39 protein-coding genes (1 of these 39 cut by a window edge) are annotated in these 57,671 nt (G+C 41.2%); 26 read left to right on the top strand and 13 right to left on the bottom strand.

Annotated features, from left to right (window positions below; genetic code table 11):
• Positions 1-28: 28 nt before the first annotated feature.
• Positions 29-802 carry a peroxide stress protein YaaA gene (yaaA, locus tag C9J51_RS11405; protein WP_045039539.1) on the bottom strand — a complete coding sequence of 258 codons (774 nt, stop codon included), beginning with the start codon at positions 800-802 and terminating at the stop codon, positions 29-31.
• A 108-nt stretch (positions 803-910) separates the two neighbouring features.
• Entirely contained in the window at positions 911-2,362 is a 1,452-nt protein-coding gene (locus C9J51_RS11410; RefSeq protein WP_107275101.1) for an alanine/glycine:cation symporter family protein, read from the bottom strand.
• Between the two features lie 497 nt (positions 2,363-2,859).
• On the opposite strand from C9J51_RS11410, the gene C9J51_RS11415 reads away from it, so the two are divergent.
• Entirely contained in the window at positions 2,860-3,042 is a 183-nt protein-coding gene (locus C9J51_RS11415) for a DUF3545 family protein (protein ID WP_045036037.1), read from the top strand.
• Between the two features lie 70 nt (positions 3,043-3,112).
• Here C9J51_RS11415 and ung read toward each other — a convergent pair whose 3' ends face one another.
• The gene (gene ung, locus C9J51_RS11420; protein WP_045036036.1) at positions 3,113-3,775 is read right to left on the bottom strand and encodes a uracil-DNA glycosylase; all 663 of its coding nucleotides are present in this window, start codon (positions 3,773-3,775) and stop codon (positions 3,113-3,115) included.
• 3 nt (positions 3,776-3,778) lie between these two features.
• On the bottom strand, positions 3,779-4,627 hold the full coding sequence (nfo, locus tag C9J51_RS11425; RefSeq protein ID WP_045036035.1) for a deoxyribonuclease IV: 849 nt from the start codon (positions 4,625-4,627) through the stop codon (positions 3,779-3,781).
• A 362-nt stretch (positions 4,628-4,989) separates the two neighbouring features.
• On the opposite strand from nfo, the gene grcA reads away from it, so the two are divergent.
• A complete protein-coding gene (grcA, locus tag C9J51_RS11430) occupies positions 4,990-5,367 on the top strand; it encodes an autonomous glycyl radical cofactor GrcA (protein ID WP_045039507.1) in 378 nt (125 codons plus the stop codon).
• Positions 5,368-5,463: 96 nt separating this feature from the next.
• Here the strand turns inward: grcA and thrC are convergent, their stop codons facing one another.
• From thrC to thrA, 3 genes are read right to left on the bottom strand one after another with little or no spacing between them, the layout of a single operon-like run.
• Entirely contained in the window at positions 5,464-6,756 is a 1,293-nt protein-coding gene (gene thrC, locus C9J51_RS11435; RefSeq protein WP_045036033.1) for a threonine synthase, read from the bottom strand.
• Between the two features lie 2 nt (positions 6,757-6,758).
• On the bottom strand, positions 6,759-7,715 hold the full coding sequence (gene thrB, locus C9J51_RS11440; protein WP_045039506.1) for a homoserine kinase: 957 nt from the start codon (positions 7,713-7,715) through the stop codon (positions 6,759-6,761).
• A gap of 1 nt (position 7,716) precedes the next feature.
• Entirely contained in the window at positions 7,717-10,176 is a 2,460-nt protein-coding gene (thrA, locus tag C9J51_RS11445; protein WP_045039505.1) for a bifunctional aspartate kinase/homoserine dehydrogenase I, read from the bottom strand.
• 424 nt (positions 10,177-10,600) lie between these two features.
• Between thrA and aceK the strand changes: the two genes are divergently transcribed.
• On the top strand, positions 10,601-12,331 hold the full coding sequence (gene aceK, locus C9J51_RS11450) for a bifunctional isocitrate dehydrogenase kinase/phosphatase (RefSeq protein ID WP_107237156.1): 1,731 nt from the start codon (positions 10,601-10,603) through the stop codon (positions 12,329-12,331).
• Positions 12,332-12,484: 153 nt separating this feature from the next.
• The gene (locus C9J51_RS11455) at positions 12,485-12,958 is read left to right on the top strand and encodes a hypothetical protein (RefSeq protein WP_052667838.1); all 474 of its coding nucleotides are present in this window, start codon (positions 12,485-12,487) and stop codon (positions 12,956-12,958) included.
• Here the strand turns inward: C9J51_RS11455 and C9J51_RS11460 are convergent.
• Positions 12,941-13,444, bottom strand: a complete 504-nt coding sequence (locus tag C9J51_RS11460) for a putative 4-hydroxy-4-methyl-2-oxoglutarate aldolase (RefSeq protein WP_045036029.1) — start codon at positions 13,442-13,444, stop codon at positions 12,941-12,943. The two genes, C9J51_RS11455 and C9J51_RS11460, sit on opposite strands and share 18 nt — an antisense overlap.
• Before the next feature lie 606 nt (positions 13,445-14,050).
• Between C9J51_RS11460 and arcA the strand changes: the two genes are divergently transcribed.
• Positions 14,051-14,770, top strand: a complete 720-nt coding sequence (gene arcA / locus C9J51_RS11465) for a two-component system response regulator ArcA (RefSeq protein ID WP_036796042.1) — start codon at positions 14,051-14,053, stop codon at positions 14,768-14,770.
• A 64-nt stretch (positions 14,771-14,834) separates the two neighbouring features.
• On the opposite strand, the gene arcB is transcribed toward arcA, so the two are convergent.
• Positions 14,835-17,198, bottom strand: a complete 2,364-nt coding sequence (arcB, locus tag C9J51_RS11470) for an aerobic respiration two-component sensor histidine kinase ArcB (RefSeq protein ID WP_045039504.1) — start codon at positions 17,196-17,198, stop codon at positions 14,835-14,837.
• Between the two features lie 135 nt (positions 17,199-17,333).
• Positions 17,334-18,281: a TIGR01212 family radical SAM protein gene (locus C9J51_RS11475; protein ID WP_045036027.1), complete on the bottom strand. Its 948-nt coding sequence runs from the start codon at positions 18,279-18,281 to the stop codon at positions 17,334-17,336.
• Between the two features lie 521 nt (positions 18,282-18,802).
• On the opposite strand from C9J51_RS11475, the gene gltB (C9J51_RS11480) reads away from it, so the two are divergent.
• From gltB (C9J51_RS11480) to C9J51_RS11515, 8 genes are all read left to right on the top strand, one after another.
• The gene (gene gltB, locus C9J51_RS11480; protein ID WP_045039503.1) at positions 18,803-23,350 is read left to right on the top strand and encodes a glutamate synthase large subunit; all 4,548 of its coding nucleotides are present in this window, start codon (positions 18,803-18,805) and stop codon (positions 23,348-23,350) included.
• Positions 23,343-24,809, top strand: coding sequence for a glutamate synthase subunit beta (locus C9J51_RS11485; RefSeq protein WP_045039502.1), 1,467 nt, complete (start codon positions 23,343-23,345; stop codon positions 24,807-24,809). The genes gltB (C9J51_RS11480) and C9J51_RS11485 overlap by 8 nt, the downstream gene beginning before the upstream one ends.
• A gap of 399 nt (positions 24,810-25,208) precedes the next feature.
• Positions 25,209-29,672: a glutamate synthase large subunit gene (gene gltB / locus C9J51_RS11490; protein ID WP_045039501.1), complete on the top strand. Its 4,464-nt coding sequence runs from the start codon at positions 25,209-25,211 to the stop codon at positions 29,670-29,672.
• Between the two features lie 14 nt (positions 29,673-29,686).
• On the top strand, positions 29,687-31,096 hold the full coding sequence (locus C9J51_RS11495) for an FAD-dependent oxidoreductase (protein ID WP_107275104.1): 1,410 nt from the start codon (positions 29,687-29,689) through the stop codon (positions 31,094-31,096).
• Positions 31,097-31,272: 176 nt separating this feature from the next.
• Positions 31,273-31,971: a 5'-methylthioadenosine/S-adenosylhomocysteine nucleosidase gene (gene mtnN, locus C9J51_RS11500; protein WP_045039538.1), complete on the top strand. Its 699-nt coding sequence runs from the start codon at positions 31,273-31,275 to the stop codon at positions 31,969-31,971.
• A 26-nt stretch (positions 31,972-31,997) separates the two neighbouring features.
• A complete protein-coding gene (locus C9J51_RS11505; protein WP_045039500.1) occupies positions 31,998-32,960 on the top strand; it encodes a cobalamin biosynthesis family protein in 963 nt (320 codons plus the stop codon).
• Positions 32,960-33,796 carry a vitamin B12 ABC transporter substrate-binding protein BtuF gene (gene btuF, locus C9J51_RS11510; protein ID WP_045036021.1) on the top strand — a complete coding sequence of 279 codons (837 nt, stop codon included), beginning with the start codon at positions 32,960-32,962 and terminating at the stop codon, positions 33,794-33,796. The genes C9J51_RS11505 and btuF overlap by 1 nt, the downstream gene beginning before the upstream one ends.
• A gap of 124 nt (positions 33,797-33,920) precedes the next feature.
• Complete coding sequence (locus C9J51_RS11515; protein ID WP_045036020.1) at positions 33,921-34,532, top strand: trimeric intracellular cation channel family protein; 612 nt, start codon at positions 33,921-33,923, stop codon at positions 34,530-34,532.
• A 95-nt stretch (positions 34,533-34,627) separates the two neighbouring features.
• On the opposite strand, the gene C9J51_RS11520 is transcribed toward C9J51_RS11515, so the two are convergent.
• Positions 34,628-35,248, bottom strand: coding sequence for a DedA family protein (locus C9J51_RS11520; RefSeq protein WP_045036019.1), 621 nt, complete (start codon positions 35,246-35,248; stop codon positions 34,628-34,630).
• A 305-nt stretch (positions 35,249-35,553) separates the two neighbouring features.
• Between C9J51_RS11520 and C9J51_RS11525 the strand changes: the two genes are divergently transcribed.
• The gene (locus C9J51_RS11525) at positions 35,554-36,867 is read left to right on the top strand and encodes a peptidoglycan DD-metalloendopeptidase family protein (protein ID WP_045039537.1); all 1,314 of its coding nucleotides are present in this window, start codon (positions 35,554-35,556) and stop codon (positions 36,865-36,867) included.
• Positions 36,868-36,956: 89 nt separating this feature from the next.
• On the opposite strand, the gene erpA is transcribed toward C9J51_RS11525, so the two are convergent.
• Positions 36,957-37,298, bottom strand: coding sequence for an iron-sulfur cluster insertion protein ErpA (gene erpA, locus C9J51_RS11530; protein WP_045036017.1), 342 nt, complete (start codon positions 37,296-37,298; stop codon positions 36,957-36,959).
• Between the two features lie 62 nt (positions 37,299-37,360).
• The gene (gene clcA / locus C9J51_RS11535) at positions 37,361-38,749 is read right to left on the bottom strand and encodes a H(+)/Cl(-) exchange transporter ClcA (protein WP_373455641.1); all 1,389 of its coding nucleotides are present in this window, start codon (positions 38,747-38,749) and stop codon (positions 37,361-37,363) included.
• Positions 38,750-39,096: 347 nt separating this feature from the next.
• Between clcA and hemL the strand changes: the two genes are divergently transcribed.
• From hemL to C9J51_RS11600, 12 genes are all read left to right on the top strand, one after another.
• The gene (hemL, locus tag C9J51_RS11540) at positions 39,097-40,401 is read left to right on the top strand and encodes a glutamate-1-semialdehyde 2,1-aminomutase (protein WP_045036015.1); all 1,305 of its coding nucleotides are present in this window, start codon (positions 39,097-39,099) and stop codon (positions 40,399-40,401) included.
• Positions 40,402-40,785: 384 nt separating this feature from the next.
• Complete coding sequence (locus tag C9J51_RS11545) at positions 40,786-41,871, top strand: AI-2E family transporter (protein WP_045036014.1); 1,086 nt, start codon at positions 40,786-40,788, stop codon at positions 41,869-41,871.
• A 157-nt stretch (positions 41,872-42,028) separates the two neighbouring features.
• Positions 42,029-43,048 carry a 16S rRNA (guanine(1207)-N(2))-methyltransferase RsmC gene (gene rsmC / locus C9J51_RS11550; protein WP_045039498.1) on the top strand — a complete coding sequence of 340 codons (1,020 nt, stop codon included), beginning with the start codon at positions 42,029-42,031 and terminating at the stop codon, positions 43,046-43,048.
• Between the two features lie 269 nt (positions 43,049-43,317).
• A complete protein-coding gene (locus C9J51_RS11555) occupies positions 43,318-46,695 on the top strand; it encodes a hybrid sensor histidine kinase/response regulator (RefSeq protein WP_181314818.1) in 3,378 nt (1,125 codons plus the stop codon).
• A gap of 748 nt (positions 46,696-47,443) precedes the next feature.
• Positions 47,444-49,120: an ABC transporter substrate-binding protein gene (locus C9J51_RS11565; protein WP_045036010.1), complete on the top strand. Its 1,677-nt coding sequence runs from the start codon at positions 47,444-47,446 to the stop codon at positions 49,118-49,120.
• 146 nt (positions 49,121-49,266) lie between these two features.
• Entirely contained in the window at positions 49,267-50,253 is a 987-nt protein-coding gene (locus tag C9J51_RS11570; RefSeq protein WP_045036009.1) for an ABC transporter permease, read from the top strand.
• A gap of 2 nt (positions 50,254-50,255) precedes the next feature.
• The gene (locus tag C9J51_RS11575) at positions 50,256-51,284 is read left to right on the top strand and encodes an ABC transporter permease (RefSeq protein WP_045036008.1); all 1,029 of its coding nucleotides are present in this window, start codon (positions 50,256-50,258) and stop codon (positions 51,282-51,284) included.
• Positions 51,284-52,258, top strand: coding sequence for an ABC transporter ATP-binding protein (locus C9J51_RS11580; RefSeq protein WP_045039496.1), 975 nt, complete (start codon positions 51,284-51,286; stop codon positions 52,256-52,258). The genes C9J51_RS11575 and C9J51_RS11580 overlap by 1 nt, the downstream gene beginning before the upstream one ends.
• A gap of 41 nt (positions 52,259-52,299) precedes the next feature.
• Positions 52,300-53,295 carry an ABC transporter ATP-binding protein gene (locus C9J51_RS11585; RefSeq protein WP_045039495.1) on the top strand — a complete coding sequence of 332 codons (996 nt, stop codon included), beginning with the start codon at positions 52,300-52,302 and terminating at the stop codon, positions 53,293-53,295.
• Between the two features lie 132 nt (positions 53,296-53,427).
• On the top strand, positions 53,428-55,164 hold the full coding sequence (locus C9J51_RS11590) for a glycoside hydrolase family 9 protein (RefSeq protein WP_045039494.1): 1,737 nt from the start codon (positions 53,428-53,430) through the stop codon (positions 55,162-55,164).
• Positions 55,157-56,047, top strand: a complete 891-nt coding sequence (locus C9J51_RS11595; protein ID WP_045039493.1) for an N-acetylglucosamine kinase — start codon at positions 55,157-55,159, stop codon at positions 56,045-56,047. The genes C9J51_RS11590 and C9J51_RS11595 overlap by 8 nt, the downstream gene beginning before the upstream one ends.
• Positions 56,048-56,057: 10 nt before the next feature.
• On the top strand, positions 56,058-57,671 hold the 5' portion of the coding sequence (locus C9J51_RS11600) for a beta-N-acetylhexosaminidase (protein ID WP_045039492.1). The gene runs 315 nt beyond the window's last position; the window shows 1,614 of its 1,929 coding nt (coding positions 1-1,614); the start codon lies at positions 56,058-56,060; its stop codon lies beyond the right edge, outside the window.

A 57,671-nucleotide genomic window follows, 5' to 3' on the forward strand; every position in this document is an offset into this window, starting at 1 on the left:
AGTATTACAATAAACATTACGGTATTAATTATTGCTGTTCTCGTTTAAAAACCAACTCAGTCGATGTTGATTCACCAGCAACAAAATAATAGCCAGCACTATCAAACTGTTGTAATTGGGCGATAGACGTTAATTGATTATCTAAAATATAACGGGCCATCATTCCACGGGCTCTTTTAGCGTAAAAACTGATCACTTTATAGGTGCCATTTTTACAGTCTTTAAAAACAGGGGTAATTAATTGCGCATTGAGTTTTTTAGGCTTAACCGCTTTAAAATATTCATTGGATGCCAAATTAACTACAATATCATCGCCTTGTTCAGCAACCGCAATGTTAAGTTTATCGGTAACAATATCACCCCAAAATTGATATAAATTACTGCCACGAGGATTAGCTAAACGGGTGCCCATTTCTAAACGGTATGGCTGCATCAAATCCAGCGGCCGTAACACACCATAAAGCCCCGATAACATTCTTAAATGCTGTTGTGTATAAGAAAACTGAGCTTCAGTCATGGTTTCAGCGGCTAAACCCGTATAGACATCACCTTTAAATGCTAAAATTGCTTGGCGAGCATTATCAACAGTGAACTGTGGCTGCCATTCAGCAAAACGAGCGGCATTTAATCCGGCGATTTTATCACTGACCTTCATTAAGCTCGCAATATCCATCGGTGTCAGCTCACGGCACACATCAATCAATTCAGCTGAATCAGAGATCAATTCAGGTAACGTATGGGTTGTTGTTGCTAATGGAGAACTATAATCCAGTGTTTTTGCTGGTGATACCACGATTAACATAAGGCTTTTTCCTTTAAAGTCTGACAGCTTTAGACTACCACCATCAATTGCAAAAACCACGCATAACTGCCGTGGTTATTACTATTTCACTAATAGATATAATAACCGTTAATGCACACTAGGTTTAACTGCCAAGGGTGATGTTTGATCCCAAACACCAGCATCTAACTGAGCATGTAATTCTGGATATTCATGACAATCAAATATCGGTATTTTACCTAATCCCAGTTGCTTATTATAATCCTGAGCCAACTTAACCACCGTTCCAGAAAGAAGTACGATTGCCGCTAAGTTAATCATTGCCATCATTGCCATTGATATATCAGCCATCGCCCACACGGTTGGTAAGTCAGCCATCGCGCCAAACATCACCATACACAACACGATAATTCGAAATATATTCACACTTAATTTATGATTATGCTTTAAAAAAATCAGATTGGTTTCAGCATAAGAATAGTTTGCAATAAGTGACGTGAATGAAAAAAAGAAAATGGCGATCGCAATAAAAATCCCACCCCAATCACCGACTTGAGAACTGATTGCTTTTTGGGTTAATTCAATCCCGGTGATACTACTATGTGGTTCATATTCACCAGACATTAAAATAATCGCAACTGTCGCAGAACAAATAACAATGGTATCTATAAATACCCCTAACATTTGCACATAACCTTGTGACGCAGGATGAGGAGGATAAGGCGTTGCTGATGCCGCAGCATTGGGAGCCGATCCCATGCCAGCTTCATTAGAAAATAATCCCCTTTTTAAACCATTAATCATTCCTTGAGCAATGGTATACCCCAAGGCACCAGAAGCCGCCTCTTCAAACCCAAACGCACTTCGAAAAATAAGCATTAAAATATGCGGTAACTGTTCAATATTATTGAGCATAATAAATAGAGCTAATGCCAGATAACATAATGCCATTGTTGGTACTAAAATTTCAGCCGTGCGGGCAATCGTGCGCATGCCACCAAAAATAATAAGGCCGGTTAATACCACTAAGCCAAAACCGATATAATGAGGTTGCCAACCAAAAGCGACATACGTTGCTTGGCTAATCGAATTTGCTTGTACCGCATTAAAAACCAAACCAAAAGCAATGATCAGGCAGATAGAAAATATCACCCCCATCCACCGCATACCTAAGCCTCGCTCCATATAATAGGCAGGCCCACCACGATAATTACCCTCATCATCACGGATTTTATACAATTGCGCTAATGCACTTTCCGCAAAAGCGGTCGCCATGCCTAACATAGCGATAAGCCACATCCAAAAAATAGCGCCAGGGCCACCAAGTGTTAATGCAACCGCTACTCCTGCCATATTACCGGAACCAACTCTCGCTGCCAGACTGGTACATAACGCTTGAAAAGATGAAATACCAGATGCATCGGATTTACGGCTATTTCTCATCACGGCAAACATATGTTTAAAGTAACGAAACTGAATAAAGTTGAGGCGGTAAGTGAAATAAAGACCAATACCAATCAGCAAATATATTAATACCGATCCCCACAACAAATCGTTGATAAAATTAATCTGACTGATCACATTTACACCTTAAAAATCGATAATTAATGATACAAAGCCCTTATTAATACCGAGATTAATACAACAAAAAATATTGCTAAACATGGCAACAATACGTTACAGGTATTTATTTCAACCTTATAAACTTTAACGCATAATTTTAGCCATAAGGTACAAAACTGTTATTAAAATAATAATCATATAATTATCATTATTTTTACAGTGAGTTACAAAACTTACAACTAAAAAAATTCACTGATTATTATCCTTTAAAAATTAATTAAATTTAGATAATTAACCTTTTTAACTAAATACTGATATCTAAAACGATAAAGACTCTATTTAACACTAATCCTGGTTTCTTTTTTAATCTCTCAATCAACAATTGTGATATTAAGCACACAAAAAATTCATACTTTTATAACAAATGAGAAACTGTTCAATTTTATTATGAGTCGTTCTATGGTAATAAATACTCAAATCGCTTACATCAAGCGAAAAGTAGGGATGGGTGCTTTATGGATAGCTTTGCATTTGATGAAATGATGACAATAGATACTATTTCTCGTCGCTCTCGAGCTAAACCAGAAAAACGAAAATGGCGTGAAATTGAAGCATTGAAAGATCGTCAAAGACTACGTCGAGAGCTACAAGATATGGACATGTGCGGTAGTTTCAATAGCGATGATTTTGATTTTTAAACATACTTTTAAAATGGCCAGCATTGATACTGGCCATTTTATTCCTAAGAAGGATGCTTACTACTCTTAATTATAATTGCCAGTCGATAGGTGCTCTATTCATCGAGATCAATAATGCATTGGTCTCTGAAAAGTGCTTACAACCAAAAAAACCACGATAAGCAGACAATGGAGATGGATGAGCAGACGTTAGTACATGATGTCGTTCAAGGTCAATTTTCTTACCTTTTTTCTGAGCATGTGCGCCCCACAATAAAAAAATCACCCCTTGTGTATGCTGTTCAAGATACTCAATCGCATTATCTGTAAATATCTCCCAGCCTATTTTTGCATGAGAATGTGCATGTCCTTGTTCAACCGTTAATACCGTATTTAACAATAAGACGCCTTGCTGTGCCCACGGTTGTAAATAGCCATGGTCAGGAATAGTAAAATCTTTGATATCACTCGCTAATTCCTTATACATATTAGCTAATGATGGTGGCGTTTTAATACCCGGTAAGACCGAAAAACTAAGTCCATGAGCTTGATGTGGTCCGTGATAAGGATCTTGACCTAAAATCACCACTTTAGTCTCCATTAATGGCGTACTAAAAAATGCATTAAGTACGTCACGTTGAGGAGGAAAAACAATTTTACCTTCTGCACGAGCGGTTGCCACAGCTTGCTCAATTGCTTTAAAGTACGGTAATTGTTGTTGCTGCTCTATAAATACTTGCCAACTTGCTGTCATTACTTAATTCTCTATTTCAAAACCACGTAAAGTAGCAATTTCATGCTGCCAAATATCGGGGTTAATCGTTTCTAATATCAACGGAATATTATTAAATCGACGATCTTGCATTAAGAATCGAAAACAATCCCAACCTATATTTCCTTCACCCAAACTATGATGGCGATCTAAATGGCTACCTAAGTCACCTTTGGAATCATTTAAATGCATCCCTCGCAAGTATTGCATTCCAACTACTTGATCAAATTCAGAAAAAGTAGCCTCTGTTGCGGCCATTGTTCGTAAGTCATACCCTGCGGCAAAAGTATGACAAGTGTCGATACAAACACCAATACGTGATTTATCATCAACTTGTGAAATAATTTCAGCTAAATGCTCAAAACGCCAACCTAAATTAGATCCCTGACCCGCTGTGTTTTCAATAACCGCCACCACATCATCAACTTGTTGATGGGCTAAATTAATGGATTCAGCAATCAAGGTTAAACACGCAGTTTCTGATATTTTCTTTAAATGACTACCTGGATGAAAATTTAATAAATGCAATCCTAGTTGCTGACAACGTTGCATTTCATCGACAAAAGCTAGGCGTGATTTTTGTAATTTTTCCGCCTCTGGCGCACCTAAATTAATCAGGTAAGAGTCATGCGGTAAAATAGATTTAGCATCAAAGCCCAACTGCTGACAGCGCGTTTTAAATGCCAAAATAGTATCAACCTCTAATGGCTTCGCCTGCCACTGGCGTTGATTCTTAGTAAACAATGCGAATGCATTTGCACCAATAGCCTTAGCATTTGAAGGGGCATTGAACACACCACCAGCTGCCGACACATGTGCACCAATTAGTTTCATAATAACGTCCTAAAATAACCGCCAACCAACATATTAACAACACCAATAATACTGGCGATATTTAACATATAAACTCACAAAAAGTGACACTTTATTCACCAATAACATATAAACACATACTATAATGTTGTTATTTTACAACAAAATAACATTCAACTTATTTTTTAAATTTGATATTTTTAGTTGATTCCCCAGTAAAATGCAGTTAGATTGACCTAGCTCAATAAAACAGCCTTATTATATTTAAGGTTTTTCGTTGTAACTTGATCTACATCAATACACAAAAGTGCATTGAAGGTTATATAATATGTAGCTCACTACAAAAACGAATAAATTAACAACAATTTTCTTGGAGAAAAGTTATGATTACTGGTATTCAAATTACTAAAGCAGCAAACGATGATCTACTAAACTCAATCTGGATCCTAGATAGCGAGTCTAATGAAGCGCGTTGTGTTTGTGCACCTGGCAGCTACGATGCTGACCAAATTATCGCACAAGCAGATCTTGGTGACATTGAGTACCGTGAACTAGCTATCGAAGCACCAACTAAGATCGAAGGTGGTCAACACTTAAACGTTAACGTTCTTAAGCGTGAAACACTACAAGATGCTGCTGCACACCCAGAAAAATACCCACAGCTAACAATCCGTGTATCGGGTTACGCTGTACGTTTCAACTCGCTAACAACAGAACAACAGCAAGACGTTATCGCTCGTACTTTCACTAGCAGCCTATAATTTTCAGCCTAGTGTAAGTGTCTTGATTTGAGCAAGATGCTGTAATAAAAAAGGAGCCTATGGCTCCTTTTTTGTCGCTTTTTTATTTAAATATATTTATACACTAGGTTGAGCTGAATATAAAATTGCCTTAATTGCAGTAAAATCATTAGCAGCATCTAAAGATAATAGCGGCAATGCATTATGTTTAGCGAGTGGCGCAGGCAATGGCAGATCAGTACCAAGAATGTCATCAACCACGTCTTTAAACTTTGCCGGATGCGCGGTACACAAGAACAGACCCGTTTCACCTTCTGTTAATTGTTGCTCTAAAACATGATAAGCAATCGCACCATGTGGCTCACACAAATAACCATCGGCATACATTTGCTTTAATGTCACCGCCGTTTGTTGGTCATCAACCATGCCATAGCCTAGCTCGTCTAATCCCCACCCTTTAAGCTGACATAACTCTTCAATACGGGGCCAGTTATTGGGCTGACTAACGTCCATCGCATTTGAAATCGTGGCAACGGTCGCCTTTGGTGTCCACTCTCCGGTTTGTAAATAACGCGGAACCGTATCATTAACATTCGTCGCCGCAATAAAGCGTTTAACCGGTAAACCTAATGATTTAGCTAATAGACCCGCAGTTAAATTACCAAAATTACCACTAGGTACGGAAATAACGAGTTGTTCACGCTCTGCTTTTGATAATTGTGAGACCGCCTCAAAGTAATAACAAATTTGTGCCATTAGACGACTAATATTAATTGAGTTTGCGGAATTTAAACCAATATCAGCCCGTAACGCTGCATCATCAAAAGCTTGTTTTACCAATGCCTGACAATCATCAAAAGTACCATTCACCGCCACAGTGGTAATGTTATGACCTAATGTACAAAATAGCTTTTCTTGCAGTGGGCTGATTTTACCTTTGGGGTACAAAATCACCACTTGAATATTATCCATACCATAAAAAGCATGAGCAACCGCAGCGCCTGTATCACCAGAGGTTGCCGTTAGAATGGTAATGTTACCGTCACTATCGGTTACCGCCGCTAAAGATTGCGCCATAAAACGGCCACCAAAGTCTTTAAAAGCTAATGTCGGACCATGAAACAGTTCCAATGCATACACACCAGATTTAACCTGTTTAATTGGCGCAGGAAACTGAAACGCACTATCAACCATTTGAGTCACAGTTTCGCAGCTTAGCTCTTCGCCAATCAATGCCGATAAAATCTTGCTGCTGCGGCTCACAAAATCCATCGCGAGCAACGCATCAATGTCACCCAGTTGTGGTAATTGTGCTGGAAAAAATAACCCTTGTTGACGACCTAAACCTTGGCGCACTGCCTGACCAAATGACACTTGCTGTTGGTGTTGTTTCAAATTATATAACTTCATCGCTATAATGTACTCCCTGTGACTTTTGCACCTTGTTTATCTAGCTGACAAACATGCACAAATCCTTGATCATTTTGAATATAATTATCGGCCAACCATTTAGCTAACCGCTGTGCGACCTCAAGATTAGTACAAACACTAAACATCGTTGGTCCAGAACCTGAGATACCACTCGCAATCGCACCCGCTTCTAGCGCATATTTTCGAGCTTGATTAAAACGTGGTAATAACTTTTCACGATAAGGCTCAGCCACAACATCATGGATCATTTTGGCGGCTAACAAGGGTTGTTGTGAGTGGCAAGCATGGATAAACCCCCCCAGATAACGTCCATGTGCAATCACATCTTGGCGACGATATTGAGCAGGTAAAATTGCCCGCGCTTCTGCGGTCGGCACTTTAATCCCCGGATATGCCATCACCCAATACCAATCATCAAAACAAGGGATCTCTTGGCTGATAATATCCATTTCTTGGACCATAAATTGCAACCCACCGAGAAAGCAAGGCGCAACATTATCGTAATGGACACTGCCAGAAACTTCACCTTCCATCTCCCCCATTAAGGTCAGCAATTCATTACTGGTTAATGGTTGTTGATGATATTGATTTAAAGCATCAAGCGCCGCCACAATGGAACATGCACTTGAACCTAAGCCAGAACCAATCGGCATGTTCTTTTCTAATGTGACAGCCACTGGCAATAACGTAATACCTTTATAATCCAATTCACGAGCAAACACTTGCCAACAGCGATACACAATATTGTCTTGTGCTTGTGGCGGTAACTTATCCACAAAAGCGCCGATACATCGCAAACTAAATGCCGACGTTCCCGCTGCAACTTCAACCCGATCCCCTAATAACGAACCATCAATAGGAGAAACTGCAGCACCTAACACATCAAAACCAACACTGACATTACCAATAGATGCTGGCGCATAAACAACAACACTCATGTTATATACCTCGCTTCCAACCTAAAGTACGCATTAGATCAGCAAACACACCGGCCGCTGTCACTTCAGTACCTGCACCATAACCCCTTAATACCAATGGGATTGGTTGATAATAACGACTATAAAAGGCTAATGCGTTTTCACCGTCTTTGATTTTAAACATCGGATCATCAGGATTAACTGCAACGATTTTGACATTACAATTGCCATTCTCAATCTCACCCACATAACGTAATACTTTATCTTCTTTTGCCGCAGTCGCAGCCAGCTCAGAGAAATACGCGTCCGCTTCGGGTAAACGAGCCATAAATTCATCAACAGAACCCGAAGCATCAAAACCTGGTGGTAATGCTTGTTCTACCACCACATCGTCAAGCTCTAATTCTAATCCGGCTTCACGAGCTAAAATCAGTAGCTTACGCGCAACATCCATACCAGAAAGATCATCTCGCGCATCAGGCTCAGTAAAGCCATTATTACGCGCTACCGTGGTCGCTTCACTGAAACTCATGCCATCATCTAACTTACCGAAAATATAAGATAAAGAGCCCGATAAAATACCCGAGAAACGCATTAGCTCATCACCCGCAGCCAGCAAGTTTTGCAGATTTTCAATCACAGGCAAACCTGCACCAACCGTGGTGTCATACATAAATTTACGATGACCCACTCGCGCAGCTTGACGCAATTGTTGGTAGTACGCCATGCTGGCAGTATTGGCTTTTTTATTCGGTGTAATAACGTGGAAACCCGCTGCTAGATAATCAGCATATTGCTCAGCAATGGTTTGATCAGACGTACAATCAATAATAACCGGATTAATAATATGGTTATGGCGCACTAACTCAACCATGCGTTGTAATTGCAATGGCTCATTAACCGCCCCCATCAAATCACGCCAGCTATCCAATACAAAACCATTACTGTTAAGTAATAACCCTTTACTGTTCGCCATACCACAAACACGGATCACAATCCCTTTTTGAGCTAATTTTTGTTGCTGGCGGTGAATTTGATCAATCAATTCACCCCCTACGCCACCAACACCGACAACAAACACATCTAACGTATGTTGGCTATTGAATAAATTCTCATGACAGGCTTTAACCGCTTCTGATACTTTATTTTGAGGAATAACCGCAGAAATAGCGCGTTCAGAAGAACCTTGTGCAATCGCCACAATATTGACATCGACTTCCGCTAATGCCGTAAAGAATCGCGATGCCACACCGTGTGACGTTCGCATACCATCACCGACTAACGTTACAATCGATAAATCATCACTGAACTCAACTGGTTCTAATAAACCTTCTTTTAATTCAAGTTCAAAACTGGCAATTAACGCTTTTTTTGCCACAATCTTATCGGCCGTTTCAATACAAAAACTAATGCTATATTCAGATGAGGATTGTGTGATCAGAACGACGGACACGCCCGCCGTCGACATCGCGCCAAACACACGCGCAGCCATGCCAACCATGCCTTTCATTCCCGGACCGGAAACGTTAACCATGGTCAAATCTTTTAAAGTAGTAATGCCTTTAATATCGAGCTGATCTTCACCTGTATCTTGACCAATGAGCGTACCTGCACCTTGAGGATTAAAACTGTTTTTAATTAAACACGGGATTTGAAATTGAGCGATCGGAGCAATGGTTTTCGGATGTAATACTGACGCGCCAAAATAAGAGAGCTCCATCGCTTCTTGATAGCTTAATGATTTCAATAAGCGAGCATCAGGCACTAAACGCGGATCACAGCTATAAACACCATCAACATCAGTCCAAATTTCACAACAATCGGCCCGTAAACAAGCCGCTAACACTGCCGCTGAATAGTCAGAACCATTACGACCTAAAGTCACTAACTCACCTTGAGCGTTACCCGCAGTAAAGCCCGGCATAATACAAACGTGACCCGCGGGTAGTGGGTTATTAAGAAAATGCTGTGTTGAAACTTCAATATCAACATGCGCTTCAAGGTAATCACCGTCAGCATGTAAATACTGTATCGGATCAATCAAACTTGCCGCCTGACCTTTAGCTTCTAATAATGATTTCATTGTTGCAATCGATAACCGCTCACCTTTACTGATCACTTTGGCGTACACGTTATCAGGGCATAATCCTAACAATCTAATTCCATGAACATATTGCTGTAATTGCTCAATAGTCGTTGCTAATTTAGCCATTAATAATGGTTGATCAAAAGCAGGTTCAAGTGCTTTAAGTCCATTAAAAAGATCATTAAAAACGGTTTCTAATGTCGCTATTTGCTGAGTAGCAACGCCTGTAGTTACCGCACTTTCAATCACAGCAACCAAATTATTCGTAACCTTACCCGGTGCTGATAACACCACCGCAACTTCACCTTGTTTGGCATTACTGGCAATAATATCTGCTGCTCTTAAAAATCGCTCTGCATCTGCTAGTGACGATCCGCCAAATTTAAATACTCGCATTCCCTACTCCCGAGTGACTATCCTGAACTACTTGCCTGTCGACAAATATTACTCAATTGATGAATTTAAATTAAAAAAAAACCCGCAGCTCTTTATGAGTTGCGGGCTTGTTGTAATTCTGCACATATCAGCCCGCACCAACACCGGTAATGGTCATAATCGTGGTTGTGGTAATAGTGATACGGGATAGATTTACCATTATTGTCATCTCTATTTACATACTGTTACCTTACGATTGCATGAATAACAATATAGAGTCAATAAAGTTTTTACAATTATCACATAATAATTACGTTATCGCATTCTGCTATCTTAAGCCGTTTAATGCTCAAAAAAACAACAATAATATTTGCAGTCCACTACAGAGCGTTGCATAGTAAATAAATAACGAACCATAATATTGTCATCATTTAAGGATAAACTGATGAGTGCAGCCATGGAGTCACTAATAGCACATACTATTTTACAAGGCTCTGACGCCATGTTTGGCCGCTTTCTTGACGTCACTGCCGAAGCGCAACAACGTTTTGAACACCAACAATGGTCACAAGTACACCAAGCATTAAAAACCCGCATCAGTTTTTATGATCATCATGTTGAGTTAGTCACTAACCAAATTCAAATTATGCTTGGTGGCCAATATGCTAATCAGATTTGTTTAACCGCCGTAAAACAGGCTTATCAGAATTTATTGGTTGATTACCCACGTTATGATATTGCTGAAAGTTTTTTTAATTCAGTCTATTGCCGTATCTTTAAACACCGTAATATCAACCGCGATAATATCTTTGTTCATAGCTCACAACAGCACCGCATTCCAACTTACCCAAGCACATTAACCCGTCATTATCGTGTCCAAACAACAGTAGCGGCAATGATAGAAAGAATGCTTGATGATCAACCGTTTACACTTAATTGGAATGATAAGCAGCGTGATATTCAATTATTGGTTACCCACTTAGCAGCAGAACTAGGTGATAAGCTTGATCAACAATTAACCTTAGAGCAAATTCGCGAACCTTTTTATCGTAATAAAGCCGCTTATCTGGTTGGAAAACTGACTTTTGCAAACGGTGAGTCATTGCCTTTAGTGCTCCCCATACTCAATCATAAGGGACAGTTATTACTGGATGCGGGTATCTGTAACGTTAATGATGTCAGTGTTATTTTTGGCTTCGCCCGTTCTTATTTTATGGTTTATAGTCCCGCACCTGCTGCCTTAGTGCGGTTTTTAGCCCAACTTCTACCCAATAAAAATTTAGCCGAACTCTATACGGCAATTGGCTGCCAAAAGCATGGGAAAACAGAATTTTATCGCCAATTTTTAGATCATTTAGCACACTCAGACGACCAGTTTATTATCGCACCGGGCATCAAAGGCATGGTGATGTCAGTCTTCACTCTGCCTTCTTATGATTTTGTATTTAAAATAATTAAAGATAAATTTGCACCACAAAAAGACATTAGCCCTCACGTTGTTAAACAAAAATATCAACTGGTAAAAGAGCATGATCGCGTCGGCAGAATGGCGGACACGCAAGAATACCGTCATTTCAGTTTTCCTCGCCACCGATTTAGCGACGAATTAATTCATGAGTTATTAACCATCGCTCCATCAATTGTTACTGTTACCGATGATGATGTGATTATTGAACACCTTTATATGGAACGGCGGATGATCCCATTTAATATCTACATTGAAACCGCCAATGATGCCGATTTACGTTACGCGGTAAATGAATATGGCAACGCGATTAAACAATTAGCCGCCGCCAATATATTTCCAGGAGATATGCTCTTTAAGAACTTTGGGGTTACCCGTCATAAACGCGTAGTATTTTATGATTATGACGAAATTACGTATATGAATGAAATGAATTTTCGTACCATTCCAGAACCACGTTACCCTGAAGATGAAATGGCCGCTGAACCTTGGTATAGCGTTGGGATTAATGATGTTTTCCCAGAAGAGTTTCGCACTTTTTTATTGATCAATCCTAAAGTAAAAACATTGTTTAATGAGTTACATCAAGATTTGTTTGAAGCCAGTTATTGGCAACATTTACAAAATAATATAAGCCAAGAATTGTATCCTGATGTTTTTCCTTATCATGCTCGTCATCGGCTCCATATTAATATCAACAAACCACAATGATAATGAACAATTGTAATATAAGACGATATTACGCCTAAGTTGTGGCAACGCTCATACAATACGCTACCTAATGAATATTTATTACTTATAACACTTACTCTCAACGTAATATGACCTATGATTTAGAATAATGTCGATGTGATGGGAGTGAGCATGATTAAATATTACATAAGTATTGTGGGATTACTTATCGTGTTCAACATGCCAACAGCATCAGCAGCCGCAATAATAGAAACCAACCTAACTTATAATGGGGGTGAAAAACTCACATCTGGGTGGTTTTTATCATCACAATCACGCCAACAACGTTTTGATGTATGGCAAATAGACAGCGGCTACGCTTATTCAGTCACAGACAATACGCAACTGTATGTCAGCACCCATTTAACCACCAGTACCAACGATCAACCAGCATCAAGTGGCTTAACGTCTGGGGTTAAATATTCCGTATCACCACGAATCAGTATTAATAGTGCCATTACATCAGACACCATTAATAATCACACCACATTAGGGCTAGAACTGAGTAGCCAATATGATGTATCACAAAAAGTAAATGTCAGGGCAACCGTTGATTATGCTGAACTTGAAAAAATCATTGAATTAGGATTAGGATTCAGTTTCTAATACACTCAAATCTAACTCTGTCGTACTCAACACAATGCCATTTAAATCGGCATAAATATAATCATTGGGATAAATTAAAGTATCCACAATACTCAATACAACATTATGTTCCCCCATTTGACGCTTATCTGTTTTGATAGGACACGCCGCTAACGCTTTAACACCTAACGCTAATTGTGCCAAGGTTGCAACATCTCTAATCGCACCATTAACAATGATCCCTTGCCAATTATTTTTGATAGCTAATAGTGCTAATTGATCACCAAATAATGCGCGACGACAACTACCATTACCATCAATAAACAAGACTTTACCACTGCCGTCTGTTGATAATAAATCACGCACTAAACTGTTATCTTCAAAACAGCGCAATGTCACTATTTGTCCCCAGAATGGCGTATTACGACCATAATCACGTAATATTAACGGTAAAAAACGAATATCTTGTGCATAGTAATCACATAAATCTGGTAATAAATCCTTCATTATTCTTTTCCTCTCACGGTAAAACCAACAAAAAAAGGCAAATTTGACCGTATTTCTTAACAATTATCACTATATTAATTTAATAGATCTTTTTTACTCAAATATATCAACCTTAATGAGTGTCAACCCTAACTGATACTGTTACAATATTTAGAGAAAGATGAACTATATGTTGTGTTTTTTATTATCATTACGATTAAATATTAGTCAATGGTATTGTGTTTTGTATATTATGATTACTACCATGACATTTTTATCGACTCAGATATAAAGTTAACTAAACTCGAAATATAACAACTGTTTTTCTTGCTGATTGATATAAATCAACAAATATATAAATAATCGACATCAAATAAGCTCTCCACATTGTTAGCGAGCTGTTAAGTGAATACAATTGTCGCATTATCAGGGAGATTGTAGCCAGCACCCCAAGCTTTATGGGGGATTTCAACATCTAATGCATGTTGAATGAAAGGATGGTGTACCACATAGGTTGTAACAATAAAGTGTTTATTTAAACATTTTGCCTATATGTGAATTTTTTTTATAGAATTTGACTATTCTGTGATTAACCAGATTTAGTTTCTGATATTAGGTACTGCCAAAATGCAAACCCCTCACATTCTGATTGTAGAAGACGAGCACGTAACACGTAACACCCTGAAAAGTATTTTTGAAGCAGAGGGTTACACTGTCTTCGAAGCAAATGATGGCGCAGAAATGCACCAAATGCTTTCTGAAAACCCTGTGCACCTAGTTATCATGGATATTAATCTTCCAGGAAAGAACGGCCTTTTACTTGCGCGCGAACTTCGCGAACAAGGTGATATGGCACTAATGTTCTTAACCGGTCGTGATAACGAAGTTGATAAAATTTTAGGTCTTGAAATTGGTGCTGATGATTACATCACAAAACCATTCAACCCACGTGAATTAACTATTCGTGCTCGTAACCTATTAACTCGTGCAATGAACCAAGGTCTTCCAACTGAAGATAAAAAATTGGTTGAACGTTACGAATTTAATGGTTGGTCTCTAGAAATTAACAGCCGTTCTTTAGTAAGCCCAAGTGGCGAGCAATTCAAATTACCACGCTCTGAGTTCCGTGCTCTCCTGCACTTCTGTGAGAACCCTGGTAAGATTCAAACACGTGCTGATTTACTAAAGAAAATGACAGGCCGCGAACTTAAGCCGCATGATCGTACTGTTGATGTAACTATTCGTCGCATCCGTAAGCACTTTGAATCAGTTGCAGATACTCCAGAGATCATCGCAACTATTCACGGTGAAGGTTACCGTTTTTGTGGTGATCTAGGCGAAGAGTAATCTCTTTTCCAAGCAAATAATAAAACAAAAAAAGGCGACCAATGGTCGCCTTTTTTATTATCGCTTATTGTTGCTTTAACCATGTTTTCAATACATTTATATCATCTTGATAGCTATATTTAATTTCATCAACCCAATCATTAATATTTTCCCACCACGCAGGTAATTCTGGCGATTGGGCTTTCTGCGCCACTTGCTGAATATGTTTAAGACCAATAGAACCCGCAGCGCCTTTAATCTTATGCGCTTCAAATTTAATTCCATCTTGATCTTTGGCAGTCATATTGGAATCTAAAATAGCCAAATAATCTGGCATCATTTTCTCAAACATCTCAATACTGGTATATACCGGCTCAGTACCAACAATTTCAACGTATGAGATCAACATCTCTAAATCTAATAATGTGTCGATTACGTTGGCTTGCGCAATATTAGTGCTTTCCAAACTATCATCATCGACATCGGTTGCCTGAATTTCATGGCTACAACTTAAGACAAGATTTTCAATCACATTGGTAATGGCTTTCACGCTTAATGGTTTATTGAGTACCTCGTCCATCCCTTTCGCAAGATATTCTGTTTTATCATTAACAACATTGGCCGTTAGTGCAACTAACGCTGGCAGATCTTGATATTGCTGACGTAATTTTTGTGCAACATCAAACCCAGTCATATCCGGTAATTGAATATCCAATAACACTAAATCATAATCTTCTGGTTTAAACATCGCTAACGCTTGATCACCGCGCATAGCTACCGTCACCTCATGCCCTAAGCGCTCAAGCAATGATTTAGCCACCACAATATTCAGTTCAATATCTTCTACCATGAAAATACTTAAACCCGTCATTTCTGGACGGACTTCAGTCACCACATGTTGTTCAACAGCAGCTTCAACTAATGGCACGTTAATATTAACCGTAAATGTACTCCCAGCCCCGACTTCAGAATCAACGTGAATATCTCCCCCCATCAGGTGAACTAATTGCTGAGAAACAGCTAAACCAATCCCTGTACCTACTGCATGTAAATTATCGTCACCTTGCTGAACTTGGTAATACATCGCAAAGATATTATCTATTTCAGCTTTAGGAATACCAATACCGCTATCTTCCACTTCAAAAATAATATTCGCATCAAAGTCATGTATTTCACTGCTAACCGATAGCACCACCCCACCTTGTTTAGTGAATTTGGTCGCGTTACCAATCAAATTCCATAACACTTGTCGTAATCGAGTACTATCAACTTCAATATTTCGTGGAAGTTCAGTCAAACACTCTAAATCAAACCGTAGCCCTTTTTGTTCGGCCATCAGTTGCGAGATGTTACCAATATCATCAACAAATTCATGAAAATCTAATGGTTGCGGTAACAATTCTAAACGACGACGATCCGATTTATCTAAATCTATAATGTCATTGAAAATATTACCTAAGGTGATCGCACTAACATGTACCGTTCTTAAATAACCACGTTGTTCATCGGTTAACTCAGTTTCTAATAACATACGACTTAAACCGACAATACCATTTAATGGCGTGCGTAATTCATGGCTAATCGTCGAAATAAACGCGGTTTTATCACTACTGGCTTTTTCTTGTGCGTCTTCGTATTTTTTACGTTCAGTAATATCACGCCCAAACCCCATCAGGCCTAAACGTTTTCCATTACGATCATAAAGAGGCACTTTACGTAATTCGAATAATGCTTTTTTGCCATTAGGATAATCAAGCCACTGCTCATCAGTCATGGCGGTATTATCATCAAACAATTCTTGATCTGTTTTAAGAACATGCTTAGCAACTTCGGCAGGATAAACATCCCATGGCGTTAATCCGACTAATTCTTTTTCACTTTTACCCACCAATGCAGCCATCGCACGGTTACAACCTGAAAACTGGTTTCTCTCATTGCGGTAGTAAATTAAATCGGGTGAAGCATCTAAAAATGATTTTAATAATGCACTTTTCTCAGCTACCGCCAATTGCGCATTCTCACGTTGATACACTTCATTTTCCAGATCTTGCATTGCCTCTTCGCGCGCTTCTTCAGCTTTTTCCCGCTCTTCAATTTCAGAGTTTAATCGCGAGATATTCGCTTGTAGCTGCTGATTTAACTCCATGTCACGCGCGCGCATTTGTTCTAACTTCGTGACTAGTTGCGATAATCGTTGGCGAGAATCTTCTAATTGATCAACCACCACCGATAAAAAATACACCGCCCAAGGAGTAATAAATAATCCAAACGTCACTGAGCGAATAATTTCAACGTCACGCATAGTGCCTTGCAATAAAAGCGTTACGCTAATTTGCACAACCAATGCTAACGCCACTAATGCCGCCGCTAATAATAAGCTAAAACGGAAAACACCTAATTTCACTAATAGATCGACATAAAATTGGGCTAAAATTTTGACTTGCTTCATCAATGAATACCAATAAAAATAACCTCGCCATGATGGCGAATACTATTGTTTATAATAATCGCTCTCGCCACTAGTGCCTAAGTGAAAGCTGTAAAGTTTTATTGTGGCGCACAAAAAAGCCAACGTTAAAGAAAGTTAACCCTTATTATGCAATATTGGTAATTGATACACGAAGGGGTTATCTAAGCCACTACCTTGAGCGCCATGCTTATTAAGAAGATGTTCAATATCCATCATCGCTAACCAACGATTTTCACACCACATTGGCGCCAGTAATGTAGGTCGACGTGCACTTGCCGCGACACGATGATAAATCACCTCTGGCGGCGTAAAACGGATCATTTCACTCGCAATATCGGTATAAGTCTCAATACTGATCGGCTGTAATCGCCCCGCTTTAAAGGCTTGTCCCATCTTACTGCCTTCAACAATATGTAATGGATGCAGTTTGATACCATCAACCCCAACCTCAACCACTTTGTTTAATGTCATTAAATTATCAGCCTTAGTATCACCAGGCAAACCTACAATTAAATGGGTACAAACTTTGATACCTAATGCACGCGCACGCTGGGTAATTTCTGCATAACAAGCAAAATCATGACCACGATTAATCCGTTTAAGGGTTTTGTCATTCGCGGTTTGCAAACCAAGTTCAAGCCAAATTTCATAACCCTGTTCTACATAGCCAGCCAGTAATTCTAATACCGCATCAGGCACACAATCGGGGCGAGTACCGACACATAAACCCACAATATCAACCGCAGTTAATGCTTGTTCATACATCGTTTTTAAGCTTTGAACTTCAGCATAAGTACTGGTGTAAGCCTGAAAATAGGCTAAATAACGTTTTGCACGATGGATCTCACCCGCACGCTCAGTTAATTGTTGCTGGATGGGTACAAACTGATTATTTTCATCCGCAAATGAAGCTACATTACAAAATGTACACCCACCACGACCAATAGTACCGTCACGATTAGGACAACTAAAACCACCATGTAAAGTGAGTTTATGCACTTTTTCACCATACCGATGTTGAAGGTCTTGTCCAAATGTATTGACGAGTTGATGCAATTGCATGGTATTACCTAACGTTTAAAACAATGAATAATCTCCGTCAACGCAGACCAAGAGACAAAAGAGCCGCAACATATCATCAATCACCCTAACGTAGATTGTGCTAAGACAAAGAACCCCTTCTCTAAGGTTGATTCGACTCCACTTTTAACCGACTTATTTAAACAACAAAACCGACGCTCTAAATGCTTCATTTATGCAGTTATTATGTTAGTTTTTATTGGTAATTAATGTATCAAAATTGTAGGATGGTTACACTTGTGTGCAATTTATAAACAAAAAAAACACTAAAATCACGCTGTTTTAGTGTGGTTTATATGGCTATTTTGGCAGGAATAACGTGTTTTGTTATTCATAATCGTAATACAACAGCATTAAGTTTGTGAATGATACGGTGTCATCACTACAAACACACATCAAGGATGCAGGACAGGAGTCCATCTCAATGCGAATTGATTGTGATAATAAATTAGGGATAACCAAGCCTTAGGAATATGGCTTGATGTAACTGGAAGGATGTATCTATGACAGCTCAAGAGCATAACGCTCAGGGACTTTATGTGCCTGAATTAGAGCACGATGCCTGTGGTATCGGCTTTGTTGCCCACCTTAAAAACCGCAAATCTCACCAGATCGTCACTCAAGCTCTCGATATGCTCGCGCGTATGGAGCACCGTGGTGGTCAAGGTTGTGACCCTAGTAGTGGTGATGGGGCAGGCATCTTACTGCAAAAACCCCACGAATTTTTATTAGAAGAAACCGTTAAGCTAGGGATGAAATTACCCGCTTTTGCACAATATGGTGTGGGCGTGGTGTTATTCCCTAAAGACGAACATAAACGTCAGCAATGTCGTGATATTCTTGAGCGCAATGCCAAACGTCTTGATCTAGAAATTATTGGTTACCGTGTACTTCCGGTTGATAATTCAATGATCGGCGAAGATCCTCTTAGTACTGAACCTCAATTTGAACATGTGTTTATTACCGGTGGCGTCAATTTAGATCCCGCCGTATTAGAACGTAAACTTTACGTATTACGTAACTATACCGTACGCGTGTGCTTAGAAAGCGTGTCCAATATTGGTGATGATTTCTACATCAACTCACTGTCTTATAAAACATTAGTTTATAAAGGCCAGTTAACGACTGCCCAAGTGCCACAATACTTCCTTGATTTACACAATCCAGCAATGGTCACCGCCTTAGCGTTAGTTCATTCCCGTTTTTCAACTAACACTTTTCCTCGCTGGCGATTAGCACAACCTTTCCGTTACATTGCCCACAACGGTGAAATCAATACCGTGCGCGGCAATCTTAATTGGATGAAAGCCCGTGAAGCCATTCTTGAATCTGACTTATTTAGCCACCAAGAAATTAGTATGCTACTGCCAATTTGTCAGGAAGGCAGTTCAGATTCGTCCAACTTTGATATGGCACTTGAGCTATTAGTGCTTTCTGGCCGTAGTTTGCCGCATGCTTTGATGATGTTGATCCCTGAAGCATGGCAAGAAAACACCAGCATGGATCCTAAGCGGCGCGCTTTTTATCAGTATCACGCCAATATTATGGAACCGTGGGATGGCCCTGCGTCTGTCTGTTTTACTGATGGTGTACAAGTCGGTGCTACATTAGATCGCAACGGGTTACGACCATCACGCTATACCGTCACTAAAGATGATTTTCTGATCATGGCATCAGAATCAGGGGTAGTAAAAATTGCCCCCGAAAATGTGCAGTTCCGTGGCCGCTTACAACCTGGCCGTATCTTCGTTGCCGATCTTGAACAAGGTCGTATTATTTCAGACGAAGAAGTCAAAGATAGTATCGCGACCTCACAGCCATATGAGCAATGGATCAAAGATAATCTATTGACACTAAAAACACTGCCAGATGCTGACAACATGTACCACCAGCCAACCCCTGAGCGTTTATTGCATCATCAACAAGCTTTTGGCGTTAGCTCAGAAGAAGTTAACGATATTATCGTACCGTTAGCCAATACAGGCTATGAACCACTTAGCGCAATGGGTGCCGACTGGCCATTAGCGGTGTTATCACACCAATCACAACACTTATCGAATTACTTTAAGCAACTGTTCGCACAGGTAACCAACCCACCGATAGATCCTATCCGTGAACGCATGGTGATGTCACTCAATACCTACCTTGGTAAAGATCAGAATTTACTGACAGAAACCTCTGAGCATTGCCATAAAGTCGAACTTGAATCACCGGTACTATCAAACGCTGAGTTAGAAAAAATTCGCGCGATTGATAACGAACATCTGCAATCAAAAACATTAGATATTGTGTTTCGAGCCAGTGGTGAACAAGGCAAACTTGATCGCGCCTTAAAGCGTATCTGTCAGTATTCTGAAGATGCGGTGATTGATGGTTATTCAATCATTATTTTAACGGATCGTGCGGTTAATTCTAACCATGCCGCCATCCCCGCGATGCTTGCCGTGGGTGCTGTTCACCATCACCTGATCCGCAAAGGTTTACGCGCTAAATGTGACATTGTGGTTGAAACTGGTGATGCCCGTGAAACCCACCATTTTGCGACCCTTATTGGTTATGGTGCCAATGCGATTAACCCTTATTTGGTCACGGAAACACTGGTTGATTTACAACATAAACGTAAACTTGACCCTGAGCTGCCAACCGATACTTTATTTGATAATTATCGTAAAGGGGTTAATGGCGGACTGCTAAAAATCTTCTCTAAAATGGGAATTTCAACGTTGCAGTCTTACCATGGCGCACAGATTTTTGAAGCGCTGGGTATTAGCAAATCCGTGGTTGATAAATACTTCACCGGTACTGTTACCCGTATTCAAGGGTTAACCATCGATGATATTGCTCAAGAAGTACTAGTACGTCACCGTGTTGGTTACCCAACCCGTGAAATCCCATTACAAATCCTTGACGTGGGCGGCGTCTATCAGTGGAAACAACGCGGTGAAAAGCACCTGTTTAACCCTGAAACGATTTCATTATTACAACAATCAACCCGTAACAAAGATTATGCTCAATTTAAGCAATATGCCAAAGCGGTTGATGATCAAGGTGACAATGCTGCGACATTGCGTAGTCAGTTAGATTTTGTCAACAATCCAACTGCGTCAATTGCACTGGAAGAGGTTGAATCACTTGAGAAGATCCTCAAGCGCTTCGCAACAGGTGCAATGAGTTTTGGTTCGATTTCTTATGAAGCTCACTCTACTTTAGCTGTAGCCATGAACCGCATTGGCGCTAAATCTAACTCAGGCGAAGGGGGTGAAGACCCTACCCGTTTTGATAAAAAAGATAACGGCGATTGGGAACGTTCAGCGATTAAACAGGTGGCATCAGGTCGTTTTGGGGTTACCTCATATTACCTCACCAATGCTGCTGAACTGCAAATCAAAATGGCACAGGGCGCAAAACCCGGTGAAGGTGGACAACTACCCGGCGACAAAGTCGATGACTGGATTGGCGCAACCCGTCACTCAACCCCTGGGGTCGGCTTGATTTCACCGCCACCTCACCACGACATCTACTCTATTGAAGATTTAGCCCAGCTGATTTTTGATTTAAAAAATGCTAACCGTGACGGTCGCGTTAATGTCAAATTAGTCTCAGAAGCGGGTGTTGGAACCATTGCTTCAGGCGTTGCCAAAGCCAAAGCCGATGTTGTACTTATTGCAGGCTTTGATGGCGGTACTGGTGCATCACCCATGTCATCAATTCGCCACACCGGTTTACCATGGGAACTTGGCTTAGCTGAAACCCACCAAACACTGCTTAAAAATGGTTTACGTAACCGAATAGTGGTGCAGTCTGATGGGCAAATGAAAACCCCACGTGACCTTGCCATTGCGACCTTACTCGGCGCTGAAGAATGGGGCGTAGCAACCGCAGCACTGGTGGTTGAAGGCTGTATCATGATGCGTAAATGTCATAAAAACACCTGTCCAGTTGGGATTGCAACTCAAAATAAAACCCTCCGTGAGCGCTTTGATGGCCGTGTAGAAGATGTCGTCACCTTCTTCCAATACATGGGTGAAGGTTTACGTGAAGTGATGGCTGAACTTGGTTTCCGTACCATTGATGAAATGGTCGGCCAAGCGCAGAAGCTTAAATTGCGTGATGATATCGTCCACTGGAAATACAAAAACCTCGATCTTAGCCCAGTACTGCACATTCAACCGCCACGTGCTGAAGATGGCATTTATAACCAACGCCAACAAGATCATGGTTTAGCAAACGTATTGGATCGCACCTTGATTCGATTAGCACAATCCGCATTAAGTGATGGTGAAGCGATAACGGCACAACTACCGATCATCAACACTGATCGTAGTGTCGGCACTATGCTGTCTAATGAAATATCAAAAGTCTATAAAGACCAAGGCTTACCACTGCCAATGACGGTCAAGTTTAACGGCTCTGCTGGTCAAAGTTTTGGGGCTTTCCTTGCAAAAGGGGTCCACTTTACCGTCGAAGGCGATGCCAATGATTACTGGGGTAAAGGCCTTTCTGGCGGTACGCTAGTGCTCTACCCTGATCGTCAATCCGATATTATTGCCGAAGATAATATTGTGGTCGGTAATGTTTGTTTCTATGGCGCTACTTCTGGCGAATCTTATATTCGCGGCCTTGCAGGTGAACGTTTCTGTGTTCGAAACTCAGGAGCCAACGTTGTCGTTGAAGGCATTGGCGATCACGGCTGTGAATACATGACAGGCGGTGTAGCCGTTATTCTGGGTCAAACCGGACGTAACTTTGCCGCAGGCATGAGTGGCGGGGTCGCTTATGTGTGGGATCAATTTGGGGATTTTGAAACCAAACTCAACGCTGAATTAGTCGACCTTGATCCTATTGAAACTGAAGATAAAGAACTATTGCTCGATATGTTAACCAAACATATTGAATTAACGGGTAGTACGGTCGCAGAACTGTTCTTGTCTAACTTTGAGGCTAATCTCAAACAGATGATGAAAGTGATGCCAAGGGATTACAAAGCCGTATTACAACAGCGTCAAGCTGCCGCTCACAACAAGGAAACGTTGGAGGCCATCAATGGGTAAGCCTACGGGATTTTTAGAATTTGGCCGCGAACTGCCAAGTAAGTTAGATCCAAGTGTTCGTATTCAAGACAACAAAGAATTTGTTCTTAACGAAGAATTTGGTGACAAAATTCAAGAGCAATCATCACGTTGCATGGATTGTGGTGTACCTTTTTGTCATAACGCATGTCCGATTGGTAATATTATTCCTGAATTTAATGATGCGGTTTATCGTGATAGCTGGGAAGAAGCGTGGAACATTTTAAGTTCAACCAATAACTTCCCAGAATTTACCGGTCGCGTCTGCCCAGCCCCTTGTGAAAGTGGTTGTGTGCTTGGCATCAATCAAGATCCAATCACCATCTGTAATATTGAAAAAACCATTGTTGAAACCGCTTATCGTAACGGTTACGCCAAACCTAAAATTCCACGTTCGCGGACGGGTAAAACCATCGCCATTATCGGTTCTGGTCCTGCGGGGTTATCTGCCGCTGAACAATTAAACAGTGCAGGTCACACTGTTACCGTGTTTGAGCGCGATGAAAAAGTGGGCGGTTTACTGCGATTTGGTATTCCTGACTTTAAGCTTGGAATGGATATTATTGATCGTAAAATTGACCTGATGGCGCAAGCTGGTGTGAAATTTGAAGTCAATGCTCATATTGGGGTCGATATTAACGCCCAACAGTTACGCCAAGAATTTGATGTTATTTTACTAACCGGTGGTTCAACTGTCCCGCGTAATTTACCTATTCCTGGGCGTGAGCTTAATGGGGTTCATTTTGCGATGGACTTTTTAGCCCAAAATAACCGCCGTGCAAATGATATGGATATCAAAACAGCTGAAGTGCATGCGCAAGATAAGCATGTCGTTGTCATTGGTGGTGGCGATACAGGATCAGATTGTGTCGGTACTTCCAACCGCCATGGTGCGGCAAGTATTACTCAAGTTGAAATCATGCCATTGCCGCCAGAGCAACGCCCTGCCAACCAACCGTGGCCGTCATACCCGATGATCATGAAAACTTCGACATCGCATGAAGAAGGTTGTGATCGTTATTGGAATATTCTTACCAAAGAATTTATTGATGATGGTAATGGCAATGTTAAAGGGTTACGAATCGCTGATATTGCATGGCAAGAAGCAAAACCCGGTGCAAGACCAAACTTTGAAGAAGTGGCAGGAACTGAACGCATCATCGCTTGTGATATGGCCTTTCTAGCAATGGGCTTTTTACACCCAGAGCCAACAGGCGTGTTAGCACAATTGAATATTAAACTTGATGATCGCGGTAATGTTGCCACTCAGAATTTCGCCACCAGCCAAGCTGGCGTATTTGCCGCAGGTGATATGCGAACCGGACAATCATTAGTGGTTCGTTGTATTAACGAAGGTCGTGAATCAGCACGGTCAATTGATAACTACTTGATGGGTAACTCCCATCTCGAAGCGAAAGCGAATTCTTTGATGCTTTCGTAAACTTTATTATTATTTGATTCAACTGAAAAATGTAAAGCCAGCACATTACTGCTGGCTTTTTATTGATTACAGCTCAGACGATTATTTTATTACACAAATTTATAACATCCACCCTCGTAATCCACCAAATTTAGCCATTTTTTAATCTAAAAACACAGTAACCAACCCTTAATTAACACTCAAAAAAACTTACAGCTGTAATGAATATAATTTTATTTCAGATAGTTAAGGTTAATAAAAACCAGTTAATGGGTATAAATATCATTTGTTAGCAATATTTGACCTTTTTGTAAATTGTCGTTAATTTGAAATATCGTAGGAGGCAAAATGCGCGATCAATCTTGATTTCCATTTTGCAGTAAAACTGTTTATAGCAAACAGGAGCAAGGGAGAATTGCAATGTCACTGTATAACCCATCACTAGAAAAAGATAACTGTGGCTTCGGTCTTATCGCCCACATTGAAGGCGAAACTAGCCATAAACTTGTTCGTACCGCAATATCTGCCCTCGATCGCATGACCCACCGAGGAGGAATTGCTGCGGATGGGAAAACTGGCGATGGCTGTGGTTTATTAATTAAAAAACCTGATAATTTTTATCGTATTATTGCCGCAGAAAAGCAGTGGAATTTATCGCGTGAATTTGCAGTAGGAATGATATTCCTCAGTCAAGATCCTGTCCTCGCTCAACATGCACGTGAAATTATCAACGAAGAGTTGATCACCGAAACCTTATCCATTGCAGGTTGGCGTGAAGTGCCGATCAACGCCAGTGTTCTCGGTCCGATTGCCCAACAATCACTGCCAACCATTGAACAAGTGTTTATCAATGCTCCAGCAGGATGGAAACCACGGGACATTGAACGTCGGCTTTATATTGCTCGGCGTCGAATTGAAAAACGGATTACAGACGATAAAGATTTCTATATTTGTAGCCTCTCAACCCAAGTTACGGTCTACAAGGGGTTATTCATGCCCGCTGATCTGCCTAAATTTTATCAAGATTTAGGGGACATTCGATTAGAGTCATCAATCTGTTTATTCCACCAACGTTTTTCAACCAATACTCAGCCACGATGGCCATTAGCGCAGCCTTTCCGTTACTTAGCCCACAATGGCGAAATCAATACCATTACCGGTAATCGTCAATGGGCACGCGCACGCGCTTATAAATTTAGTTCACCACTATTACCTGATTTAAAAACAGCGGCGCCATTTGTTAATGAAACCGGATCTGATTCATCCAGCCTTGATAATATGCTGGAGCTGTTTTTAGCCGGCGGTATGGATCTCTTTCGTGCGATGCGAATGCTCGTGCCACCAGCATGGCAAAATCACCCTGATATGGATCCCGCATTACGTGCTTTTTATGATTTTAACTCCAAGCACATGGAACCATGGGATGGCCCCGCAGGCATTGTAATGTCAGATGGTCGTTACGCGGCGTGTAACCTTGATCGTAATGGCTTACGCCCTGCGCGTTATGTGATCACTAAAGATAAACTGATCACCATCGCTTCTGAAGTCGGCATTTGGGATTACACCCCTGATGAAGTGGCAGAAAAAGGCCGTGTCGGCCCCGGTGAGTTATTGGTTATCGATACAAAATTCGCCAAAATCTGGCATTCACAAGATATTGATAACGAACTGATGAGCCGCCATCCGTATAAGCAATGGATGGATACTCATGTTCAACATTTAGTGCCCTTTGAACAGTTAGATGATAGCCATATAAGCCAACGTAGTTTGGATGACAATCAGCTTAATACTCACCACAAACAATTTAATGTCAGCCGTGAAGAACTCGATCAAGTGCTGCGGGTTATTGGTGAAAATGGTCAAGAAGCCACAGGATCTATGGGTGATGATGCACCAATGGCAGTATTGTCATCGCAACAGCGTCCAATCACCGATTATTTCCGTCAAATGTTTGCGCAAGTGACTAACCCACCGATCGATCCTTTGCGTGAAAAACATGTGATGTCCCTTGCGAGCTGTATTGGCCGTGAGATTAATGTGTTCTGTGAAACCGATAGTCATGCTCAGCGAGTGGCATTTAAATCACCCGTTTTACTCTATTCTGATTTCAAACAGTTACTCGATCTCGATCAGCAATACTATGCTAACAACCAGCTTGATATTAATTTTGACCCGCAACAAACGGATCTTGAGCAAGCCATTGTCAGCCTCTGTGATAAAGCTCAGCTGTTAGTCGAACAAGGTGCGGTACTGATTGTGTTATCCGATCGCACCATCAGCAAAGATACTCTACCCATTCCAGCTGCGATGGCAGTGGGTGCCATTCAACGCCGATTAGTCGATAACAATTTACGTTGTGATACCAATATTGTGGTTGAAACCGCTACCGCACGCGATCCGCATCAATTTGCAGTGCTGTTTGGTTTTGGCGCTACGGCGGTTTACCCCTACCTTGCCTATGAATCATTAGCAAAAATGGTTGATAGTAAGGTGATTGATAAGCCATACCGCGAAGTGATGACTAATTATCGCGACGGGATCAATAAAGGCCTGTTTAAGATCATGTCCAAAATGGGCATCTCAACCATTTCCTCTTACCGTTGTTCAATGTTATTTGAAGCGATTGGCTTAGGTAATGACATTATTGAACTGTGTTTCAAAGGGGTTTCAAGCCGTATTGCTGGCGCTGATTTTAGTGATATTCAACAAGACTTGCACAACCTTGCACGTACAGCATGGCTAAAACGCAAACCGATTGATCACGGCGGTTTACTTAAATATGTTCATGGCGGCGAGTTCCACGCTTATAACCCGGATGTGGTTTCAACGTTACAAAAAGCCGTTAAATCTGGCGATTATCAAGATTACCTTGTTTTTGCAGACCAAGTAAATCATCGCCCTGTGGCCGCTATTCGTGACTTATTGACCTTAACGGATAACCACAATCCAATTGCGATTGAGAACGTAGAAGCCGCAACGGAATTGTATAAGCGCTTTGACTCAGCAGCGATGTCGATTGGCGCGCTAAGCCCAGAGGCACACGAAGCCTTAGCGATTGCGATGAACCGTTTAGGCGGCTGTTCTAACTCAGGTGAAGGTGGTGAAGATCCACGCCGTTTTGGTACTGAGCGTAACTCACGCATTAAGCAAGTAGCTTCCGGTCGCTTTGGCGTCACTCCGCATTATTTAATCAATGCCGATGTGATCCAAATTAAAGTCGCGCAAGGGGCAAAACCCGGTGAAGGCGGTCAGCTTCCGGGGCATAAAGTCACCACAGAAATTGCCAAGTTACGCTTTGCCGTACCTGGTGTGACCTTAATTTCACCGCCACCGCATCACGATATTTATTCGATTGAAGATCTGGCGCAACTAATTTTCGATCTCAAGCAGGTCAATCCCAAAGCGTTGGTGTCTGTCAAACTGGTATCAGAACCCGGCGTTGGCACTATCGCGACAGGTGTTGCCAAAGCTTATGCCGATTTAATCACGATCTCAGGTTATGACGGTGGTACGGGTGCAAGTCCACTTACGTCAGTGAAATACGCAGGTAGCCCGTGGGAACTTGGATTAGCTGAAACCCAACAAGCATTGGTGACAAACGGCTTACGTCATAAAATTCGTCTGCAAGTGGATGGCGGCTTAAAAACAGGGCTAGATGTCGTTAAAGCAACGATTTTAGGGGCAGAAAGCTTTGGCTTTGGCACTGCGCCAATGGTTGCGCTTGGATGTAAATATCTGCGTATTTGTCATCTAAACAACTGCGCAACAGGTGTGGCGACTCAAGATGAAAAACTGCGCCGAGATTTCTTTAAAGGCTTACCAGAACAGGTAATGAATTACTTTATCGGTGTCGGCGAAGAAGTTCGTCAATTGTTAGCTCAACTTGGGGTTAAACAATTAATAGACTTAATCGGTCGCACTGATTTATTGCAACAACTTGAGGGTCTTACTGCCAAACAATCAAAACTGGATTTAAGTCCTTTATTAGTTGCACCAACACCACATGCTGGCAAAACCGTATATTGCAGTGAAACCAATAGTCCATTTGATGATGCACAGTTAAGCCAGCAATTACTAGAGCATACGCTAAGCGCCATAGAAACGCGCAGCGGCGGTGATTATCACTTTCCTATCTATAATACCGATCGTTCAATTGGCGCGCGCTTATCCGGTGAAATTGCCCACCGTTATGGTAACCAAGGCATGGCTTCAACACCGATTACGCTCCACTTTATCGGTACGGCGGGGCAATCCTTTGGGGTCTGGAATGCGGGCGGTTTAAACCTTAATTTAACCGGCGATGCTAACGATTATGTCGGTAAAGGCATGGCGGGAGGAAAGATTGCTATTCGTCCACCACTCGGCTCAGCGTTTAAATCCAGTGATGCCACCATTATCGGTAATACTTGTTTATACGGTGCAACAGGCGGCAAGTTGTTTGCCGCAGGTAAAGCAGGCGAGCGTTTTGCGGTGCGTAACTCAGGGACGATTGCGGTAGTAGAAGGGGCTGGTGATAACGCGTGTGAATATATGACGGGCGGAATTATCGCTATTTTAGGTAAGACTGGCGTCAACTTCGGCGCCGGAATGACGGGTGGCTTTGCGTATATCTTAGATGAAGATGGTGATTTTGCAGGACGCGTAAACCCTGAGTTAATTGAAGCAGTCGCACTTGATCAACTCAAAATCCATCAAGAACATTTACGCGGATTAATTGATCGTCACCTGCAAGAAACAGGTTCAACCCGTGCGCATGAAATTTTGGCTAACTTTGACCAATGGATTCCAAAATTCTATCTTGCGAAGCCAAAGTCAGCGGATATCAATACGCTGTTAGGCCACCAAAGTCGTTCAGAATCTGAACTGCGTCTTCAGGCACAATAAGGGAGGGAAACCGAATGAGCCAGAATGTTTACCAATTTATTGATGTCGAGCGTATCGACCCACCTAAAAAAGCGATTCAAATTCGAAAAATCGAGTTTGTCGAAATTTATGAGCCCTTTACAGAGCAACAAGCAGGAGCACAAGCAGACCGTTGCCTCGATTGTGGTAACCCTTATTGTGAGTGGAAATGCCCCGTGCATAACTACATTCCACAATGGTTAAAGCTTGCTAATGAAGGCCGAATTATTGAAGCGGTAGAGTTATCGCATCAAACTAATACCCTCCCAGAAGTCTGCGGTCGGGTTTGCCCGCAAGATCGCTTATGTGAAGGGGCATGTACCCTTAATGACGATTTTGGTGCAGTCACTATCGGTAATGTTGAAAAATACATTACTGATAAAGCGTTTGAAATGGGGTGGAAACCCGATATGTCAGGCGTTGAACTAACAGATAAAAAAGTCGCCATTATTGGCGCAGGTCCAGCAGGATTATCATGTGCTGATGTTCTAGTGCGTAACGGCGTAAAACCGGTGGTATTTGATCGCTACCCTGAAATTGGCGGCTTACTGACGTTTGGTATTCCTTCGTTCAAATTAGAAAAAGATATTATGGTCAATCGCCGTCGTGTCTTTAGCGAAATGGGGGTTGAGTTCCAGCTTAATACTGAGGTGGGTAAAGATATCAGCATTGACACTCTGCTCGCTGATTATGATGCGGTTTTCTTAGGTGTCGGCACCTATAAAAATATGCGTGCAGGGCTCGCGAACGAAGATGCAAATGGCGTCTACGATGCGCTACCGTTCTTAGTCTCTAACACTTATCGAGTGATGGCGCTTACACAACCACAACCGTTTATTGATATGCAAGGCAAACGGGTTGTCGTCCTTGGTGGTGGTGATACCGCGATGGATTGTGTTCGTACCTCAATTCGCCAAGGCGCAAACAACGTTATTTGTGCTTACCGTCGTGACGAAGCCAATATGCCAGGATCGAAGCGTGAAGTGAAAAATGCGCGAGAAGAAGGGGTTAACTTTATGTTTAACCTGCAACCATTAGGCATTGAGGTCGATAGTTCAGGTAACGTCATTGGCGTTAAAGTCGTAAAAACCGCCTTAGGTGACGCTGATGCTGCGGGTCGTCGACGCCCAGAACCCGTTGCCGACAGTGAACATATCTTAGCGGCTGATGCGGTGATTATGGCATTTGGTTTTCAACCACACGCCATGCCTTGGCTCACGCCTTATGATGTCGAGCTCGATCAATGGGGTCGAATTAAAGCAGCTGACACTGCATTTGCTTTCCAAACGTCAAACCCAAAGATCTTTGCGGGTGGTGATGCGGTGCGTGGTTCTGATTTGGTGGTCACCGCCATTGATGAAGGTCGAAAAGCCGCAGATGGTATTCTCGATTATTTAAACCTGTAACTGACCTCTCCATTAACACGTGTTATCAACACAGCAGTTATCTCTAATAACTGCTGTGTCGTTACAACGGTTAACAGTGTTTAGACGAGAGTTTTGGAATAATGATTATGGCTCATGCTACAATCTTAGCCATATCAGCACGGCAAGTGCACCTCATCAATAAAGAGATACCATTCATGAAAATCGGCATTATTGGCGCAATGGAACAAGAAGTTGCCATCCTTAAAGATCAACTTACTGACTGTGAAACCCATAATACAGCAGGTTGTACTATCTACACTGGTAAACTAAACGGTGCGAACGTAGCATTACTACAATCAGGTATTGGTAAAGTATCCGCAGCAGTAGGTACAGCTATTTTACTTGAAATCTTTAAGCCTGATGTAGTGATTAATACCGGTTCTGCTGGCGGTTTTGAATCAAGCTTAAACGTAGGCGATGTGGTTATTTCAACTGAAGTACGTTACCACGATGCTGATGTAACAGCATTTGGTTACGAAATCGGTCAAATGGCACAACAACCTGCCGCTTTCCTGTCTGACGAAAAATTAATGTCTGTTGCAGAACAAGCACTAGCAGCATTGCCACAACCACCCCACGCGGTTCGTGGTTTGATTTGTACTGGCGATGCTTTTGTATGTTCAGCTGAGAAACAAAACTTCATCCGTACCCATTTCCCAACAGTGGTTGCGGTTGAAATGGAAGCCGCTGCTATTGCGCAAGCTTGTCACCAATTCAAGGTTCCATTTGTGGTTGTTCGTGCAATTTCTGATGTTGCTGACAAAGAATCACCAATGAGCTTTGATGAGTTCCTGCCACTTGCAGCACAGAGTTCTTCTGTAATGGTTGCTAAAATGGTTGAATTGTTAAACTAATAACATCAATGAGATGATAACTACTGATGACAACTTCGGCATTTATCGCCTCATTAACAACCAATAGCTCCCTGCTGGCTTTGTGGGGAGCTTTATTATTACATTGGTTATTACCCATCCCCTCTCCATTGCATCCATTGCGTATCTGGCACCGTCTAGCATTATTAATTGCCGCACGAGTCAACCACCCTTATGACAATTACGCTCAACGACAATTAGCGGGTTATTTAGCCTGGAGCTTAATGTGGTTTACTGTATTTATCTTATTATTCGCGATGAGCCAATTAGTATTGTATCCAATTATATTTCAACTAACGTTATTATGGCTGGCTCTCGATTGGCAACAAACAGCCCATCTTAGCCATCAATTTAATCATGCTTATAACTGCAACGATAAAGATCAATGTCGCCAATTGCTCGCACCTCATCTCAATCGAAATACCGACGTCTTATCACTGCTTGGGTTAGGTAAAGCTGGCGCTGAAACCATTATTTTAAGCTATGGCAGACATGTGGTTGGGGTACTATTTTGGTATATGATTGGCGGTGGTATTGCGGCTATTTTATATCGCTTAGCCATCGGTCTTGCTCGTGCATGGTCACCGACACGTGCTCAGTATGCGGTATTTGGATACCCAGCAATACGTATCGCAGCAATAATTGATATTCTACCACTGCGGTTATTTGCTTTATTACTGAGCCTGGGACGCAATAGTCGTGTTGCGCTACAAGGATTACGTAACCAAGGTGAAAACTGGCATTTACCTGGGCCTGGGTGGCTACTTGTTATTATTGGACACAAGCTAACATTATCACTCGGCGGTCCAGCTATTTACAATAATGTCAAAATGGAACGGCCTCGCCTTGGCGGCAGAATAACACCATCAGCACTGCATCTTGCACAAATACAACAACTCATAACGCAACGCCTTTATGTGTGGATCGCAGTTGAAAGTTTATTACTATATATTTTTTATGGAGTTTTATAGTGCGATTCTTATGTTTACTTATATTCGTTATAAGTACCATTACACCTAGCGTGGCGGCAACGTTAGCCCAACAAACCCAACGTATAATTAGCTTATCGCCTCATACCACTGAAATGGCTTATGCGGCTGGATTAGGAAACAAGCTGATAGCAGCCAGTGCTTACAGTGATTACCCTCCCGCAGCTGAAAAATTAGAGCGAGTGGCAAATTATCGCGGTCTTAAAATGGAGCGTATTTTAGCGCTAAAACCTGATTTGATTTTAGCTTGGCAAGGCGGCAACCCTAGCCGAGAATTAGCCCGTTTAGAACAACTGGGGATTAAAATACTCTATTCAAACCCAAAAACATTGGCCGATATTCCCAATACATTAGAACAACTGGGGCAATATGCCGATTCACCACAGCCTGCACAGCAAGCTGCCACTGAATTTAGACATCAGTTACAACAATTAAAAATAGCCAATCACAATAAACCTAAAGTACGCTATTTTTATCAATTAGGTTCAACGCCATTAATGACCGTTGCCGATAGTGGCTGGCCAAGTCAGATTTTTCAATTTTGTGGTGGCGAAAATATTTTTGCAAATAGCAGTGTGGCCTACCCACAAGTTAACCAAGAGCAAGTGATTGTTCGTCAACCTCAAGTGATATTTAGTGCTCAACCAATCGCTGACACTCAACAATTATGGGCGCAATGGCAACACCAACTAATTGCAATAAAACAACACCATATTTACCAACTTAATACTAATTGGTTAAATAGACCAACACCACGAACATTACTTGCAATTAAACAAGTCTGTGGATTACTCAATCAAGTACGAGATGATCACTAATCACAGTATGGATATAAAGCCTGTGAATAACGTCACAAAGCATTTTATTACTGTTGTGCGTTACGTATTTATTCGTACAATCTCTGCCGCTTAACTCAACTTCATTATTCTTGCAGGAACAGAGATGCTTATTTATTTTCTCGATATGTTTGGCACTGCCATTTTTGCTGCATCAGGTGTACTTATGGCCGGACGGCTACGCATGGACCCTTTTGGTGTCGTTGTGCTTGCCAGTGTAACGGCGATTGGCGGTGGTACTATTCGAGATATGGCATTAGGGGCAACACCAGTTTTTTGGATTCACGATACTAATTATTTATGGGTAATTTTTATTACTTGCGTTATCACTATGATAGCCTCTCAACGACCACAACGAATGCCATGGTATTTTCTACCCGTAGCCGATGCAATTGGACTTGCTGTGTTTGTTGCTATCGGTGTTGAGAAATCATTACGCTATGGTGCATCACCATTAGTGGCCGTTATTATGGGGGTGATCACTGGATGTGGCGGTGGTGTTATTCGTGATGTTTTAGGTCGTGAAGTACCGATGATTTTCAGAACTGAAGTTTACGCTACTGCGTGTATTATTGGCGGTACCATTCATACCCTTAGTTTATCTCTGGGTGTCCTACCGTCGATGGCTGCCATTATGGGTATTATCACCACCCTTTCAATTCGTTTAGCCGCTATTCGTTGGAACCTTTCCTTACCCACATTTGCTCTGCGAAATTAAATAGCCAGCCATAACAATAAGTTATAAAAAAACCGCCATGCCATACTCTTTTGAGTTAAACAATAGCGGTTTTTTATCATTCAAATAGCAAACTGTTATTTTTCAATAACCATACGGTTACGTTGAAAACGACGGTAAAGCAACCAAATGATAGCAACAATAATAACCGCAGCAACGACCCAGCACTGGGTTTGATACTTATGATAAAACGCCAAAATAGGTGCGATTTCATCACGTAAATAAGCAGGCGCAACACCAAATACCAATAACCACACTGTCACCGCTAAAAAGTTACCGGTAAAAAACAATTTTGCTGGCATTTCTGCAATACCGCAGCCAATACACATAAATTGCTTAATACCTTCGACAAAACGACTAATAATTAGCCCTAACATGCCATAACGGTCGATAAAGCCATGCAGTTTAGTGAGTGTTTTAGGCTTAATCCATTGCTTGCGAGTTAGCACATGTCCAAACTGACGCCCAATAAAATAACCAATGCTATTACCAATAAAGCTGGCACTCCAGCCAACCATTAATACTGCTGGTAATGACATTTTTCCAGATGCCGCTAATAAACTTGCCACTACTAATAATGACTGTCCAGGAGCAGGGATCCCCATTCCTTCAACCGCAATCGCGAGTGCTAAAATATAATAGCCATATTGCTGCAGCAATGGCGTGAGTTCAGTAATAATATGTTGAATCGATTCCATGGCCAGTCTATGTCAGAAAAATGAAGATTGATTTGTGATGATAGACCGAATTTAACAGAGACCCTAACGATCAAAGCTAAAAATTAAGCTTACTAAAATGAACTTATATGAAAAAAATAGCTCTCAGTAGATAAGAATTTCTTTTACAACAACATCTCTGGGTTGTTTACCACTGTTGTAAAAATGACCATTAATGGTCACTACGACAAATTTAAAAAAAACAATATTGAATAATTTGACTTCAATAGCGCCTTATATTGAAAGCCGTTACACTTAATATTATTTATTTTTTATTTAATACAATCATGAATGGAAGCTCATTACCTCGTATGCCTAGAATAAATAAAATACTGATAGGGATAATCAGTTGTGCGGTTATTGCTTTGATTGTGGCACCTGACATTTATGCAGAGCCACCCGCTAAAACTGAATTTAAATATCAATTAGGCCAACACTATCCGCTCGTTTTGTCTCAAACATCAGTGATAGCTACCAAACCGCTAACAGACTCAGCGTTAGTATGGAAAACACACACCATCAAAAATGGTGAAAGCTTAGCGATAGCATTTAATAAAGTCGGTTTAGATAGCGGACTATTACATCAAATTGTTACAACCAGTAATAAAACCCAACAACTGATCTCACTACGTCCTGGCGATAATTTAAATTTTGGCTTTGATGATTCAGGTAAATTACTTGAATTACACCAACCATTAAATAATATTGAAACATTAGTCATAAAGCGTACTCGTCCCGATCAGAATTTTACCGCGACGATAACTAAACAAAAAATTGAAACCCAAACTAATTATGCTCAAGCTTCCATTGATTCTTGTTTTTGGAGTGCAGCAGATAAAGCAGGATTAACCGCCAATCAAATAATAGAAATAGCGGCACTGTTTGGCTGGGATATTGATTTTGCACTCGATATTCGTGCGGGTGATAAATTTGAAGTTCTCTTTGAGCAACACTATATTGATGGTAATCCAATTGATCACGGCTATATTCTAGCCGCTACATTTACCAATATGGGACAAACATTTACTGCCGTACGCCATAACGACGGTAAATATTACGATAAAGATGGCCAAGCCATGCGCAAAGCCTTTTTACGCTCCCCGATTAACTTCCGTTATGTGAGTTCTAATTTTAATCCACGCCGCCTACACCCAGTAACAAAACAAGTAAAAGCCCACCGTGGTACTGATTATGTCGCCCCTGTAGGTACACCTATTTGGGCAGCAGGTGATGGTGTAGTAATGGAATCAAGTTATAACCAATTTAATGGTAACTATGTCTTTATTCGCCATAATGGCAACTATGTTACTAAATACTTGCACATGACGAAACGGATGGTCAAAAATGGTCAACGAATTAAACAAGGGCAAACTATTGGTACTTTAGGTGGAACGGGGCGCGTTACAGGGCCGCATTTACATTATGAGTTTTTAGTCAATGGCAATCATCAAAATCCGCGTACAGTCGATTTACCCCAAGCGCATTCACTTTCAGGATCCGCTCAAACAGTCTTTAAGCAACAAGCAAATAAACAGCTTGATCAAGTAAAAAGCTACAGCCACTTATTGGCTAAAAATGATATTTTGTTGCCTCAACACTAAGTTGCCTCAAAACGAATATAGCGTCTGATCGTCCCAAACAAAAAAAGCCGTCAGAAGACGGCTTTTTTATAATGCAGAAGCTCATAGCGTTAAACGCTAAATGATGCACCACAGCCACATGTTGTGGTTGCATTCGGGTTGTTAACAAAGAAGCGTGAACCTTCTAAGCCTTCAGTATAGTCAACAACACCACCGACTAAATACTGTAAGCTCATAGGATCAACAACTAATGTCACACCATTGTTCTCTATCGTCATATCGCCATCATTGACTTTTTCGTCAAACGTAAAGCCATATTGAAACCCACTACAACCACCACCTGTAATATATACACGTAGTTTTAATTCAGGGTTTTCTTCTTCAGCGATAAGCGTCTTCACTTTATTCGCAGCCACATCAGAAAAAGTCAGCGGCAAATTAACATCGCTCATTACAAAACCTCTCAAACACTTCCATTAATTAAAGGTGATTATCTAATACCTGACTATTGTGTTCAAGTATTAGCCGTCTCAACTGGAGCATCATGTGGTGAATCGTGACCTAATTTTTCTTTTTTAATCGTACGGTGAAGCAATTGAGAGTAAATAGGTTGACCACCTAACATTTGCGCCATCATCGTTGCGCCCAATGTAGTTACGACTAAAGGTAAAATTAAGTGATAATTATTGGTCATTTCAATCACCAATAAAATACCCGTGATCGGTGCGCGCACTGTCGCTGCAAATAACGCTCCCATTCCAGCAATAGCGAATAAACCGGGTGCAATCCCTAAATGAGGGTAAAGATCGAGGGCTACTGTACCAAAAAATGTACCAAACAACGTTCCTAATGCTAGCATCGGCGCAAAAATACCACCGGGCGCACCAGAGCCAAAACAGAGTAACGTTGTGACTACGCGGGCAAAGAACAACAGCAATAGCATATTTAAACTATAGTCGCCATTAGTGGCTGGTGGAATAAGGAAAACACCACCCCCTGTTAATTCAGGGAAATAAAGTAATAATAAGCCAAAACAGCCACCTAATAAGCCCCCCGTAATTAAATAGCGGGTACGGTTATTATGGTGAATAGTAACAAACCAATCTAATGTAAAAATAATCAAGCGATTGAAAACGACACCAAAGCCACCGAATAACAACCCAAGCACCAAGAATAACCATAACGAATTAAGTGCAGGAGCGTCATATTGCGGCATAGTAATAACCGCGCTTTGACCCGAAATAAACCGGAATACGATCGTCGACATCATGGCTGAAATCATTACACATTTAACCGAAATTAAACTGTAACGAAATTGCGGTCTCATCTCTTCAATAACAAACATAATACCCGCCATCGGGGCATTAAATGCAGCCGCTAAACCACCAGCAGCACCTGCGGCAAGTAATGAGTGGCGACCTTCTTTATCTTTTAAACGGAAAATATCTGAAATCATGCGGCCGATATTACCGCCCATTTGAACGGTTGGTCCTTCACGACCCAGCACCATGCCTGAACCTAATGCACCTAAACCGCCAAAGAACTTAACGGGAATAACTCGCCACCAACGAACGGGACGCATTTCATCCATCGCGCCTTCAATTTCTGGAATACCAGAACCGCCAGCTTCAGGGGCAAAACGACATACAAGGAAATAACCAATAAAGGCTAAAATACCGCTGACAAGAAATGCCGCTAACCACAATGGCAGCACACTAGTAATTTCATCACGCAGCCAAACTGTACGTTGCTCACTAACCCACCTAACGCCAATTTCAAAGAGTGTACCAACTAAGCCAGCAAGAGTACCGACTAAAGCAGAAAGGAAAAGAACAGATGCAGGTGTTTTATCTTTGGTCAGGAAACGCCGAACCAAACCACTCGATTGTAAATGGAAAGGCATATGAAGACCGCGCGATTTTTCAGTCATTAGAGAGCCGTATTATATAAAGATAGCGCTATTACAGCGCAAGGATGAAGATAGAGTAAGTACTATAGACTAATCTAATGTGGTTATGATTTATACTGCCAATGTTGAAAAATAGCTTTGCAACTGTGACTTGTCCCTCAAAAATAGTGAGTTCGTTTTTAGATTAAGCTTCATTTTAAACAGTAAAATGACTCTATATTCAGCATTACTTTAGGTACAATAAGACAGTTTCACTCTCCACACTTCTCTTGCCTATAACAAATTAGGATCGAAATTTCTGTGGATTTGATCATCGCCTTACTTTTTCTATAGGATAAAACATGAGCAAAACGAGCAAGTCAGCTGATTTATTTGCTAAAGCACAACAAAAAATTCCTGGCGGTGTTAATTCACCGGTACGCGCCTTTGCTGGCGTAGGTGGCACACCATTATTTATTGAACGTGCTGATGGTGCTTATATTTTTGATGCTGATGGCAATGCGTATATTGATTACGTTGGTTCATGGGGACCGATGATTCTCGGCCACAATCATGCGGCAATTCGTGATGCCGTTATTCATGCAGCCCAGCAAGGTTTAAGCTTTGGCGCACCGACAGCAATGGAAATCACCATGGCTGAATTAGTATCAGAACTTGTACCGTCGATGGAAATGGTACGTATGGTAAGTTCAGGTACAGAAGCAACCATGAGTGCTATTCGTTTGGCTCGTGGCTTTACTGGTCGTGATAATATTCTTAAATTTGAAGGTTGTTACCATGGCCATGCTGATTGCCTATTAGTAAAAGCAGGTTCAGGTGCACTAACACTTGGTCAACCTAGCTCTCCGGGTGTTCCCGCTGATTTCGCTAAACATACGCTAACCGCAACTTACAACGATCTGAATTCAGTTCGCGAAGCTTTTACAGCGCAGCCAGATCAAATCGCTTGTATTATCGTTGAGCCTGTTGCTGGCAACATGAACTGTATTCCACCAGTACCCGGTTTCCTTCAAGGTCTACGTGAAATTTGTGATGAATTTGGCGCACTATTAATTTTAGATGAAGTAATGACAGGCTTCCGCGTTGCACAAGGTGGTGCTCAAGCGTATTACAATGTTAAACCTGATATCACAACGTTAGGTAAAATCATCGGTGGTGGTATGCCTGTGGGTGCTTTTGGTGGTCGTCGTGATGTGATGGAATTTATCGCACCAACAGGCCCTGTATATCAAGCAGGCACGCTATCAGGCAACCCTGTCGCGATGGCAGCCGGTCATGCATGTTTAACCGTATTAACAGAAGACGGCAATGAAAAGCGCTTGGCAAATACCACAAAACGTTTAGCCAAAGGTTTTAAGGCCCTTGCTGATAAACACGGTATTCCATTAGCCGTTAACCAAGTCGGCGCAATGTTTGGCTTCTTCTTTATTGATCAAGACAGTGTGACTTGTTACGACGATGTCACTAAATGTGATATTGAACGTTTTAAGCGTTTCTTTAATTTGATGTTAGATAAAGGGGTTTACCTAGCACCTTCTGCTTATGAAGCGTGTTTTACCTCACTCGCACATAATGATAAAGAAATTGATGCCACATTAGAAGCCGCCGATTTTGCATTTGCAACGCTGGCTGCTGAAGCGAAATAGCATCATTTTAAAAGAAATAATTCAATGTTATTAAAAACATTATTTTATTAATGCTATCATAAAAGAAAGGTCACTCATTGTGGCCTTTTTTTATGACGAGCGTTTATCATTACATCGCTCATACACAACCAATAAATTATAATTAATATTGGTCACTATTTACTGCCAAAAATAAACGGCAAGCCCAACAACTACGACTAAAATGATTAGTACTAACGGTGGCTTACGCTTTTTTTTGTCATCACAACCACAATTACAACATCCCATAAGCTATCTCCACGATAAAGGCTATAATCACTCAATAACTGTGATGATTATAATGATAATCTTTATCAATTACAGCGAGAATAGTATTTATTGGTCGATTTTAAAAGGATAAATATCGTGCCTCACCCGTTTAAGGTAGAACCACGCCATTGGATGCTGATAGTGGCACTCTTTGTCGCCTCTTACGCAAGTTATAAATTAATCGAACCCTACCTTGGTCCGATTGTATTAGCATTTATTATTTCCCTGTTATTCACGCCAATGCATAAACGCTTACTTGCCAGAATGCCAACGCGTGAAAATACCGCGGCAATGCTGTCATGTTTTATTATGACAGTAATTATCGTTATTCCTCTGTTAATCGTGTTTTCATCGATCGTGCATCAAGGAACAACGGTTTCAAAAGAAAGCTATACTTGGCTAACAACGGGCGGACCCAAAGAATTATTTGCTCATCCTTTTGCCCAAAAAACATTGGCTTTAATTGATAAATACTCGCCATTCCATGATTTTGATCCACAAGTGATCATTCAAAAAATAGCGACAACAGCGTCTCAAGTTGGCTCTCAAGCACTGAATATCAGCGCCAAAATATTAGGCGATGCAACGAATTTATTAGTTAACTTTATGATGATGTTGTTCGTCCTATTTTTCTTACTACGCGATAACGACAAAATGATTGCGGCTATTCGCCACGTAATTCCATTATCTCGCAGTCAAGAAGACACCATCATGAATGAGGTAGAGCAAGTGGCACGATCTGCCGTGCTTGGTTCTTTCTTAACAGCACTAGCACAAGGACTTGCCGGAGGATTCGCCATGTGGCTATGCGGATTCCAAGGCTTATTCTGGGGTTCAATGATGGCCTTTGCTTCATTAATTCCCGTTGTTGGTACCGCTTTGATCTGGATTCCAGCATCATTGTATTTACTGTTGGTGGGTGATTGGGAGTGGTCATTATTCCTTGCAAGTTGGGGCGTTCTTGTTGTCGGTTCTATCGATAACATCGTACGTCCGTTATTGATGCAAGGCAGCTCAAGTATGAATACCTTATTGATCTTCTTTTCAATCATTGGTGGTATTCAATTATTTGGCTTAATTGGCATGATCTACGGTCCAATTATTTTTGGTGTGACTTTAGTATTGTTTAAAATGTATGAAGTTGAATTTCAATCATTCCTTCAACAACAAGATGATAATTAACCGCCAATAATCCCTCACACAATACTGCCGTTATTATTAATAACAATAACGGCAGCTTTCGATTGTCATTGTTCTCTTCGCAGCGACTTTCCATCTGTCACTATTTATGGAACAATCCGCGCTCCTGAACCATGATGTCTATTTTGAGGCCAGTTAAATGTCTTATTCCGCCGCGAGCCAAGTGGTTGCTCGTCAATCTGAATTTTTTGAAAATCGTAACGTCCTTATTGCTGGTGAGCTAAATGACACCTTTGCCTCAGAATTACTTACAACGGCACAATCAGTAACGGTATTTACGACCAATTATGGTTATTTAGGTGATATTGAGCACCATCAAGCAATTGACTGCCATTTTGGCGCTGAACTGAATGCGGATCTCGATATTGATATGATTCTGCTTTATTGGCCAAAAGCGAAAGCTGAAGCGGATTATTTATTATCAATGTTACTGAGTAAGTTTGCGGCTGGCATTGAAATTTGTATCGTAGGCGAAAACCGCTGTGGCGTCAGAAGTGCAGAAAAAATGTTTGCGCAATACGGTCCACTAACTAAATACGACTCTGCGCGTCGTTGTAGTTTCTATTGGGGACGTTGCGATACTCCCGCTCCCACTTTTGATATCAATAAATGGTTCCGTAGTTACCCAATAAGTATTGCAGGGGTAAACCTGACGGTACGTTCATTACCGGGTGTATTTAGCCACGGTGAATTTGATAAAGGTTCAGAACTTTTACTCAATAACTTACCATCACTTAAGGGGCGCGTACTCGATTTTGGTTGTGGTGCAGGTGTTATTGGCGCAGTAATGAAAGCAAAATATCCACAGATTGAACTAGATTTATGTGATATTAGCGCGCTAGCGATTGAGTCAGCGAAAGAAACCTTTAAGGTTAATCAACTCGATGCCAATTTTATCGCAACGGATGTTTATAAAAACCTTGATGGCCCATATCAATATTTAATCAGCAACCCGCCATTCCATGCTGGTTTAAAAACATTTTACACCGCGACAGAAACCTTCATTAACCAAGCCCCTCAATATTTACGTCATGGTGGTGAATTAGTGATTGTAGCTAACTGCTTCTTACAATATCCACCATTGATTGAAGCCAGCCTTGGCCAGTGTGAGATTAGTTCTCATACCAATAAATTCAATGTATATACTGCGAAAAAATAACGACCAACAGGTTATCGTTAACCACTGAATTTTATAAAGGGCAGTCAATACTGCCCTTTTTTATGACGTTAAATTTGTTAATTTTGTGCCTGTTGACACGATTCTATTTCTAGTAACTTGATTCATAATAAAAATCCAGTATAAACACGGTAATTCATCACGTTGAGTTAAAACGATAAAGGACAATCGTTAAAATCTTAATGTTCATTTTAACGTGGTTATATTTATCGTTAAAACCGTAAATATCATTATTTTATTCAGGCACCGGAATGCAGAATACTAAACGCTTCAAACGTCTTCAGCACACACTTATGCTGGCATTTTTAGTACTCAGTATCACCCCTTTGATATTGTCAGCCCTCTATTTTCTTAATTCTCACACCAAAGATTTAGCCGAACAAAGCATCAATCACCTTGCTTCATTACGTGATAATAAACAAAAACAATTACAGAGTTTCTTTGCAGCTAAAGAATCTGAGGTGAAAAGTTTTGCGCGTTCAGAATTATCAACCAATAGTGGTGGACGCTTTTATGGGTTAGTCGGTGCATTCCACCAGCTCGGCAATATTGATTCACAACTTGATACTCAAGGCCGCGCTAATTATTTTAATTCAACCCTCACCACCAAAAGTGATCAAGCCGCCAATAGTGGTTATATCGGTCATGAACGTTACCGATTAATGTTTAAACGTTATAATGCCGTTTATAATGAGTATCTAAAACGATCTGATTTTAAAGATATTATGCTGGTTGATATTTCAGGTGATGTGGTTTATTCCGTTAAAAATCATGATTTTTTTGGGGTTAATTTATTAGCCAAAAACACATCACATCTTGCATTGCAGCAAACCTTTAAAGCCATTAAAGAAAAAACTCAACAAACCCCCAATAACCCAGAACTCGTCCCTGTGGTATTCACTGACTTTAGTACGAATAACCTTAATAGCGATACTACCGCTTGGTTTGCAGCACCAATAATCCAGCAAGGTTATCTGCATAGTTATGTGTTTATGGAACTCAGCAACCAAAAAATCACCGAACTTATTCAAGATAATACTAACCATATTCAAACGTTATTAGTCGGTAGTGATCATCAATTGCGCTTTGAAACGCTAACACCATTACCAACACAACTACAAAGTCAAAGTATCGATCAAGCTTTAGCTGGCAAATCAGGGATTGGTAGTTTTATCAACTACGATAATATTCCTGTCTTAGGTGCATATTCACCACTTAATATACTGGGGCATCACTGGGCGTTAGTGGTCGAATTTCCAGAAAAAGAAGCCTTTGCCCGTATCGTTGAACTAGAAAAAATATTTGTTGCCGCAATGGTAACCGCCATTATTTTAGTCATCATTACTTCACATTGGTTATCTAACTCGATCACCGCACCGCTATTACGCTTAACATGGGCGGCTGAAAAAGCCTCTGGTGGTGATTTAGAGCAAAAAATTGATGGCACCGAACGGCAAGATGAAATTGGTCGCTTAGCGATCAGTTTTGCCCGTATGCAACGTTCAATCCGTGAAAAAATTGGACTTATTCGTGAACAAAATAAGGAGTTAGAACATAACCTGACCATTATTCGCCAACAAAATAATGAACTGCAAACCGCAGATAAAATGAAAGATGAGTTTTTAGCAACCACCTCACACGAATTACGTACACCACTGCATGGCATGATCGGTATTGCTGAATCTTTATTAGCGGGCGCTAACGGTACATTACATGAACCACAACGACGCCAATTAGAAATGATCATCAACAGTGGTCAACGCCTAACCACGCTGGTAGATGATCTGCTTGATTACCATAAAATGCGTTATGGCGATCTTGATATCAACCATCAAGCGGTTGATATGTCGGTCGCTATTCGATTAGTACTGGAGTTATCTAGCCATTTATTAGGTAACAAACCAATTCGAATTATTAATCAAATTCCAACGGATCTACCATTAGTCGATGCTGACGAACAACGCCTAGAACAAGTGCTATATAACTTAGTCGGTAATGCGATTAAATATACCTCTGAAGGTAAAATTATTTTATCCGCAACCGTATTAGAGCATCAATTACGAATTCAAGTGGTTGATACAGGGCAAGGTATTCCCAGTGAACAACTGGAACATATTTTTGAACCGCTCATTCAAGCCAACACTGGATCCGCTAACTATCGTCAAGGTGCGGGGCTAGGGCTGTCAATTAGTCGTCAATTGATCGAACTGATGGGCGGACGGTTATATGTCAGTAGTCAACAAATGGTGGGAACGACGTTCAGTTTTACGCTTAATTTAGCCAATGCAAACCAAATAGCAGCAATGGCGGCGAACCCGAATAAAAATCATTTTAAAGCTCCGTTATTAAATACCGCTAATTATGATGCCTCTGATTTACCTGAAAACCCCGATGGTGAATTATTATTGATTGTGGATGATGAGCCGGTAAATTTACAAATATTAACCAGCTTTTTACGGATTGCAGGCTACCGTGTTCAAACAGCGGAAAGTGGTCCGCAAGCATTAGCATTGATCGCCAAACAACAACCCGATCTGGTGTTGCTCGATATTATGATGCCAGAGATGAGTGGCTATGAAGTATGTACAAAACTACGTCAAAGCTATTCCCTGTTAGCGCTACCTATCATTATGTTATCGGCTCTTGGACAAATACAAGATCGCTTAAAAGGCTTTGAATGTGGTGCTAACGATTACTTAACCAAACCGTTTAATAAAGAAGAGTTAATTGCCCGTATTCGTGCTTACCTTCAAGCGGGTAAAACTGAAATTGAGCGTCAGAAAAACCAAGATCTAGAACAAGAGATTCATCGCCGTGAACAAATTGAAATAGGGCTGATTGAAACCCAAAGTCGTTTACTTGGATTACTAGACTCCACCAGCGAGGCGATTATCTGTGTTCAACAGGAAGGTCGAATTCGTTATGCCAATAGTGCCGCAGGTAAACTATTTAAACGTGCGCCTGAACTGCTAGAGCGCTATACCATTGATGATATTTTGGTAACACCACAACCGATAGCTATCACGGATAATCATCATTTTAATGGCTATTTAAATTATTATATCGCAGACCAACAACAACAATTAATGACTGATGTGATCAATTTACCCGTTGAATCAGGCCTTAAACAAATGTTTGTCTTTGATAACCAAGGACCTTCAGCGGATCATCGCATTAATCTACTTGAAAATGCGATTGATGTATTATCTGAATTTGCATTTAATGGTGACAAAAACAATCTTCAACAACTGCGAGAGTTAGGGGGGGAATTCACCCGTTTAGCCGATAAATTAGGTGATGGTGAACACAATAAGACCGAAATAATTCGCCAATTATTAGTCGATGCCATGAAAGCGACCTTGGTATTCTGGGAAGCTGAATCACACAAAAGTAAGTTTGAATTAGCCGAAGAAAGTGGCTTATGGCGTGTTTATTTAGACCGTAGCACCCTTCAAACACGTACCTTAGATAAATATCTTCAACTTGAAACACTCCCTAAAACACCCCGCTGGCGGACGGTAATAAATACCATGGATTACGTATTAGAACGCTGCCCACAATCAAATACAGCGCGCCAAGAACTGGTCGCCATACGCGATAAATTGCATCACATCATTAGTCATAATTAGATAAAGACACTTATCTAGCATCGCATTAAATAAGGCTCTCTAAGAGCCTTTTTTAATACCTGAAGATACCGTATTAAATAACGTCCACACAACTAAACATAATCATGAGAAAAACAATCACCACGTACTGATTGCTACATTATCCGCACTAACGATTAACCATAATCACTTTTTTAATACTCGAAATAATCACTGTTAAATCCGTATAAATGATCAATGTCACACTCTCATTAATGGTTAAAATTGAATCACATTCATTAAAAAACACCTTTATTTAGCTCTCAGAATAAATTCTTTCAGTTTATGAGAACCGAATCACAACAAACTAACACGTCAAATTTTCCGTATAAAAATAAGCATAAAAAGGCACATGCGTTACATCACATCCGATATCAATCCAACTTAAAAACCAATAAAAATAAGCAACAAGAAAATAGTAAGCACTAACATTTAAAATGTAACACTGACTCTCACTTGTGATACTAAGCACGCTATTTACTAAATGCTCAATCACGTAAAACAATGAAATTAACACTTTTGACGGCAACGATACTTTTTTTGACGTTTTTGACGGGCGACCACATTGACGATTTAACCAATCCAGCCAATATTGAAGCCACTGAGAGCCTACAAGGCCATTCAATGGTTCAGCGTTACTCAGTTCCAATGAAGTAGGTTTACAGTGCTCCAATGACGGAGCTAATTTTTATTTCCATTAGTGAAACAGAGCTAAGAGTAAGGAACAGCTATGCTTGCCAATATAAACAAAACTAAGTTAGCACTTGCAGTTGTTGCTGCAGCAACCGCTTTTACAGCACCCGTTGCTACTGCATCAGAAAAAAGCCAGCTAACAATCGTACCTGATTTCTACCCTACAATGGTGCGTAACTTTAACCCGTTTTTAGCAACAAACCTTCGTACAACAACTGAGTTCGTTTATGAGCCATTGGTAATCTTTAACCAAATGCAAGGTAACGAGCCTGTCATGCGTTTGGCAAAAGACTACTACATGTCTGACGACCTAATGAAGGTAACATTTGAAATTCGTGATGGCGTAAAATGGTCTGACGGTAAAGCGTTTACAGCTGATGATGTTGTTTACTCTTTTGACTTAGTAAAAAACAAACCAGAACTTGATCAAATTGGTATCAATAAGTGGGTTAAATCAGTTAAGCAAGACGGTAACAAGGTTATCTTCGAACTAACAGCTGCGAACTCAAACGTTCCGTTTGAAATTTCTAAAGTGCCAGTTGTTCCTAAGCATATTTGGAGCAAAGTAAAGAACCCTACAACGTTCACTAACGAAACACCTGTAGGTACTGGTCCATTTACTGAGATCGAAACATTTACTCCTCAACTTTACGTTCAATGTCGTAACCCTAACTACTGGGATAACGCCAACCTAGACGTTGATTGTTTACGTGTTCCTCAAATTGCAAACAACGACCAACTACTAACTAAGATCATCAACTCTGAGCTAGATTGGACGTCATCATTCATTCCTGATATTGACAGCACTTATGCTGCGGCAAATCCTAACCACAAATACTGGTACCCTGCTGCTGGCACAATGTCATTCATGTTGAACTATAAATCGCCAAAAGCAGGCAACAACGAAGCCATCAATAATGTGGATTTCCGTCGTGCATTCTCTATGGCAATTGATCGTCAAACTATCATCGACATCGCGTTCTACGGTGCGGGTACACCAAACGATTACGCTTCAGGTCTAGGTGATAGCTTCAAGTCATGGTCTGACGAAGCAGTACATAATAAGTACAAAGCATTCAATACTTACAACATCAAAGGCGCTAAAGATCTTCTTACCAAAGCGGGCTTTAAAGACCTTGATGGCGACGGATTTGTTGAATCACCAAAAGGTGAAAAAATTGAGCTTGAAGTTCAATCACCAAACGGCTGGACTGACTTTAACAACACCGTACAACTAGGTGTTGAGCAGCTTCAAGAAGCAGGTATCAATGCTAAAGCACGTACGCCTGACTTCGCGGTTTACAACGAATCAATGCTAAAAGGCACTTACGATGTAGCATTTACCAACTACTTCCATGGTGCAGATCCACACCTATACTGGGACAGTGCGTACAACTCACGTCTACAGAAAGGTGACGGTATGCCACGTTTCGCTATGCATTACTTCCAAAATGCACAGTTAGATTCGCTACTAGACAGCTTCTACAAAACAGCTGATAAGGGTGAGCAAATCAAGATTGCTCATAGCATTCAGAAAATCATTGCTGAGAACCAAGTAACAATCCCAGTAATTTCTGGTGCTAACAACTTCCAATACAATGAAGCTCGCTTCACTGGTTGGTGGAACGAGAAGAACCCTAAAGGCCGTCCAATGGTATGGGCTGGTGTTCAAGAGCGTCTACTTCAAGTTCTAGACCTAAAACCAAAAGCGTAATATCTGCTTAAATTTGCGGTGCACGCCTTGTGCACCGCCTCTTCCCTCTAATCCTTTTTGCAATCAAAGGTATGGCGTTTTCGTCAGGGGGTTTTACGTCCTGAATTCAGCTCAGGAAGGCAAGCTGGATGTGTAAGGTGTGAGTTATGGGATTATTTTTACGTCGTTTATCGTTTTATTTTATCGCGTTAATTTTCGCGGCAACGCTAAACTTTATTCTTCCGCGTGCGATGCCAGGTGACCCAGTTACCATGATGTTCGCAAACGCAACTGCACAGGTAACCCCTGAGCGTATCGCTGCTATGCAGAAACTATTAGGTTTTGTTGATGGCCCTTGGTACGAGCAATACTACACGTATATAGCTAACGTATTTACGTGGAACCTTGGTACTTCAATCAAATTTTATCCCTTATCAGTAAATGATTTACTCGGTGGTGCAATTGGCTGGTCACTATTTCTAGCGGGTTCTGCCGTTATTATTTCATTCTGTGTTGGCTCTATCTTTGGTATTTTTGCAGCATGGAAACGTGGCAGTAGCTACGATACTTTCATCTCTCCAGGAATGTTAGTGGTACAAGCCGTTCCACCCGTTGTAATCGCGATGTTAGTCATGTTTACCTTTGCTATCGGCTTACAGTGGTTCCCTACAGGTAACGCATATACCGCAGGTTTAACGCCGGATTGGAGCAGCTTCGCATTCTATAAAGATGTGCTCTACCATGCCGCCCTACCTCTTTTCTGTGCCACGATTATTCAAATTGGCGGTTTCCTAATTGGCATGCGAAACAACATGATTAACTTGCTAAATGAAGACTACATCACGATGGCAAAAGGCAAAGGCCTCAGTGAAAACCGTGTGGTATTCAACTACGCAGCACGTAACGCAATGCTACCAAGTGTTACCGCACTATCAATGGCATTAGGTATGGCGATTGGTGGTCAGTTAATTATCGAAATGATTTTCAACTATCCTGGTTTGGGTACAGTCATGCTAAACGCTATTCATTCGCGTGATTACCAAGTACTGCAAGGTCAGTTATTGATTATGACTATGTTTATGTTGTTCTTTAACTTTATGGCCGACATCCTAATCGTTGCGCTAGACCCTCGTCTACGTAAAGGAGGCAAGTAATCATGAAAGGCTTATTTAAATTACTCTCTAGCAACCCGAAAGCAATGTTTGGTCTTGGCATTATTATCATTTTCATTCTAACAGCGCTATTTGCACCTTTTATTACCCAATATTCACCCGACAAAAGAACGGGTAACCCCCATGAATACCCGGCTTTTGTTGTAAAAGCAGCACAAGATAATCCAGAAGGTTGGATCGCTGAAAACTTGGCAACCAACAAACGTACGCTATTAATGTCAAAAGATGCTGATCACGTACTCGGTACTTCTCGCATGGGTCGTGATATCTGGTCTCAACTTGTTTATGGCGCACGTACTTCACTCGCTGTTGGTTTTGGTGCAGGTCTACTCGTATGTTTCCTTGCAACGATTATCGGTATTTCAGCGGGTTACTTTGGTGGACGAGTCGATGAATTCCTCACCGCGTGTATGAATATCATGTTGGTAATGCCACAACTACCGATTCTATTTGTTATCGCAGCGTTTGTTGGCCAAGCAGGACCATTAACCATTGCCATCGTAATTGCGGTCACCTCTTGGGCATGGGGCGCACGTGTCGTACGTGCACAAACCCTATCGATTAGAGAAAAAGAATTTGTAAAAGCGGCTGAAGTATTAGGTGAATCATCTCCTCGTATCATTTTCGTTGAGATCCTTCCTAACCTTATCTCAATCGTAGGTGCGAGCTTTATCGGTTCGGTGATGTACGCAATTAACGTAGAAGCAACGCTTTCATTCTTAGGCCTAGGCGATCCAAACGGCATTAGCTGGGGCGTGATGCTATACAACGTTCAAACATCATCTTCAATGTTAGTCGGCGCTTGGTGGGAAGTATTAGCACCTTGTATCGCTCTGATATTTATCGCGATTGGCCTTGCCATGTTGAACTTTGCTGTTGATGAAATTGCTAATCCACAATTACGTTCTCACAAAGGCATGCGTCGCTGGAAAAATCTAGCACAAGAAACAGCAAAACAAGCACAACCGGTTGAAGCAATTCCTCAACCAGCACTAGAAGGCGGGACTAAATAATGACAGATCCACAAATCTCAATTCGTAATTTATGTGTTGATTATATTACTGATGCTGGCGATGTCCGTGCCGTTAATAATGTTAGCTTTGACATTGGTAAAGGTGAAATATTTGGTCTTGCGGGTGAATCAGGCTGTGGTAAATCAACCGTCGCTTTCTCTCTGATGCGTCTGCATAAGCCACCAGCATTCATTACTGGTGGTGAGGTAATCTTTGACGGTCATGGTGATATTTTGAAGAAAACGGATATGGCAATGTCAGCCTTCCGTTGGAGCGAAATGTCAATGGTATTCCAAAGTGCGATGAATGCCTTGAACCCTGTATTAACCATGGAAGAGCAATTTTGTGATGTGATCATGCGTCACACCAATATGAACCGTAAGCAAGCTATTCGCCGTGCTGAGGGATTATTAGAAATTGTTGATATTCACCCAAGTCGTTTACGTGATTATCCACACCAGTTTTCAGGCGGTATGCGTCAACGTTTAGTGATCGCCATTGCACTAGCGCTAAATCCAAAGATGATCATCATGGATGAGCCAACCACGGCATTAGACGTAGTCGTACAACGTGAAATTCTACAAAAAATTTATGCGCTAAAAGAAGAGTTTGGCTTCTCAATTTTATTTATCACCCATGATTTATCACTGATGGTCGAGTTCTCTGATCGTATAGGCATCATGTACTCAGGTGAATTAATTGAAGTAGCACCATCTAAGCAAATTCTTGAAACACCGTTCCACCCATATACCGAAGGCTTGGGAAGTTCATTCCCACCATTAACAGGCCCTAAAACACGTTTAACAGGTATTCCAGGTAATCCTTTGAATTTACTTGAAATACCACAAGGTTGTCGCTTTCAAGCTCGCTGTGGGAAAACCCACCCAGCCTGTTTTAGCACGCCAACCCAGTTAAGTCAGATTGAACCAGGACGTTTATCAAACTGCCACCTATTTACCAATACAGGTAATTAGCAGCAACACATCGCATTTATAGGCAGTATTTAGGAGACACTATGAGCAAGCCTGTTGGAACACCGATTATCGAAGGCATAAATCTAATTAAAGATTTTTCGGTAAACAGTAACTCACTTAAAAAATCAAAGATGCGTGCAATTAACGATGTGTCTTTCAAAATGTACAAAAGCCGTGGCTTGGCCGTGGTTGGCGAATCAGGCTCTGGTAAATCAACCACCGCTAAAATGATTGCTAAAATGTACGCCCCTAGCGGCGGTCAAATTGATTATTATGGACGTGATATTCAGACCATTACTAGTCGTGATGATCTAATGAAATACCGTCAAGGGGTACAAATGGTATGGCAAGATCCGTTTGGATCTTTAAACCCTACTCATACTATTTTTCACCATATTGCACGTCCATTACTGATCCACAATAAAGTCTCACCCGGTAATAAAAAAGAGCTTGAAGAAACCGTTTACAGCTTACTTGAGCAAGTGGGTTTGATTCCGCCAAAAGCAACAGCAGAAAAATTCCCCCACCAGCTTTCTGGTGGTCAACGCCAACGTGTTAACTTAGCCCGTAATATCGCAGTCGGCGCGGAAGTGGTACTGGCTGATGAACCAACCTCAATGCTGGATGTTTCCATTCGTGCGGGTGTTCTTAACCTGATGGAAGAGATGAAATTTGAGCGTGAAATGGCGCTACTTTACATCACACACGATATAGCAACAGCACGTTACATTGCTGAAGATCTTGCAGTTATGTATGTCGGTCACATGGTTGAATGGGGTGATACTGAACAAATTATCCATAACCCACAACACCCATACACCCAGCTATTAGTTTCAGCGGTACCCGATCCAAGCAAATCAATTCACACCAAACTTAAAGGTAATAAAGGTGAAATTCCATTATGGACGCCTGACAGTTTTGGATGCCCGTTTGCGGGTCGTTGTATGCAGGCAACAGAGAAATGTCGCGAAAAATTACCTGAAATAACGCAGTTATCTGACAACCACTTTGTCCGTTGTTACTTATACGAAAACTAAGCAATAAAACTTAAGCTACAAAATTAAGCACTAATAACACTTTTACTTTTATTTCCATGTTATTTGTCGCACCAGCCGTTCAGTGATGGTTCCCACAAGGAGCCATCACTTATTAGCGACATTGGAGGCCCTATGCAGCTGTTAATTAATCATCTTGGTTATGAGTGCTTTAATACAAAGCAAGCATTACTACAAACAACATCACAAACACTGTCAGGCCAAGCCGAATTAGTGTGCAATCATACTAACCAGACTATTATGCAGCTGCCATTAACTGCATGTGGCACCACCGCACAATGGCATACGGGTAATATTTACCAGATTGATTTTTCTGCTTGCCAAGATGCAGGTGAATATCGCATTCGTTACGCCAATATTGAATCAACGGTTTTCAGCATTGCTGAAGGCTTATTAATGCAACGTACTTTCAGTGATGTTCTACATTATTTCAAATCACAACGTTGTAGCGGCATTTATGATCACGCAGACAACCAAGCGCGATTACTCAATAGCGAGACTCTCGTTGATGTTCGTGGTGGTTGGTATGATGCGTCAGGTGATGTCAGTAAATATTTAAGTCACCTTTCTTACGCTAATTATCTCAATCCCCAGCAGATACCGATGATTGTTTGGAACATGCTCAAAGCTTATGAAGTCGCAGAAGATCAACCTGATGTTGCCGATTTCACCCGCGTACGTTTATTAGAAGAAGCGTTATTTGGCGCTGACTTTTTAATGCGTATGCAAAGTGATGACGGTTTCTTCTATATGACAGTATTTGATAAATGGAGCAAATCGCCAGCACAACGTGATATCTGCGCTTATGCAACCCAAGATGGCGTCAAAACTGATGACTACCAAGCCGGTTTCCGCCAAGGTGGGGGCGTTACAATTGCAGCATTAGCCGCAGCCGCTCGAATAACAACCTTACCGTCTTGTAACCGTATTCCCCATAATGACAACGTACAAAGTGAGTCATATTTACAAGCAGCAGAACGTGGCTATTGGCATTTAAAACAACACAATATCAATTATCTCAATGATGATACTGAAAATATCATTGATGAATACTGCGCATTATTAGCCGCAGTTGAGCTTTACCGAACTACATTACAGGATCGTTACTTAACGGAAATGCGTGAGTGGGCGCACCGTTTAAGCCAACGTCAAATGTCGGATCAACACATTAATCACTACTGGTCAGCAACCGCTGATGGTAGCCGTCCTTATTTCCATGCCGCAGAAGCAGGCTTACCTGCGATTGCCTTAATGCAATATTTAACCGCAGAGCCAGAAACAAAACAGCAGCAACAGTTACATCCAGTTCTGGTGAATACACTTAATTTTGAATTAACGTTAACCGATGAAGTTAACAACCCGTTTGGCTATCCACGCCAATACACGAAAGCTGTTGATGGCGATAAACAAACCGCTTTCTTTGTTGCCCATAACAATGAATCAGGCTATTGGTGGCAAGGTGAAAATGCTCGAATCGCCTCTTTAGCAAGCATGGCATTTATGGCACAAGATCACCTCACCGATCCTAAATTAAAACAGCATCTAATGGACTATGGCCAACAGTTAATGAATTGGATTTTAGGCTTAAATCCTTTTGATATGTGCATGTTAGACGGCCATGGTCACAATAACCCTAATTACCTTCCACAGCTTGGTTTTAGCAATGCTAAAGGCGGAGTGTGTAATGGCATCACATCCGGCTTTGAAAATGAACAAGATATTGCCTTTAATCCAGCAGCACAAAAAGATGACATGTTGCAAAACTGGCGTTGGGGAGAGCAATGGATCCCTCATGGTGGTTGGTATTTATTAGCTACTACGCTGCAATTTAAGGAACGTCACCATGGTTAATTTCCCTTATCGTTATCTCGTGGGTATTGATGGTGGTGGCACTTCTTGTCGCGCTCGTATTTGTGATTTAGATGGCAATATTTTAGGTGAAGCCAAAACGGGTAGCGCTAATATTTTGCTTGGTAGTGACATCGCCATGGCATCAATTCAACAAGCGATTACCCTTGCGGCTCAACAAGCACAATTAACTACCGCTGATTATCCAACGATGTCTGTCGGGTTAGCACTGGCTGGCGCGGAACAACAACAAGCTTGGCATGCTTTCATGCAACAACCTCACCCTTATGGCGCGATCACATTAAATACTGATGCTTACGGTGCTTGTTTAGGGGCTTGGGGCGGTAAAGATGGCGCGATTTTAATTGCAGGGACTGGCTCTTGCGGCATTTTACTGCTGAATGGCAACCAACATATTGTCGGCGGACGTGAATTTCCTATTTCAGATCAAGGCAGTGGTGCAGTGATGGGGTTGCACCTAATCCAACAAGTGCTACTCAGTGTTGATGGTATCGTGCCAAAAACAGAATTAGCCCACCATGTATTAACCCATTTTGATCATGATATTGATGCCATTGTTAGCTGGTCAAAAACCGCTCGACCTTGTGATTATGGTCAATTTTCACCGGCTATTTTTAGCTTTGCTGAACGCAATGATCCACTCGCTATCTCACTGCTACAACAAACAGCTGCTGATATTGAAATGTGGATGCAAGCATTAATATTCCGTGGCGCGCACAACATTTGCCTAATGGGAGGCATTGGTGAACATATTCAAGCATGGCTAACCCCACCAATGCAACATCGTCTAGCGACACCACAGGGTGATGCAATGGATGGTGCCATTGCAATGGCGCGCAGCAATCACAATTTATTTGTACGTTAGGGAAGTATAAATGACTTATCGTCTTGATTTTACAGTAATAGAAAAATATGAAGGCTATTGCCGCTATGCATTAAGTTTACATAACTTAACCGACCAAGCACTGCATGGATGGTCACTGTATTTTTTTATAAGCCGCTGCATTGATCCGGCCTCCATATCTGTGGGTAATATTAGCCAAATAGGTAGTTACAGTTGCCTATCACAATTACCGCCGTTAGCGGCTAATGGGCACTTTTACACTGAATTCACCATGAAAACCATGCCATTTAATCTTCATGATGATGGTATTCGTGAAGCCTTTATTGCTCTTGATAATGATCAGCATCAGATTACGCCATTAAAAGTTTACACCACCGCGATTAACTTAGATCAAGAGTCGATCGAGCGTTACTGTACCCCATTACCTAACGTCGGTTGTGATATTGCATTAATCCCACAACCTAACCAGTTAACTCGTCTTCACGGTGAATTCGTTTTTAATCAAACCACCGCAATTGAAACCCCGCCAGCTTTAGCACAAGGGGCGATTAATTGGTTAAGTGCTGAATGTAAAAAACATTTTAATGAAACAATGCCTATTCACCCTCAGGGAAATATTCATTATCAAGTCAGTAATGACATTATCGAACACGGTTATCAGTTATTGATCGAAACCGATAATATTTGGATCCAAGCCAGTTCCTCAACAGGATTTGTGCATGCGACTTCAACATTATTACAATTGTTACCTAACAGTCCCAGTCATACCGCCAATGCGACTTATTGCGTGCCTATGGTAGAAATCACCGATCAGCCACATTATGGCTATCGTGGCATGATGCTTGACTGTGGTCGTCATTTTCACCCCGTCGATCGTATTAAACATCTATTAGATCATCTTGCGCGTTATAAATTTAATACTTTCCATTGGCATCTCACTGATGATGAAGGTTGGCGTATTGAAATTGATGCCTACCCTCAATTAACAGAAATTGGTGCATGGCGTGGCCCTAATGAAATTATCGCCCCACAATTTAGTCATATTGATCAACGTTATGGTGGTTTCTATACCAAGCAAGACATTCGCGATGTGATTGCTTACGCCAGCGATCGCGGTATCACTATTATTCCTGAAATTGATATGCCCGGTCACTGCCGCGCCGCCATTTTATCCTTGCCTGAACTATTAAAAGATCCTGATGATCATTCGGTATATCGCAGCATTCAAAACTACCCTGACAATGTTTTATCACCAGCATTGGCAGGTACTTACACCTTTATTCAAACAGTATTAGATGAAATTTGTGCTCTATTCCCTGCCCCATTTGTACATATTGGCGCAGATGAAGTACCAAAAGGTGTGTGGTCTGACAGTGCTGCTTGTCAACAATTAATGGCCGACAATAACTACCACGATCCCATGGAACTCCAAGGGCATATATTACGTTTTGCTGAACAAGTATTACGCGAAAAAGGCAAACGGATGATGGGTTGGGAAGAAGCGACCCATGGTAATAAAGTCAGCAAAAACACCGTAATTTATTCTTGGCTTAGTGAAGAAGCCGGCCTTGAATGCGTTAAAAATGGATTTGATGTGGTAATGCAACCCGCACAATCTACTTACCTCGATCTAGCCCAAGGTTAC

Origin of the sequence: Photobacterium iliopiscarium, assembly GCF_003026395.1 — a bacterium.
Taxonomy (GTDB): Bacteria; Pseudomonadota; Gammaproteobacteria; order Enterobacterales; family Vibrionaceae; genus Photobacterium; species Photobacterium iliopiscarium.

Excerpts from the sequence above, each read along its gene's own strand:
- yaaA (WP_045039539.1), bottom strand. The coding sequence starts at position 802 with ATGTTAATCGTGGTATCACCAGCAAAAACACTGGATTATAGTTCTCCA.
- C9J51_RS11415 (WP_045036037.1), top strand. The coding sequence starts at position 2,860 with ATGGATAGCTTTGCATTTGATGAAATGATGACAATAGATACTATTTCT.
- ung (WP_045036036.1), bottom strand. The coding sequence starts at position 3,775 with ATGACAGCAAGTTGGCAAGTATTTATAGAGCAGCAACAACAATTACCG.
- nfo (WP_045036035.1), bottom strand. The coding sequence starts at position 4,627 with ATGAAACTAATTGGTGCACATGTGTCGGCAGCTGGTGGTGTGTTCAAT.
- grcA (WP_045039507.1), top strand. The coding sequence starts at position 4,990 with ATGATTACTGGTATTCAAATTACTAAAGCAGCAAACGATGATCTACTA.
- thrC (WP_045036033.1), bottom strand. The coding sequence starts at position 6,756 with ATGAAGTTATATAATTTGAAACAACACCAACAGCAAGTGTCATTTGGT.
- thrB (WP_045039506.1), bottom strand. The coding sequence starts at position 7,715 with ATGAGTGTTGTTGTTTATGCGCCAGCATCTATTGGTAATGTCAGTGTT.
- thrA (WP_045039505.1), bottom strand. The coding sequence starts at position 10,176 with ATGCGAGTATTTAAATTTGGCGGATCGTCACTAGCAGATGCAGAGCGA.
- aceK (WP_107237156.1), top strand. The coding sequence starts at position 10,601 with ATGAGTGCAGCCATGGAGTCACTAATAGCACATACTATTTTACAAGGC.
- C9J51_RS11455 (WP_052667838.1), top strand. The coding sequence starts at position 12,485 with ATGATTAAATATTACATAAGTATTGTGGGATTACTTATCGTGTTCAAC.
- C9J51_RS11460 (WP_045036029.1), bottom strand. The coding sequence starts at position 13,444 with ATGAAGGATTTATTACCAGATTTATGTGATTACTATGCACAAGATATT.
- arcA (WP_036796042.1), top strand. The coding sequence starts at position 14,051 with ATGCAAACCCCTCACATTCTGATTGTAGAAGACGAGCACGTAACACGT.
- arcB (WP_045039504.1), bottom strand. The coding sequence starts at position 17,198 with ATGAAGCAAGTCAAAATTTTAGCCCAATTTTATGTCGATCTATTAGTG.
- C9J51_RS11475 (WP_045036027.1), bottom strand. The coding sequence starts at position 18,281 with ATGCAATTGCATCAACTCGTCAATACATTTGGACAAGACCTTCAACAT.
- gltB (WP_045039503.1), top strand. The coding sequence starts at position 18,803 with ATGACAGCTCAAGAGCATAACGCTCAGGGACTTTATGTGCCTGAATTA.
- C9J51_RS11485 (WP_045039502.1), top strand. The coding sequence starts at position 23,343 with ATGGGTAAGCCTACGGGATTTTTAGAATTTGGCCGCGAACTGCCAAGT.
- gltB (WP_045039501.1), top strand. The coding sequence starts at position 25,209 with ATGTCACTGTATAACCCATCACTAGAAAAAGATAACTGTGGCTTCGGT.
- C9J51_RS11495 (WP_107275104.1), top strand. The coding sequence starts at position 29,687 with ATGAGCCAGAATGTTTACCAATTTATTGATGTCGAGCGTATCGACCCA.
- mtnN (WP_045039538.1), top strand. The coding sequence starts at position 31,273 with ATGAAAATCGGCATTATTGGCGCAATGGAACAAGAAGTTGCCATCCTT.
- C9J51_RS11505 (WP_045039500.1), top strand. The coding sequence starts at position 31,998 with ATGACAACTTCGGCATTTATCGCCTCATTAACAACCAATAGCTCCCTG.
- C9J51_RS11515 (WP_045036020.1), top strand. The coding sequence starts at position 33,921 with ATGCTTATTTATTTTCTCGATATGTTTGGCACTGCCATTTTTGCTGCA.
- C9J51_RS11520 (WP_045036019.1), bottom strand. The coding sequence starts at position 35,248 with ATGGAATCGATTCAACATATTATTACTGAACTCACGCCATTGCTGCAG.
- C9J51_RS11525 (WP_045039537.1), top strand. The coding sequence starts at position 35,554 with ATGAATGGAAGCTCATTACCTCGTATGCCTAGAATAAATAAAATACTG.
- erpA (WP_045036017.1), bottom strand. The coding sequence starts at position 37,298 with ATGAGCGATGTTAATTTGCCGCTGACTTTTTCTGATGTGGCTGCGAAT.
- clcA (WP_373455641.1), bottom strand. The coding sequence starts at position 38,749 with ATGCCTTTCCATTTACAATCGAGTGGTTTGGTTCGGCGTTTCCTGACC.
- hemL (WP_045036015.1), top strand. The coding sequence starts at position 39,097 with ATGAGCAAAACGAGCAAGTCAGCTGATTTATTTGCTAAAGCACAACAA.
- rsmC (WP_045039498.1), top strand. The coding sequence starts at position 42,029 with ATGTCTTATTCCGCCGCGAGCCAAGTGGTTGCTCGTCAATCTGAATTT.
- C9J51_RS11555 (WP_181314818.1), top strand. The coding sequence starts at position 43,318 with ATGCAGAATACTAAACGCTTCAAACGTCTTCAGCACACACTTATGCTG.
- C9J51_RS11565 (WP_045036010.1), top strand. The coding sequence starts at position 47,444 with ATGCTTGCCAATATAAACAAAACTAAGTTAGCACTTGCAGTTGTTGCT.
- C9J51_RS11570 (WP_045036009.1), top strand. The coding sequence starts at position 49,267 with ATGGGATTATTTTTACGTCGTTTATCGTTTTATTTTATCGCGTTAATT.
- C9J51_RS11575 (WP_045036008.1), top strand. The coding sequence starts at position 50,256 with ATGAAAGGCTTATTTAAATTACTCTCTAGCAACCCGAAAGCAATGTTT.
- C9J51_RS11580 (WP_045039496.1), top strand. The coding sequence starts at position 51,284 with ATGACAGATCCACAAATCTCAATTCGTAATTTATGTGTTGATTATATT.
- C9J51_RS11585 (WP_045039495.1), top strand. The coding sequence starts at position 52,300 with ATGAGCAAGCCTGTTGGAACACCGATTATCGAAGGCATAAATCTAATT.
- C9J51_RS11590 (WP_045039494.1), top strand. The coding sequence starts at position 53,428 with ATGCAGCTGTTAATTAATCATCTTGGTTATGAGTGCTTTAATACAAAG.
- C9J51_RS11595 (WP_045039493.1), top strand. The coding sequence starts at position 55,157 with ATGGTTAATTTCCCTTATCGTTATCTCGTGGGTATTGATGGTGGTGGC.